The organism is Lentzea cavernae, from assembly GCF_014653695.1.
Classification (GTDB): Bacteria; Actinomycetota; Actinomycetes; order Mycobacteriales; family Pseudonocardiaceae; genus Lentzea; species Lentzea cavernae.
Genome location: NZ_BNAR01000001.1, coordinates 1,027,500 through 1,083,475 on the forward strand (window position 1 = coordinate 1,027,500; position 55,976 = coordinate 1,083,475).

At 70.1% G+C, this 55,976-nt stretch carries 56 protein-coding genes (2 of these 56 cut by a window edge); 26 read left to right on the top strand and 30 right to left on the bottom strand.

The window, feature by feature from the left end; genetic code table 11:
- Positions 1–298, bottom strand: the start of a protein-coding gene (locus IE307_RS04700; protein ID WP_229904382.1) for a bile acid:sodium symporter family protein. It extends 557 nt beyond the left edge of the window; 298 of the gene's 855 nt are visible here — the first part of the coding sequence; the start codon lies at positions 296–298; the stop codon falls past the left edge of the window.
- A gap of 120 nt (positions 299–418) precedes the next feature.
- On the opposite strand from IE307_RS04700, the gene IE307_RS04705 reads away from it, so the two are divergent.
- Positions 419–661 (top strand): hypothetical protein, encoded by a 243-nt coding sequence (locus IE307_RS04705; RefSeq protein ID WP_191296163.1) that lies wholly within the window; start codon positions 419–421, stop codon positions 659–661.
- Positions 662–679: 18 nt separating this feature from the next.
- On the opposite strand, the gene IE307_RS04710 is transcribed toward IE307_RS04705, so the two are convergent.
- Positions 680–1,696 carry an MFS transporter gene (locus IE307_RS04710; protein ID WP_229904383.1) on the bottom strand — a complete coding sequence of 339 codons (1,017 nt, stop codon included), beginning with the start codon at positions 1,694–1,696 and terminating at the stop codon, positions 680–682.
- Positions 1,697–1,879: 183 nt separating this feature from the next.
- A complete protein-coding gene (locus IE307_RS04715) occupies positions 1,880–3,220 on the bottom strand; it encodes a cellulose binding domain-containing protein (protein ID WP_191296164.1) in 1,341 nt (446 codons plus the stop codon).
- A 256-nt stretch (positions 3,221–3,476) separates the two neighbouring features.
- Between IE307_RS04715 and IE307_RS04720 the strand changes: the two genes are divergently transcribed.
- Positions 3,477–4,220, top strand: a complete 744-nt coding sequence (locus IE307_RS04720) for a class I SAM-dependent methyltransferase (protein WP_191296165.1) — start codon at positions 3,477–3,479, stop codon at positions 4,218–4,220.
- Here the strand turns inward: IE307_RS04720 and IE307_RS04725 are convergent.
- From IE307_RS04725 to IE307_RS04755, 7 genes are all read right to left on the bottom strand, one after another.
- The gene (locus IE307_RS04725) at positions 4,207–4,524 is read right to left on the bottom strand and encodes a hypothetical protein (protein WP_189157986.1); all 318 of its coding nucleotides are present in this window, start codon (positions 4,522–4,524) and stop codon (positions 4,207–4,209) included. The two genes, IE307_RS04720 and IE307_RS04725, sit on opposite strands and share 14 nt — an antisense overlap.
- Positions 4,521–5,774 carry a choice-of-anchor P family protein gene (locus tag IE307_RS04730; protein WP_191296166.1) on the bottom strand — a complete coding sequence of 418 codons (1,254 nt, stop codon included), beginning with the start codon at positions 5,772–5,774 and terminating at the stop codon, positions 4,521–4,523. Before IE307_RS04730 ends, IE307_RS04725 begins: the two co-directional genes overlap by 4 nt.
- A complete protein-coding gene (locus IE307_RS04735) occupies positions 5,771–6,424 on the bottom strand; it encodes an ABC transporter ATP-binding protein (protein ID WP_191296167.1) in 654 nt (217 codons plus the stop codon). The genes IE307_RS04730 and IE307_RS04735 overlap by 4 nt, the downstream gene beginning before the upstream one ends.
- The gene (locus IE307_RS04740; protein WP_191296168.1) at positions 6,421–7,113 is read right to left on the bottom strand and encodes an ABC transporter ATP-binding protein; all 693 of its coding nucleotides are present in this window, start codon (positions 7,111–7,113) and stop codon (positions 6,421–6,423) included. Before IE307_RS04740 ends, IE307_RS04735 begins: the two co-directional genes overlap by 4 nt.
- The gene (locus IE307_RS04745; protein ID WP_191296169.1) at positions 7,110–8,927 is read right to left on the bottom strand and encodes an ABC transporter permease; all 1,818 of its coding nucleotides are present in this window, start codon (positions 8,925–8,927) and stop codon (positions 7,110–7,112) included. The genes IE307_RS04740 and IE307_RS04745 overlap by 4 nt, the downstream gene beginning before the upstream one ends.
- A gap of 112 nt (positions 8,928–9,039) precedes the next feature.
- On the bottom strand, positions 9,040–10,434 hold the full coding sequence (locus tag IE307_RS04750) for an ABC transporter substrate-binding protein (protein WP_191296170.1): 1,395 nt from the start codon (positions 10,432–10,434) through the stop codon (positions 9,040–9,042).
- A 142-nt stretch (positions 10,435–10,576) separates the two neighbouring features.
- Positions 10,577–11,335, bottom strand: a complete 759-nt coding sequence (locus IE307_RS04755) for an SGNH/GDSL hydrolase family protein (RefSeq protein ID WP_191296171.1) — start codon at positions 11,333–11,335, stop codon at positions 10,577–10,579.
- Positions 11,336–11,472: 137 nt separating this feature from the next.
- Here IE307_RS04755 and IE307_RS04760 point away from each other — a divergent pair, with 137 nt between their 5' ends.
- Positions 11,473–12,375 (top strand): DUF4142 domain-containing protein, encoded by a 903-nt coding sequence (locus IE307_RS04760; protein ID WP_191296172.1) that lies wholly within the window; start codon positions 11,473–11,475, stop codon positions 12,373–12,375.
- Positions 12,376–12,472: 97 nt separating this feature from the next.
- Complete coding sequence (locus IE307_RS04765; protein WP_191296173.1) at positions 12,473–13,942, top strand: DUF1996 domain-containing protein; 1,470 nt, start codon at positions 12,473–12,475, stop codon at positions 13,940–13,942.
- 76 nt (positions 13,943–14,018) lie between these two features.
- Here the strand turns inward: IE307_RS04765 and IE307_RS04770 are convergent, their stop codons facing one another.
- A complete protein-coding gene (locus IE307_RS04770) occupies positions 14,019–14,486 on the bottom strand; it encodes a DUF6210 family protein (RefSeq protein ID WP_191296174.1) in 468 nt (155 codons plus the stop codon).
- Between the two features lie 93 nt (positions 14,487–14,579).
- Here IE307_RS04770 and IE307_RS04775 point away from each other — a divergent pair, with 93 nt between their 5' ends.
- A complete protein-coding gene (locus IE307_RS04775; RefSeq protein ID WP_191296175.1) occupies positions 14,580–15,749 on the top strand; it encodes an alginate lyase family protein in 1,170 nt (389 codons plus the stop codon).
- Between the two features lie 173 nt (positions 15,750–15,922).
- A complete protein-coding gene (gene ilvD / locus IE307_RS04780) occupies positions 15,923–17,611 on the top strand; it encodes a dihydroxy-acid dehydratase (protein WP_191296176.1) in 1,689 nt (562 codons plus the stop codon).
- Here the strand turns inward: ilvD and IE307_RS04785 are convergent.
- Positions 17,588–18,436 carry a LysR family transcriptional regulator gene (locus tag IE307_RS04785; RefSeq protein ID WP_191296177.1) on the bottom strand — a complete coding sequence of 283 codons (849 nt, stop codon included), beginning with the start codon at positions 18,434–18,436 and terminating at the stop codon, positions 17,588–17,590. The two genes, ilvD and IE307_RS04785, sit on opposite strands and share 24 nt — an antisense overlap.
- 76 nt (positions 18,437–18,512) lie before the next feature.
- Here IE307_RS04785 and IE307_RS04790 point away from each other — a divergent pair, with 76 nt between their 5' ends.
- Positions 18,513–19,217: an SDR family oxidoreductase gene (locus tag IE307_RS04790; RefSeq protein ID WP_191296178.1), complete on the top strand. Its 705-nt coding sequence runs from the start codon at positions 18,513–18,515 to the stop codon at positions 19,215–19,217.
- 125 nt (positions 19,218–19,342) lie between these two features.
- Positions 19,343–20,119 (top strand): DUF2382 domain-containing protein, encoded by a 777-nt coding sequence (locus IE307_RS04795; RefSeq protein WP_191296179.1) that lies wholly within the window; start codon positions 19,343–19,345, stop codon positions 20,117–20,119.
- A gap of 55 nt (positions 20,120–20,174) precedes the next feature.
- Here IE307_RS04795 and IE307_RS04800 read toward each other — a convergent pair whose 3' ends face one another.
- A complete protein-coding gene (locus IE307_RS04800) occupies positions 20,175–21,773 on the bottom strand; it encodes an AMP-dependent synthetase/ligase (RefSeq protein ID WP_191296180.1) in 1,599 nt (532 codons plus the stop codon).
- A 48-nt stretch (positions 21,774–21,821) separates the two neighbouring features.
- On the opposite strand from IE307_RS04800, the gene IE307_RS04805 reads away from it, so the two are divergent.
- On the top strand, positions 21,822–22,361 hold the full coding sequence (locus IE307_RS04805) for a TetR/AcrR family transcriptional regulator (RefSeq protein ID WP_191296181.1): 540 nt from the start codon (positions 21,822–21,824) through the stop codon (positions 22,359–22,361).
- A gap of 21 nt (positions 22,362–22,382) precedes the next feature.
- A complete protein-coding gene (locus tag IE307_RS04810; RefSeq protein ID WP_229904385.1) occupies positions 22,383–22,991 on the top strand; it encodes an alpha-ketoglutarate-dependent dioxygenase AlkB in 609 nt (202 codons plus the stop codon).
- On the opposite strand, the gene IE307_RS04815 is transcribed toward IE307_RS04810, so the two are convergent.
- Complete coding sequence (locus IE307_RS04815) at positions 22,957–23,904, bottom strand: SDR family oxidoreductase (RefSeq protein ID WP_191296183.1); 948 nt, start codon at positions 23,902–23,904, stop codon at positions 22,957–22,959. The two genes, IE307_RS04810 and IE307_RS04815, sit on opposite strands and share 35 nt — an antisense overlap.
- A 139-nt stretch (positions 23,905–24,043) precedes the next feature.
- On the opposite strand from IE307_RS04815, the gene IE307_RS04820 reads away from it, so the two are divergent.
- Positions 24,044–24,886: a helix-turn-helix transcriptional regulator gene (locus IE307_RS04820; RefSeq protein ID WP_191296184.1), complete on the top strand. Its 843-nt coding sequence runs from the start codon at positions 24,044–24,046 to the stop codon at positions 24,884–24,886.
- Here the strand turns inward: IE307_RS04820 and IE307_RS04825 are convergent.
- The 3 genes from IE307_RS04825 to IE307_RS04835 form a co-directional block, all read right to left on the bottom strand.
- Positions 24,858–25,427, bottom strand: coding sequence for a TMEM175 family protein (locus IE307_RS04825; RefSeq protein ID WP_229904445.1), 570 nt, complete (start codon positions 25,425–25,427; stop codon positions 24,858–24,860). The two genes, IE307_RS04820 and IE307_RS04825, sit on opposite strands and share 29 nt — an antisense overlap.
- Positions 25,428–25,467: 40 nt before the next feature.
- Positions 25,468–27,093, bottom strand: a complete 1,626-nt coding sequence (locus IE307_RS04830; protein ID WP_191296186.1) for a PHP domain-containing protein — start codon at positions 27,091–27,093, stop codon at positions 25,468–25,470.
- A 71-nt stretch (positions 27,094–27,164) separates the two neighbouring features.
- Positions 27,165–28,550, bottom strand: coding sequence for a PP2C family protein-serine/threonine phosphatase (locus IE307_RS04835; RefSeq protein WP_191296187.1), 1,386 nt, complete (start codon positions 28,548–28,550; stop codon positions 27,165–27,167).
- Between the two features lie 137 nt (positions 28,551–28,687).
- On the opposite strand from IE307_RS04835, the gene IE307_RS04840 reads away from it, so the two are divergent.
- Entirely contained in the window at positions 28,688–32,836 is a 4,149-nt protein-coding gene (locus IE307_RS04840; protein ID WP_229904386.1) for a HAMP domain-containing protein, read from the top strand.
- Between the two features lie 200 nt (positions 32,837–33,036).
- Here IE307_RS04840 and IE307_RS04845 read toward each other — a convergent pair whose 3' ends face one another.
- Positions 33,037–33,384 carry an STAS domain-containing protein gene (locus IE307_RS04845; protein WP_191296188.1) on the bottom strand — a complete coding sequence of 116 codons (348 nt, stop codon included), beginning with the start codon at positions 33,382–33,384 and terminating at the stop codon, positions 33,037–33,039.
- A gap of 126 nt (positions 33,385–33,510) precedes the next feature.
- Here IE307_RS04845 and IE307_RS04850 point away from each other — a divergent pair, with 126 nt between their 5' ends.
- The 3 genes from IE307_RS04850 to IE307_RS04860 all read left to right on the top strand — a co-directional run bounded on the left by IE307_RS04850 (position 33,511) and on the right by IE307_RS04860 (position 34,597).
- Positions 33,511–33,897: an ATP-binding protein gene (locus IE307_RS04850; RefSeq protein ID WP_191296189.1), complete on the top strand. Its 387-nt coding sequence runs from the start codon at positions 33,511–33,513 to the stop codon at positions 33,895–33,897.
- A gap of 21 nt (positions 33,898–33,918) precedes the next feature.
- Positions 33,919–34,152, top strand: coding sequence for a DUF6480 family protein (locus IE307_RS04855; RefSeq protein WP_191296190.1), 234 nt, complete (start codon positions 33,919–33,921; stop codon positions 34,150–34,152).
- A 97-nt stretch (positions 34,153–34,249) separates the two neighbouring features.
- The gene (locus IE307_RS04860; protein WP_191296191.1) at positions 34,250–34,597 is read left to right on the top strand and encodes an STAS domain-containing protein; all 348 of its coding nucleotides are present in this window, start codon (positions 34,250–34,252) and stop codon (positions 34,595–34,597) included.
- A 7-nt stretch (positions 34,598–34,604) separates the two neighbouring features.
- Here the strand turns inward: IE307_RS04860 and IE307_RS04865 are convergent, their stop codons facing one another.
- Positions 34,605–35,489, bottom strand: a complete 885-nt coding sequence (locus IE307_RS04865) for a Ppx/GppA phosphatase family protein (RefSeq protein ID WP_191296192.1) — start codon at positions 35,487–35,489, stop codon at positions 34,605–34,607.
- 109 nt (positions 35,490–35,598) lie between these two features.
- On the opposite strand from IE307_RS04865, the gene IE307_RS04870 reads away from it, so the two are divergent.
- From IE307_RS04870 to IE307_RS04880, 3 genes are all read left to right on the top strand, one after another.
- Positions 35,599–36,585, top strand: coding sequence for an alkaline phosphatase family protein (locus IE307_RS04870; RefSeq protein ID WP_191296193.1), 987 nt, complete (start codon positions 35,599–35,601; stop codon positions 36,583–36,585).
- Between the two features lie 61 nt (positions 36,586–36,646).
- Entirely contained in the window at positions 36,647–37,576 is a 930-nt protein-coding gene (locus IE307_RS04875) for a GNAT family N-acetyltransferase (protein WP_191296194.1), read from the top strand.
- Positions 37,577–37,787: 211 nt separating this feature from the next.
- Entirely contained in the window at positions 37,788–38,993 is a 1,206-nt protein-coding gene (locus tag IE307_RS04880) for a glycoside hydrolase family 88 protein (protein WP_191296195.1), read from the top strand.
- Positions 38,994–38,998: 5 nt separating this feature from the next.
- On the opposite strand, the gene IE307_RS04885 is transcribed toward IE307_RS04880, so the two are convergent.
- Positions 38,999–39,553: a hypothetical protein gene (locus tag IE307_RS04885; protein WP_191296196.1), complete on the bottom strand. Its 555-nt coding sequence runs from the start codon at positions 39,551–39,553 to the stop codon at positions 38,999–39,001.
- A 25-nt stretch (positions 39,554–39,578) separates the two neighbouring features.
- On the opposite strand from IE307_RS04885, the gene IE307_RS04890 reads away from it, so the two are divergent.
- The 4 genes from IE307_RS04890 (at position 39,579) to IE307_RS04905 (ending at position 43,645) form a co-directional block, all read left to right on the top strand.
- Positions 39,579–40,244 carry a response regulator transcription factor gene (locus tag IE307_RS04890; protein WP_191296197.1) on the top strand — a complete coding sequence of 222 codons (666 nt, stop codon included), beginning with the start codon at positions 39,579–39,581 and terminating at the stop codon, positions 40,242–40,244.
- On the top strand, positions 40,241–41,521 hold the full coding sequence (locus IE307_RS04895; protein WP_191296198.1) for a HAMP domain-containing sensor histidine kinase: 1,281 nt from the start codon (positions 40,241–40,243) through the stop codon (positions 41,519–41,521). The genes IE307_RS04890 and IE307_RS04895 overlap by 4 nt, the downstream gene beginning before the upstream one ends.
- 726 nt (positions 41,522–42,247) lie before the next feature.
- Positions 42,248–42,760 carry an ATP-binding protein gene (locus tag IE307_RS04900; RefSeq protein ID WP_191296199.1) on the top strand — a complete coding sequence of 171 codons (513 nt, stop codon included), beginning with the start codon at positions 42,248–42,250 and terminating at the stop codon, positions 42,758–42,760.
- 258 nt (positions 42,761–43,018) lie between these two features.
- On the top strand, positions 43,019–43,645 hold the full coding sequence (locus IE307_RS04905) for a DUF4360 domain-containing protein (protein ID WP_191296200.1): 627 nt from the start codon (positions 43,019–43,021) through the stop codon (positions 43,643–43,645).
- Between the two features lie 77 nt (positions 43,646–43,722).
- Here IE307_RS04905 and IE307_RS04910 read toward each other — a convergent pair whose 3' ends face one another.
- Positions 43,723–44,550 carry an extensin family protein gene (locus tag IE307_RS04910; protein WP_191296201.1) on the bottom strand — a complete coding sequence of 276 codons (828 nt, stop codon included), beginning with the start codon at positions 44,548–44,550 and terminating at the stop codon, positions 43,723–43,725.
- 180 nt (positions 44,551–44,730) lie between these two features.
- On the opposite strand from IE307_RS04910, the gene IE307_RS04915 reads away from it, so the two are divergent.
- Complete coding sequence (locus tag IE307_RS04915) at positions 44,731–44,922, top strand: hypothetical protein (protein WP_191296202.1); 192 nt, start codon at positions 44,731–44,733, stop codon at positions 44,920–44,922.
- Positions 44,844–45,476, top strand: a complete 633-nt coding sequence (locus IE307_RS04920) for a hypothetical protein (RefSeq protein ID WP_229904387.1) — start codon at positions 44,844–44,846, stop codon at positions 45,474–45,476. The genes IE307_RS04915 and IE307_RS04920 overlap by 79 nt, the downstream gene beginning before the upstream one ends.
- Before the next feature lies 1 nt (position 45,477).
- On the opposite strand, the gene IE307_RS46570 is transcribed toward IE307_RS04920, so the two are convergent.
- Both IE307_RS46570 and IE307_RS04930 read right to left on the bottom strand, forming a co-directional pair.
- Positions 45,478–46,380: an SRPBCC family protein gene (locus IE307_RS46570; protein ID WP_229904388.1), complete on the bottom strand. Its 903-nt coding sequence runs from the start codon at positions 46,378–46,380 to the stop codon at positions 45,478–45,480.
- A 29-nt stretch (positions 46,381–46,409) separates the two neighbouring features.
- Positions 46,410–47,672: an NAD(P)/FAD-dependent oxidoreductase gene (locus tag IE307_RS04930; RefSeq protein ID WP_191296204.1), complete on the bottom strand. Its 1,263-nt coding sequence runs from the start codon at positions 47,670–47,672 to the stop codon at positions 46,410–46,412.
- Positions 47,673–47,748: 76 nt separating this feature from the next.
- On the opposite strand from IE307_RS04930, the gene IE307_RS04935 reads away from it, so the two are divergent.
- Positions 47,749–49,221, top strand: a complete 1,473-nt coding sequence (locus IE307_RS04935; RefSeq protein ID WP_191296205.1) for an FAD-dependent oxidoreductase — start codon at positions 47,749–47,751, stop codon at positions 49,219–49,221.
- A gap of 101 nt (positions 49,222–49,322) precedes the next feature.
- Here the strand turns inward: IE307_RS04935 and IE307_RS04940 are convergent, their stop codons facing one another.
- Positions 49,323–50,228: an oxidoreductase gene (locus IE307_RS04940; protein ID WP_191296206.1), complete on the bottom strand. Its 906-nt coding sequence runs from the start codon at positions 50,226–50,228 to the stop codon at positions 49,323–49,325.
- Between the two features lie 132 nt (positions 50,229–50,360).
- Here IE307_RS04940 and IE307_RS04945 point away from each other — a divergent pair, with 132 nt between their 5' ends.
- Positions 50,361–51,236: a helix-turn-helix transcriptional regulator gene (locus IE307_RS04945; protein ID WP_191296207.1), complete on the top strand. Its 876-nt coding sequence runs from the start codon at positions 50,361–50,363 to the stop codon at positions 51,234–51,236.
- A gap of 16 nt (positions 51,237–51,252) precedes the next feature.
- On the opposite strand, the gene IE307_RS04950 is transcribed toward IE307_RS04945, so the two are convergent.
- The 6 genes from IE307_RS04950 to IE307_RS04975 all read right to left on the bottom strand — a co-directional run.
- Positions 51,253–51,723 carry a CAP domain-containing protein gene (locus IE307_RS04950; protein ID WP_191296208.1) on the bottom strand — a complete coding sequence of 157 codons (471 nt, stop codon included), beginning with the start codon at positions 51,721–51,723 and terminating at the stop codon, positions 51,253–51,255.
- A 67-nt stretch (positions 51,724–51,790) separates the two neighbouring features.
- Positions 51,791–52,174 (bottom strand): cysteine/serine endopeptidase inhibitor, encoded by a 384-nt coding sequence (locus IE307_RS04955; RefSeq protein WP_191296209.1) that lies wholly within the window; start codon positions 52,172–52,174, stop codon positions 51,791–51,793.
- Between the two features lie 9 nt (positions 52,175–52,183).
- Positions 52,184–52,936 carry a thaumatin family protein gene (locus IE307_RS04960; protein WP_191296210.1) on the bottom strand — a complete coding sequence of 251 codons (753 nt, stop codon included), beginning with the start codon at positions 52,934–52,936 and terminating at the stop codon, positions 52,184–52,186.
- Between the two features lie 60 nt (positions 52,937–52,996).
- Positions 52,997–54,202 carry a helix-turn-helix transcriptional regulator gene (locus tag IE307_RS04965; RefSeq protein ID WP_191296211.1) on the bottom strand — a complete coding sequence of 402 codons (1,206 nt, stop codon included), beginning with the start codon at positions 54,200–54,202 and terminating at the stop codon, positions 52,997–52,999.
- The gene (locus tag IE307_RS04970) at positions 54,199–55,494 is read right to left on the bottom strand and encodes a helix-turn-helix domain-containing protein (RefSeq protein WP_191296212.1); all 1,296 of its coding nucleotides are present in this window, start codon (positions 55,492–55,494) and stop codon (positions 54,199–54,201) included. Before IE307_RS04970 ends, IE307_RS04965 begins: the two co-directional genes overlap by 4 nt.
- 174 nt (positions 55,495–55,668) lie before the next feature.
- On the bottom strand, positions 55,669–55,976 hold the end of the coding sequence (locus IE307_RS04975) for a LysR family transcriptional regulator (RefSeq protein WP_191296213.1). Its footprint extends 607 nt past the window's final position; 308 of the gene's 915 nt are visible here — the last part of the coding sequence; the start codon falls outside the window, past its right edge — the gene reads right to left on this strand; the stop codon is at positions 55,669–55,671.

Here is a 55,976-nt window from a genome sequence, read left to right on the forward strand (position 1 = left end):
TGAGCGTGATGTTGAGCGCGACGTCGCCGCCCGCGAGGTGGCTGAAGAGGTTCGCCGACGTGCCGCCCGGCGACGCGACGAGCAGCATCATGCCGACCGCCAGCACGCCCTTGAGCCCGAACGCGAGCACCAGCCCGAGGCAGACCGCCGGGAGGACGACCACCTGGCAGACGAGCGCGATGATCGCGGCCTTGGGGTACTTGGCGACCCTGGCGAAGTCGTCGGTGGTGAGCGTGAGGCCGAGTCCGAACATGACCAGGCCCAGCGCCAGCGGCAGGAAGATCTGTACGACTAGCACGGCGGCCTCCGCGGATGTCCAGCTTGTGCAGTTTGATCTGTTCGGAAGATCCTGGCGTTACGCCCGCGCCGATGGAATCGGCCAGGTGGCGGCACCCGGCCCGCTTTCGCGGTGGTCGTGGTGGACACCGGCACCGTGCAGGTCGGCGTGTTCACGGCGGGTGACCTCGACCCGGCCGGGATCGTCGCGCCGGCGGTCGCGGCGGGGCTGGACGTCTTCGCGGTCGGCGAGCACCACGACCCGCCCTGCAACTCGCCACTCCGCTGGCCCACATCGCGGTTCGGACGCGCCTGCGGCTCTCCACCGCCACGCGGCGAGTTCGGGAACGTGCAGTTCCATGGTGTGCACTACGAAGAGCGTTGACGAACGGCGCCCACTTGCTCACTGACGTCGCACCACCACCGCGATGACCAGGATCAGCACGCCGATGGCGACCGCCGCCCCGAGCACCCACAGCCCGTAGATCGCGAACGCCACGAACTCCGACCCGATCGCGGCCACCGACGTCACCGTCGCACGGGCGTCGGACTCGATCCGGTGCTGCAGTTCGGTTTCCACGTGCACCAGCACGAACCGGTACAGGCCGTAGAACAGTCCCAGCAGGACGATCGCGAGCGGCACGGCCAGCAGCGCCGCCACGATCAGCAGCACACCCGAGGCGAACAGCACCCAGCCGCGGAACGGCAACCGTCCGGCCAGGTGCGCGCCGGCCGCCCCCATCAGCGGCACGCCGATGGTCGCCATCGGCACCCACACCGTCGGCACGTGCCAGTCCTGGGCCAGCAGCGTGAAGTACTCCTCGAACGCGTCGATCGCGTACACCAGGGCCACTGCCGCCACGGCGCGTTTGATCGGCACGGACGCGCGCAGACCGGTCATCAGGGTCGCGAGGTAGCCGGGTTCGTCGTCGTCCTCGCCGCCGCGCTCGGGTTCGGGGAACCGCAACGCGATCACCGACGACGCCAGGCACATCGCGACGGAGATCCACCCGGCCAGCTGGTAGCCGCCGAGGGAGAACAGCGCGGTGGCCACGACCGCGACCGGCACCTGGGCGATCAGCTCGATGGTGTCCACACGGGCGTTGAGCCGCCCGTACTGCTCCTCGTCGCCGTTGGCCGCGAGTCCGTCGTACAGCAGGGCTTCGAACGCGCCCGACTGCAGCGTGCCGCCCAGTCCCCACAGCACGAAGCCGGCGGCGAAGCCCCAGAACGACGGGAACACCACCCAGGCCGCGTACCCGAAGGCTTGCAGCACTCCGGAGGCCACGAGCGAACTGCGCCGCGAGAACCGGTCGGCGATGGCGCCCGAAGGCACCTCGAAGACCACCGCGGTGAGCGACCAGACGGCGAGCAGCACCGAGATCTGGGCGTCCGACAGCCCGCTGTCGGCGAAGAGCAACGCGTACAGCGCGTAGATCGGGATGAGGTGCGAACACCACGCCCACGCCGTCGCGGTCCGGGAAAGATCAGTTGAAGATCAATGTCGTCGTCGCATGGCACAAGACTAAGCCGCCAGCGCCACCGAATAAATGGCGCTGACGGCTCGTGGTCGTTCAGGAACCGGCTGTGATCAGACCGGTGATCAGAACCCGGCGGTGATCTTCGAGAAGGCCAGCTCGGTCTGCCCGATGCCGGAGCAGCTCGCCGACACCTGGCCGTCGCAGCCGCCGCGGTCGCGGTTGACCGACCAGAAGGCCAGTCGCCCGAGGCCGTTGGACTTCGACCAGTCGCGGATCGCGGTCCAGTCCTCGACCGTGGTCAGCTCGCGCTGGTCCGACAGGCCGTTCATGCCCGAGATGCCCACGTGCTTGAACGCCTCGGCGTCGCTCCAGCCGAAGGTCGACCTGAGCTTGTTCTTGAGCCCGGTGGCCGCGCCGATGGTGTCGGTGCGGATGTTCGAGCTGCCGAAGTCGAACGGCATGATCGTGAACACGTCGATGTTCGCGTTCAGGGCCTTGGCCTGGTCGATCAGGCGAGCGCCGTAGAAGTTCGGTCCGGTGGTGCCGGTGCCGAACGTGACGATCGTCTGGATGCCCGGGTTGTTCTGCTTGACGATCTTCAGCGCGGTCAGGATCCGGTCCTGGACCGTCGTGTTCTCGAACTCGTCGGAGTTCTCGATGTCGATGTCGATCGCCTTGAGCCCGTAGGCGTTGATGACCTGCTGGTACGCGCCGGCCAGCGCCTCGGGGGTCGAGCAGTTCGGGCCGAGCTTGTTGCCGCTCCAGCCACCGAACGAAGGCACGATGTCACCACCGGCCGCGCGGATGGCGTTGATCGTCTGCTGGTCGACGCCACCGGTCAGCGGGCGCGCGCTGTCCCACGAGGGGGTGCAGCCGCCGCCGGACAGCACGAACGCCAGCGTGAACCACTTGACGCCGGTCGCGTTCATGACCTGCGTCGCGCTCTGCGGGTTGCCCCAGCCCAGGTACAGGTAGGGCGCGCCGCGGCCGGTGCCGGGCACCGGCGGGTTCGACGTGGTCGTCGTCGTCGTGGTGGTGGTCGTCGTGGTCGTCGGCGGCTGTCCGTTGCCGTCGCACGAGCCGCCGTTGACCTTGCAGTTCGAGGGGTTCGCGCCGGAACCCCTCACGGTGAAACCGAAACTGACGCTGCCACCGACCGGAACGGTGCCGTTCCAGGTGTTGCGAACGGTGATGTTCTGGCCGTTGGCGGCGTAGCTGCCGTCCCACAGCGACGCGATCGACTGCCCGCCCGGAAGCGTGAACTCGACGGTCCACGACGAGAGCGCGGACGCGCCGCTGTTGGAGATCGTGTACTTGGCCTCGTAGCCGCTGCCCCAGTCCGAGGTCTTCGTGAACGCCGCCGTCACGCCCGACGCGCCACTCGCGGGCGCGGCGAGAACGCCTCCGACCACGGTGGCCATCGCCAGACCTGCGGCCAGGATCTGCCAGCGAAACTTCTTCATGGTGCTCCATTCACGTGCAGGGGGTACGTGATGGTGGGCACGTTAACTGGTCTAAACCACTCGTTCAAGGGGATGAAACGGACTTCATCGTCGCACGTCAGGGCGTTGTGCGAGAACGCTCTCACGCCCAGTCCACTTGACATGGTCGTCAGTTGACCACTGACGAAAGCCCTGACGTGGGTGAAACCGGTACCGCGACCGGGAGGTGCTCTTCTACCCTGCGGACCATATGGATGCTCACGAAATCGCTCGCCTCATGGCGACTTCCAGTCTTGATCCGGACATTCAGGCAACGCAGACCGCATACCGTTGCCAATTGGCCCGTTCCTGGCAGATCCCCGAGGGCGCACGCGTCCTGGAGATCGGTTGCGGGCAGGGCGACATGACGGCCGTGCTCGCCGACCAGGTCGGTCCACATGGAACGGTGATCGGCACGGACGTCGCCTCTCCCGGCTACGGCGCACCGGTCACCGTCGGCGACTCCGCCCGGCACCTGATGGACGGCCCTCTCGGTTCCCGGATCACCATGCGCTTCGAGACGGACGTGCTCACCGACGAAGTCGGAACCGGCTACGACCTCGTCGTGCTCGCTCACTGTTCCTGGTACTTCGCGACCGCCGGCCTGCTCGAACGAACGCTGGGCAGGGCGCGGGAGCTCGGTTCCCGGCTGTGCTTCGCCGAGTGGGACCCGCAGCCCGCACACCCGAACCAGATCCCGCACCTGCTCGCCGTCCTGGCGCAGGACAGGCTCGGTGGGGACACCGACCTCAACGTCCGGGCCCCGATCACCCGCGCGACGCTGCTCGGCGCACTCGAGCGGACGGGCTGGGAGGTCGAGGCCGTGAGCGACATGGACACCAGCGCGTTGCAGGACGCGGACTGGGAGGTCGCCATCGCACTGGAGGAGGCGCCGGACGGCCTGGCCAAGGAGCTGCTGCGCCAGACCAGTCAGAAGAGCGGCAACGTTCCCCTGCCGGCGTACGCCCTCACAGCACGCTAGTGCGTTCCACCCGTTCGCGGTCGCGCTCCTCCAGCAGCTGCAGGAGCGCGTAAGTGGTCTGGCGCTGCTCCTCCAGGAGCTTCGTCAGCCACGATCCGAAGTAGAGGAACCCGCCGACGCCGATCAGCCCGACCCCGAGGATCCCGCCGGAGACGACGTAGGGGATCTGCTCGAACGTGTACCCGGTGTGCGCGACGCCCCACCAGGCGAAGAGGATCGCCGCGATGCCCGCGGTCATCAGCATCGTGCCGGCGAGTCCGAGCCCGCTGCGCATCCGCGCGCGGCGGCGGTCCTGGATGGTCATGGGTTCACCCGCAGGTCGGGGACACCGGTCGGGTGCCCGGAGGGACAGGGGGCGCCGCCCAGCAGGAAGGTGCCGAACGACTTCATGCCGAACGCCCCCGCCGCCGCGACGCCCAGGCCGGTGAGGACCAGCAACGCCGGTACACCGGGGAAGTCGAGCAGCGACCGGGGTTTGGCGCGGACGGAGGCGACCGGTGTGACCGACTTCCCCGGCGGGTTCACCCCTGCCACAGGGGGTACAGCCCCCAGGGCGGGCGGCGGGGTGTCGGCGGCGGGTGGCACGGGTGCGACGGGCGCCGGTGCGTCGGGCGGGCTCAGAGGAGCCGAGGCGGAAGCGTTTGCGACGGCCTCGGTGTCGCCGACGACCACGACCATCTTGCGCAGCGGGTTGAGCAGCGGCACGAGTTCCTTGGGCAGCAACGGCGCCAGGACGCCGTCCAGGATGCCGCCGAGACCGAGTTTCGTGCGCAACGCCAGCACGTCGACGGTCAGGGTCAGGCCGCGGCTGGTCGCGGTCGCCGACGTGCCCTCGAGCTTGGTGGAGGCCGTCGGCCAGGCCAGCGCGATCCCCAGTGGCTCCAACGCCTTCAGGAGCCCGTCCGGAGGCGCGTCCGGGGCCTTGACCGGGAACTTCTGGCCCAGCACGGTGAACTCGGCGACCGAGAACGTGCTGGTGCCGCTCCCCTTGCCGCCGTCGCTCACGGCGACGGACTCGAACTTCAGGCCCGACATCACGACCACACCGGCCAGCAGCGAGATCGTCTGCGCGGACGTGACGGCAGTGGACCTGGCCTCGGAGGCGCTGACGGTGCTGACGCTGCTCGACGACAGGCCGTCCGCGGTCAACAGGAACGGGACCTCCTGCTTCGCGCCCGCGTGGGACTCGGCCTTCGCGGCGCCGGCCGCGGCGCGCATCCCCGGTTGCGACTGGTCGGCGGGACCGCCGGGGTGCGCGGCGTTCGCCTGCACCGGGTAGGCGAACCCGAGCAGCTGCGGGAGGCCCGTGCCGACGGCCGCGCCCGGCCACAGCGAGCTGGCCAGCGACCGTCCGATCGGGCCGGAGCCCAGTTCGGTCTGGGTGTAGGACAGGTGCGCCTCGCCCTGCGGTTCGGCGGGCACCGGCAGGAGGTCGGTGTGCAGCAGCACGGAGACCGGCGCGGCGCGGGCGGACAGCGTGAAGCCGCCGATGTCCGCGGCCCTGGCCGGTGCCGGGGACAGCAGGAGGAGCAGCAGGACGAGCGCGTACCTCATGACGTCCCTCCGAAGTAGACGGTGGCGAGGTCGCCGTCGGCCGAGATCTCGCCGTGCGTCATCACGACGACCTGGTCGGCGACGGCGGAGGCGGTCTCGGCGAACTGCTCGACGATCAGCATCGTGACGCCGGAACGCGCCAGCTCCCCGACGACCTCGTACAGCTCGGCGACGATCACCGGTGCGAGGCCCATCGACAGCTCGTCGATCACGAGCACCGCCGGGTCGGTGATCAGCGCGCGGGAGAACGCGAGCATCTGCTGCTCGCCGCCGGACATCGAACCGGCGAGCTGCTTCTGACGAGCCTTGAGCTTCGGGAACCGCGCGTAGACCACGTCGGCGTCGCCGCGCATCAGCCGCAGGTTCTCCGCGACGGTCAGGTTCGGGAAGATCGCGCGGCCCTCCGGGATCGTGCACAGGCCCGCGCGGGCGAGCTCGTCGGGCGCCGCGTCGTTGACGTGCACTCCGCCCAGGTGCACGTGCCCCGAGGTGGCCCTGATCTGTCCACTGAGGACTTTGACCAGGGTCGACTTGCCGGCGCCGTTCGGGCCGAGCAACGCGGTGACGGACCCGCGCGGCACGTTCAGCGAGACCCCGCGCAGCACCTCGATGCGGCCGTAGCCGGCGTGGACGTCCGTCAGGTCGATCATCCGAGGTACGCCTCCCGGACACCTTCGTGCGCGCGGACGACGTCCGGGGTCCCGGAGACCAGCAACCGCCCGAGGTTCAGCACGTGCACGTGGTCGCAGTAGCCCATGACGAGGTCCATGTTGTGCTCGACCAGCACGACCGAACGGCCTTCCGCGCTCAGCTGCCGCAGCAGCTCGCCGAACTCCTCGGTCTCCGCGCGGTCGAGCCCGGACGACGGCTCGTCGAGCAGCAGCAGGACCGGATCGGTGGCGAGCGCGCGAGCCAGTTCGAGCAGCCGTGCCGCCCCGGTGGGCACGGTGTCGGCCTGGTCGTCCGCGAACTTCGCGATCCCGACGCGTTCCAGGAGCTCCCCGGCCAGCCTCGCGGGCCTGCGGCGGCTCTCCAGCGCCACCACGACGTTCTCCCAGACCGTCAGCGACCCGAACACCTCCAGCCGCTGGAACGTCCGCGCCACGCCCATCCTGGACCGCTGGTGCGGCCCCTTGGACGTGATGTCCTCCTCGTCCAGCGACACCTGACCGGCCGACGGCCTGCGCAGCCCGCTGATGACGTCGAACAACGTCGTCTTGCCCGCGCCGTTGGGGCCGATGAGCCCCGTGACGCCGGGCTCGACGGTGAGGGTCACGTCGTCGACCGCGGTCACCTCGCCGAAGCGGACCGTCACGCCCTTCACCCGCAACGTGCTCATGCGCGCCGCCAGGACCAGGCCCGGAAGCCCCAGCTGACCAGTCCGTTCGGATCGCGGGACAGACCGGCCGCCGCCACGCCGAGCAGCACCACGGCCACCCCCGCGAACGCCGGGAAACCGCTCTGCAGCACGGGGAGCAGCATCAGCAGCACCCCGCCGAGCAGCGCGCCGGACACCGACGTCACGCCCGCGATCACCGCGAACAGCAGCAGCGGCAGGTTGTTGAACAGCTGGAAGTCGCTCGCCGCGACGGTCTCCCGCAGCTGCGCGAACAACCCGCCCGCCAGGCCCGCGATCGCCGCCGACAGCGAGAACACCCAGACCCGGATCCACCGCACGTTGAGGCCCAGAGTCGCGCACGCCGCCGAACTGTCCTTGACCGCGATCATCCGCCGCCCGAGCCGTCCGCGCCGGATCGCCAGCACCCCGATCCCGACCAGGACGAACGTGCCCGCGGCCAGCAGCAGCTGGGCGGCGGGCGACTCGACCAGCCTCGGCACCTGAAGACTTCCCCGCACCCCGAACGCGATCGGCGACTGCAGCACGAGCTTGTCCATGAGCTGCGCGAACCCCAGCGTCGCCAGCGCCAGGTACAGCCCGCTGACCCGCAGCGCCGTCAACGCGATCAGCGCGCCGACCACCGCCGCGACCCCGGCGCCCGCGATCAGCGCTAGTGGCGACGAGCTCCCGAGCCGCGCCACCGTCACCGCGCCCACACCGACGAACGTGAACTGCCCCAGCGACACCACCCCGCCGTACCCGGTGAGCAGCACCATCGACAGCATCACGATCCCGAACACCAGCCCCAGCGCGAGCTGCGCGGCCACCACCGGGTCGACCAGCAACGCCAGCACGACCACCACCGCGCCGAACAACGCGGCCGCGACGCCGGTCGTCACCGCGCTCGGTGTCGCCACCCCGCGCGATCCCCGGACACCGCCGATCCGCAACGGCGACTGCGGCATCACGAGCAGCACGACGAACAGCAACAACGCCGGAATGGCCGCGCGGAACGAGATCCAGAACGGCGACGACGGCAGGTACGCCACCGCGTACGACTGCACGAGCCCCAGCCCGAGCGCGCCCGCGAACGTCCACGGCAGACTCCGCAACCGCCCGACCAGCGCGGCGGTGTACGCGGTGATGACGAGCAACGTCATCGTCACGTAGTCGAGCTGCACCACCGGCGTCAGCAGGATCCCGCCCAGCGCCGCCAGCGCCGACCCGATCGCCCAGCTCAGCGCCGACAACTTCGTCGGCCGCGTGCCGTACAGCGAGGCCAGCTCCGGCGCGTCGACGCACGCCCGCATCGCGAGCCCGGTCCGCGTCCGGTTCAGCAGCACGTACAGCCCGCCCGCGACGAGCACCGCGCAGGCGAGCGTCACCAGGTCGTGCCCGCTGACGAACGACTGTCCGACGTGGACGCCGAGCTGGTCGAGGAACGGCCGCACCGGGCGGGCCTGCGGCGGCCAGATCACCTGCGCCACACCGATGAGCCCGACCAGCACGCCGACCCCGGCCACCAGCGTGATGCCGACGGGTGCGCCCGTGAGGCGCCGCATGATGAACCGCTCGACCACCAGCCCGAACAGCGGCGCGCCCACGCCGACCACGAGCAGCAGCGCGAGCCACTGCGGCAGGCCGCGGTTCTCGGCGAGCTCCCAGTACAGGAACGCCATGACCATGCCGATCGCGCCGTGGCCGACGTTGAACACCTTGGAGGTGCTGTAGGTCAGCACCAGGCCGCCGGCGACGACGGCGTACGCGCCGCCCGTGACGAGGCCGAAGATGGTGTAGGCGAGGAGGGCCGTCACGCGCCGCTCCCGTCCGCGGGACGTGCCGGCGGGGTGGCCGGACGCCGCGTCCCGGTGAGGAGGCAGGAGACGGGATGCGTGACAACCCGCCGCTCCCCCGCCACCGCGCTCGTCATCCGCCCACCCCCGTGTCGATCAACGACCCGCACGAGTACCCGGACGCCGGAGCCAGCCGGCTCCACGCCCCGCCCTTGAGCCGCACCAGCGTCATGCAGGCCGAAGTTCGCTTCCCGCCGACGTCCTGCGGTGCGACCAACCCCTCCGCCGTGAAGTCGTGCACCCCGCGCACCGCCTCGATCATCGCCTTGCGCGTGAGCTGCGGCCCCACCTTCGCCGCCGTCGTGACGAACAGCCGCGCCGCCGCCCAGGCGAACATCCCGAAGTACGACGGAGCCGCACCGGGCGCCACCCGCCCGAGCCACTGCTTGTACAGCGCCATCTGCGCGTTGGACTCCTCGAACAGCGCGCCGTTGGTGTAGACGACCGTGCCGTCGACCGCCGCGCCGCCCTGCTTCACGTAAGCCGGGTCGTAGGCCGACGGGTCCGTGATGAACGCCTCCGGCGTGTACCCCTGCTGCCGCATGGCCTGCTGCAACCGCACCGCGTACTGCGCCGACCCGATCCAGTAGACGATCTTGGTGCCGGTCTCCTTCAGCTTCGCCACGTACGGCGCGTAGTTGACGTCGGTGATGTCGATGGCCTGCGAGTAGACGAACTTGATCCCGCGCGCCTCCGCCGCCTTCTGCATGCTCTTGGCGTTCTGCGCGCTCGCGTCGGCGTTGAGGTACAGGTAGGCCGCGGCACCGACGGCGCCGGGGAAGCTCGACTTGACCAGGTCCGGGCCGGCCGACGACACGAGGTTCACGACGTTCGACGCGACACCGAAGCTGACGGCCGTGCGTTGCCGTTGGGCGGTGACGGTCGAGGCGCGCAGGTCCGGGATGCCGCAGCCGGCCGCGGCCGGACCGCCGCCCTGGTCGAACGCGGACATCGAGCCCACCAGGGCGAAGGCCTGTTCGCAGGCCTGGGAGGTGGCCTGCTGGTCGCCGCCGCTGTCGGTGCGGGAGTCGAACGAGACGAGCTTGAGCTTGCGCCCGCACACCGAGCCCTGGGTGGCGTTGAAGTACTCGACGAACGCCTTGGTCGCCTGCTGCGCCGACTGGAAGATGCCGGGGACCGGGCCGCTGATGTCGGAGATGTTGGCGATCGTGATCTCGCCCGCGGTGACGCCCTTGTCCGTGGCGCCGCCGGTGCCCTGGCACCCGCCCGCGATGCTGCCGGGCGGGACCGGCTTCTTGTCCGCCTCCTGCGGGTTCGCGGCGCCCGGCTGCTCGGCGGAGCCCTCGGGGACGGTGCCGTCCTCGCCGGTCACGGCGCCGTCCTGGGCCACGGCCGACCCGCCCTGGGGCACGACGAGTGCCGCGCGCTGCTCGTCGGTGAGCCTGCTCCCGCATCCGGCGATCAGCGCGCAGATCGTCAGTGCGATCAGTGCGGTCCTGCGACGCATGCGAACGAACGCTAGGGCTCTGCATCCATCCAGACCCAAGCGTCTTCTAGAACGCGTTCTACATGCAAACAATCGTCGGGAAAGCCGTCACCAAAGCGCTGTCACGTCGTTATTGGAGACCGCGCTGAGGAACGCGTTCTACTTACGACGGCGGGAGCAGCTCCGGACGACGGGGCCGGATCACGTCACCGGACGACTCCCCGCGCACGCGCCGCACCACCCACGGCACGACGTGCTCGCGCGCCCACTTCCAGTCCTCCGCGCGCCGGACGCGCCGGTCGACCAGCGGCGCGACACCGAGCAGGGTGCGCTCCAGCGCGTGCGGGACGCCGAGGCCCTCCAGCACCGAGACGGCGACCTCGGTGTGGCCCAGCGAGTTGAGGTGCAGCCGGTCCTGGGACCACATGCGACGGTCGCGCAGCTGGCGCATGTTCCACATGTCGACCAGCACGCACGCGTGTTCCTGGGCGATCGAGCGCACGTGCTCGTTGTAGATGGCCACGCGGCCCCGCATCCTGCGGAACACCGGGTCCTCACCACCGTCGACGCCGGTGAACAGGATCACGCGCGCGCCCGCGTTGGCCAACCGCGCGACGGCCGCGCGGTAGCGGCGCATCAGCGCGTCGATGTCCACCTTCGGGCGCATGAGGTCGTTGCCGCCCGCGTAGAGCGAGACGAGGTCCGGCTTCATCGCGAGAGCGCGGTCGAGCTGCTCGCCCAGCACCTGCGGCATCAGCCGGCCGCGCACGGCCAGGTTGGCGTAGGCGAACTCGGGATCCGCCGCCCCCAGCACGTCGGCCACGCGGTCCGCCCACCCGCGCACGCCGTTCGGACGACTGGCGTCGTCATCGCCCACACCTTCGGTGAACGAGTCCCCCAACGCCACAAAACGCTTGCTCATGCTCACGACCTTATGTCGGGCATTCGGAGCACATTCGCCTGGGGTTGCGGCCACTTCGATAACGTTTCGATAACGGCGACGTCTCGAACTGAGGCAGCATCCCCCTCCTGGCCGTATCCCCGGTCGTGCGACTCCCCATGGACTTGGCGAAGCCGACGCGACTGATGGTCGCGCTGGCCGGCTGTGCGCTGGCGGTGCTCTTGAACACCGGGAGTGCCGACGGCCAGCCCAGCACGACGCCGTCCACCCCCATCTCCACGCCGCCGCCTGACAGCGGTGGCAAGGGCGACGAGGTCGTCCAGACGCAGTGGGGTCCGCTCGGACCGGCTGACCGGGACTTCATGAACCGGGTCAAGCAGGCCGGGCTGTGGGAGAAGCCCGCGGGCGAGAAGGGCAAGGCCAAGCGAGCCGACCAGCCCAAGATCCAAGAGGCCTGCAAGCACCTCATCGAGGGGCACACGCTCCTGGACAACGTGGTGAACAGGGCGGGCGTCCTGCTCGGCCACACGTTGCCCACCGAGGCGTCCGACGAGCAGAAGGGCTGGCTCGCCGAGATGGACGCGGCGGCCGGCGACGAGTTCGACGCCGTCTTCGCCAACCGCCTCCGGGCGGCGCACGGCAAGGTCTACGCCTATGCCGCGCAGATCCGGGCGGGCACCAAGAACGAGCTCATCCGCATCCTCTCCACACAAGCGATGATCACCGTCTTCGACCACATGAAGGTGCTCGAGGAGACGGGTCGCGTCGACTTCGCAGGACTGGAGTCACCGCAGCCGCTCGCACCCGCACCACCCGCGGACACCACCGGAACCCCGGACGCGAACGGTGACCAGGCGGGCGAGCAGACGGCCAACCCGACCGACGGCGTGATCCCGACCGTGCCCGAGGGCACCAGGTTCACCCGCACCGCCGAGCAAGGCGTGTTCGGGGACAACAACGGTGTCTTCTTCGGAGCCATCGCGGTGCTCGCGCTCGCGCTGGTGGGGATGCGAGTGATATCCCGATCGAAGAAATCACGGCGGAAATCTCGTTCGTACTAAATCCCAAAACAGCACACCCAGGTCAATCCGAAGATAGCGGCCCCATACCGCCGTCAGCTTCACCATGCCGTTTTATCTGACTACCACGAGGTGGCAAATGGCTATTCACCGGAGGAAATCCACGATCTGGCTCACCGCCGCCGCTGCGGCGATGGCCGTGGTCGCGGGCGGCGCCGCGGTGGTGGCCATCAGTTCTTCTGATGGCTCCGCGCTCGCCGACGGTGCGGACAAGAGCTTGTTCGTCGACATCACCAAGGTGAAGCCGAACGTCAAGAAACCAAGGCAGCAGAACAACGCCACCACAGGCACGTTCACCGTGAACTGCGGGCGGAACGAGAACGGGCACTTCAACCCGGACAACTTCATCGCGCAGCCTGGTGTCCGCAACGGTGCCCAGCACCTGCACGACTACGTCGGCAACCTGTCCACCAACGCGGACTCGAACAACCAGTCGCTCCAGGCGGCCGGCACGACCTGCCGCAACGGCGACAAGTCCGCCTACTTCTGGCCCGTCGTGCGCATCATCGACGAGGAACCGGAGGAGGCCGCGCCGCCCGCGGAGCAGGCCCCGCCGAAGAAGGACGACAAGGCCCAGCAGGACAAGGACAAGGCCGCCAAGGAAGCGGCTCAGCTCGAGTGCCCCGACGCCGCGTCGCTGCTCCCCGAGAACGTGCCGGACGCGGCCCAGGCGGAGATCGACAAGGAGCTCGAGAACCTCGAGAACGTCACCGCCGAGGCCGAGAAGAAGGTCGCCTCGACCAAGGCCCAGGACCGTGACAACGTCATCGTCGGCCCGACGCGCGAGAAGCGCGCCGCCATCCTCAACCGGATGATGCTGGCGTTCAGCCGCCAGGGCCAGCAGGCCCCCGACCTGAACCCGGCCGCCGCCTGTGCCGTGAAGGACAAGGCGCAGGGCGAGCAGGGCCTCGACAACGGTGGCCAGAACAGCGACGACGCCCAGGCCGAGGGCACCGAGCAGAAGAAGCAGCAGGCCAACCCCGAAGAGGGCGCCGACAACGAGCTCGAGGGCAACGAGGGCAAGATCCAGCGCCCGGCCGTCGTCGACCTGCAGTTCCGCGGCTCGCCCGTCGGCAAGGTCACCGCGATGCCCAAGTTCCTCCGCGTGCTCTACGGCGACGCCAAGGCCGGCCAGAACGGCCCGAAGAACGCCAAGGCGTCCTGGACCTGCACGGGCTTCGAGGACAAGGTCCTGATGGACAAGTACCCGATCTGCCCGCAGGGCGCGAAGGTCAAGCGCGTGCACGACTTCCCGAGCTGCTGGGACGGCAAGAACATCGACTCCGCGAACCACCGCGACCACATCGTGTTCCCCGACGCCAACGGCAAGTGCAAGCAGGGCTTCAAGGCCGTGCCGCAGCTGCGCATCTCCCTGACCTACAACATCCCGCTCGAGGTCCAGAAGGACGGGCGCTACCTGGTCGACTCCTTCCCGGAGGAGGAGCACAACCCGCTCACCGACCACGACGACTTCGCCAACGTGATGTCGCAGAAGATCATGAACCGCCTGGTCAACTGCGTGAACTCCGGCAAGAAGTGCCGCGAGTGACGCTCTGACCGCTTGATCCGAAGGGCCCCGGTGCACCTCCCGCGCACCGGGGCCCTTCGCTGTCCACAGTGGAACATCAGTCCGAGTTGCACCACACGAGGACGCCGGGCCCGTCCGCCGTGATCACCGGCACCCACGCTTCGTCGGCGTCGCGCATCCGGCTCTCGTCCAGCCGCAGTTCGGTCAGCTCCTCGTCGGACCCGTCACACGCCCAGTAGCCGATCATCGCGACGCCGTCCCGCAGCCTGGACCGCTCGTCGTCCGACCACTCGTGATTCCACGTCCCCCAGCCGCGGAAGTGGTTCTCGAACAGCGCGCGCAGCGCGTCCAGACCGTCGGGACCGAACAGCGGCACCAGAAAACCCTCGGCCTGTCCACGACGGCAGGCGTGTCCGCCGTACTGCGTCTGGTAGAAGACCCCGGTCCCCGCCTCGACCACGACGTGCAACCAGTCGTCACCGACGCTGCCGTCGGGATCCAGGTAGACGTACCGGCGCATGCTCATGCGCCGCAGCTTCGCGTTCTGCACCACCGATTTCAACACGTTTCAGCGTTCACCCACGTGAACCGGTTCACCACCGTGAACCGTGTTCCGGAATCATTGACCAGAAAGGTATAGACCACTAACACTGGCCGCATGGTCACCCGCTCCTGCACGGTGCTGATCGCACTGCTGGCATCCCTCCTGGTCCCGGTCACCGGCTCAGCCCAAGCGGCGCCCGCGACGTTCGTCCACCCGGGAGTCGTGGTCTCCCGGCCACAGCTGGACTTCATGCGCACCAAGGTTCTGGCCGGCGCGCAGCCGTGGAAGCTCGCGTACGACCGAATGATGGCGTCGAAGTACGCCGACCTGAACCGCACGCCGAAACCGCGCGCCGTCGTGGAGTGCGGCCCGGTCAGCAACCCCAACAACGGCTGCACCGACGAACGCGAGGACGCGCTCGCGGCCTACACCCTGTCGCTCGCCTGGTACGTCACGCGCGACGCCAGGTACGCGACCAAGGCCATCCAGATCATGGACGCCTGGTCGAACACCATCCGCGACCACACCAACTCCAACGCCCCGCTGCAGACGGCGTGGTCGGCCAGCAGCTGGCCGAAGGCCGCCGAGATCATCAAGCACGTCTACGGGACATGGCCGAACAGCGCGCGGTTCGGCACGATGTTGCGGAACGTCTACCTGCCCGAGATCCAGAACGGCCGCGCGAACACGAACGGCAACTGGGAACTCAGCATGATGGAGGCGTCGATCGGCATCGCGGTGTTCCTGGAGGACCGCGCCGCCTACGACAAGGCCATCGGCATCTTCCGGACCCGGATCCAGGCGTTCATCTACCTGACCACCGACGGGGCGCTGCCGAAGACGCCGCCGGGCAGCGGCATCGACACCAGGGCCGAGATCATCTCCTACTGGCACAACCAGTCCACGTTCGTCGACGGCGTCACCCAGGAGACCTGCCGGGACTTCGCGCACACGGCGTACGGGCTGAGTGCGGCCTCGCACCTCGCCGAGACCGCGCACATCCAGGGCCAGGACATCTGGGGTGAGATCAAGGACCGCATGCGGCACGCGTGGGGGCTGCACTCCAAGTACCAGAACGGCGAGCCGGTGCCGTCGTGGTTGTGCGGCGGCTCGTTCAGCCGTGAGCTCGGGCCGACCCCGGAGGTCAGCTACAACGCGCTGAACACCCGGTTGGGCATCGCGATGGCGAACACCAAGATCTACACCGAGTCGAAGCGTCCACACGGGACCGACAACCTGTTCATCGCCTGGGAGACGCTGACTCACGCGGCCAACCCGAGCTAGGAGCGGCCTAGTGCTGCGGGGTGAAATCTGACGAGCCGGGTCGCGCTCAGTGGGACGGCTCGCGGCACCGCCCCCCACACGTCCGGTATGAGGACGTGGGGGCGGCACCCGAGCCGTCCGCCTGACCACGACCCACCACGGCATATTTCACCCCACGGCACTAGCGTGCTCTCATGACCGAAACACCGGACGTGAAGCCACGCAGCCGCGACGTGACCGACGGCCTGGAGCGCACCGCCGCGCGCGGCATGCTCCGGGCCGTCGGCATGGGTGACGAGGACTGGGAGAAGCCGCAGATCGGCGTGGCCTCGTCGTGGAACGAGATCACGCCGTGCAACCTGCCGCTGGACCGCCTCGCGAAGGCGTCCAAGGACGGGGTGCACGCGGCGGGCGGGTATCCGCTGGAGTTCGGCACGATCTCGGTGTCGGACGGCATCTCGATGGGCCACGAGGGCATGCACTTCTCGCTGGTCTCGCGCGAGGTGATCGCGGACAGCGTCGAGACCGTGATGATGGCCGAGCGGCTCGACGGGTCGGTGCTGCTCGCGGGGTGCGACAAGTCGTTGCCCGGCATGCTGATGGCGGCGGCGCGGCTCGACCTGGCGAGCGTGTTCCTCTACGCGGGGTCGATCCTGCCCGGCCGGGTCACGCTGTCCGACGGCACCGAGAAGGAAGTCACGATCATCGACGCGTTCGAGGCCGTCGGGGCCTGCGCGCGCGGTCTGATGAGCCGGGCGGACGTCGACCTGATCGAACGCGCGATCTGCCCGGGTGAGGGCGCGTGCGGTGGCATGTACACGGCGAACACCATGGCCAGCGCCGCCGAAGCCCTCGGCATGTCGCTGCCGGGCAGTGCCGCTCCCCCGGCCACCGACCGGCGCCGCGACGGGTTCGCGCGCCGCTCCGGGCAGGCCGTGGTCGAGATGCTGCGCAAGGGCATCACCGCGCGGCAGATCATGACGCGCGAGGCGTTCGAGAACGCGATCGCCGTCGTGATGGCGTTCGGCGGTTCGACCAACGCGGTGCTGCACCTGCTGGCCATCGCGCACGAGGCGGGCGTCGAGCTCAGCCTCGACGACTTCAGCCGCATCGGCGCGCGCGTGCCGCACTTGGCGGACGTGAAGCCGTTCGGGCGGCACGTGATGACGGACGTCGACCGCATCGGCGGCGTGCCCGTGGTGATGAAGGCGTTGCTGGACGCCGGTCTGCTGCACGGCGACTGCCTCACCGTCACCGGCCGCACGGTGGCGGAGAACCTCGCCGACATCGCGCCGCCCGACCCGGACGGCCTGGTCCTGCGCGCCCTGGACAAGCCCATCCACCACACCGGCGGCATCACGATCCTCAAGGGCTCGCTCGCCCCGGAGGGCGCCGTGGTCAAGTCCGCGGGCTTCGACTCGGACGTCTTCACCGGCACCGCGCGCATGTTCGACCGCGAGCGCGCCGCGATGGACGCGCTGGAGGACGGCACCATCACCGCGGGCGACGTCGTGGTGATCCGCTACGAGGGTCCCAAGGGCGGGCCGGGCATGCGGGAGATGCTCGCGATCACCGCGGCGATCAAGGGCGCGGGCCTCGGCAAGGACGTCCTGCTGCTCACCGACGGCCGGTTCTCCGGTGGCACGACCGGACTCTGCGTCGGGCACGTGGCGCCGGAGGCGGTCGACGGCGGGCCCATCGCGTTCGTGCGGGACGGCGACCGGATCACGCTGAACGTCGCCGAGGGCACGCTCGACGTCGAGGCCGACCTGGAGAGCCGCCGCGAGGGCTGGGCGCCGCTGCCCCCGCGCTACGAACGCGGTGTGCTCGCCAAGTACGCGAAGCTGGTCGGTTCGGCCTCACGCGGAGCCGTCTGCGACTAGGAAACGACGCCTGGCCGCCCGGACCAGCGGCCCGACAGGGGCTCCGGGCGGCCAGGCGAGCGTCGTCGTGACGTCCGGCGCGTCGGTGACGGGCACCGCGACGTGTTCCGGCCACTGCCAGGCGCGGCTGGACGCGGGGATGACGAGCAGGGTCAGGCCGAGGGCCACCAGCTGGGCCAGCTGCGACTGCGTGCGCACCTCGGGGCCCGGCCCGTCCGGGTAGGTGCCGTCGAGGCGGGGCCAGCGGGCGATCGGCAGGCCCGGCACGTCGCTCACCTCCGCCAGCGTGACGCTCTCGCGGGCCGCGAGCGGGTGCGTCGCCGGCACGATCGCCACCTGCCCCTCGACGTGCAGGTCCTCGGTCTCGAACCCGGCGAGGTCGTCGTAGGGCCGGTGCACGATCGCCACGTCGGCCTGCCCGTCGCGCAGCCGGTGCGCCTGCTCCCCCACCTCGCACAGCAGCACCTCGACGGGCTCGTCGGCCGCGTCCAGCAGTGCCCGCAACAGCTCGTGGGACGCCCCGGCCTTCGTCACGAGCACCAGCGGACGCGACGGGTCCGCGGCACGGCGCGTCCGGCGGGCGGCGGCCGCGACCGCGTCGAGGGCCGTCCTGGCCTCCCGCAGCAGCACCGCGCCCGCGGCGGTGAGCGACGCACCACGCCGGTCCCGGTCGAGGAGCGTGACGCCGAGCCGCCGCTCCAGCAGGGAGATCGCCCGCGACAACGGCGGCTGCGCGATGCCGAGGCGTTCGGCGGCGCGCCCGAAGTGGAGCTCCTCCGCCACCGCGACGAAGTACCGGAGCTCGCGCGTCTCGAGGTCGTCCACGCGCCGAAGCCTAATACCCGCCGGGTATCACAGCGCACTGGATCGATCTTGGACAGGCGGGCGGAGCGCGTCGAGCATGGGTGGTGTGAACGACAAGAGGACAGCGCTGGTCACCGGCGCGAACAAGGGAATCGGTTTCGCCATCGCCGAGGGGCTCGGAGCGCTCGGCTTCACGGTCGCGGTGGGCGCACGCGACGACGTCCGCCGCAAGGACGCCGTCGAACGGCTGCGGGCCAAGGGGATCGACGCGTTCGGCGTCGCGCTCGACGTCACGTCCGACGACAGCGTCGCCGAGGCGGCGGCCGCACTCGACCGGCTCGACGTGCTCGTCAACAACGCCGGGATCAGCGGTCCGGGACCGCAGGACCCGGCGACGCTCGACCTCGACGTCCTCCGCACCGTGCTCGACACCAACGTGTTCGGCGTCGTGCGGGTGACGAACGCGGTGCTCCCGCTGCTGCGCCGCGCGACCTCACCCCGCATCGTCAACGTGTCGAGCAACATGGGCTCGCTGGCGTTGCAGACCGGTCCGGTCATGGCCGCGTACGCGCCGTCGAAGTCGATGCTCAACAGCCTCACGGTCCAGTACGCGCGGGCTCTCGCGGACACGAACGTCATCGTCAACGCCTGCTGCCCCGGTTACGTCGCGACCGACTTCACCGGCCACCTCCCGGACCGCACGCCCGAACAGGGCGCCGCGATCGCGATCCGGCTCGCCACCCTCCCGGACGACGGGCCGCGCGGCGGCTTCTTCGACGACGAGGGCGTCGTCCCCTGGTGACGTCGCCCGGACGGCTGAATCGCCACGCGCGCACGGTCACCCGGTCGGTGGCCACCTGAGATTGAGTCCTCTGTGGCGGGTACTTCGCGTCTGCAAGCGACAGCCAACGCGGAGGGACGACGACCATGATCGATCAGACGCACGTTGAGGCTCTGTACGACTGCGACGTGATCGACAACAAGGGCGAGAAGATCGGTTCGGTCAAACGGGTGTGGCTCGAGGACGGCACCGGCAAGCCGATGTGGGCCGAGGTCCACACCGGACTGTTCGGGATGAAGGAGAGCTTCGTCCCGATCCAGCAGGGCAGCGTGGCGGGCGGCGCGATCACCGTCCCGGTCACCAAGGAGCAGGTGAAGGAGTCGCCGAGCATGCACACCTCGGACGACCACATGTCGGACGAGGAGCAGGAGGCGCTCTACCGGCACTACGGGATGATCCCGCACGCCAAGACCGGTGAGCACGACCGGCTCGACGGCAAGCAGGCCGCCGGTCAGCGCCAGCAGGCCGCCGGCCAGCGACGTGGTCGTGCCGCGGACGACGCGGCCGAGGTGACGCTCTCGGAGGAGAGGCTCGACGTCGGCACCCGCCAGGTCGAGGCGGGCCGGGTGCGGCTGGTCAAGCACACGGTCACCGAGCAGCGCAACATCACCGTGCCGGTCACGCACGAGGAGGTCAGGGTCGTCCGCGAGCCCGCGACCGGTGAGCCGCGCAGGGCGTTCGCCGACGAGCAGGCGGAGGTCACGCTGCACCGCGAGGAGCCGGTCGTGCAGAAGCGCACGGAGGCGACGGAACGGGTCCGGCTGGAGAAGGACGCCGTCACCGAGCAGAAGGACATCAAGGGCGAGGTCCGCAAGGAACGCGTCGAGGTCGAGCGCGACGACGAACCGCGCAGCCGCCGCTAGACGAACCACCAGCGAACCGCCCACCACTTCCGCCGGTGGGCGGTTCGCTATTGTCCTAGTACAGGCTGTCGAGAACGTCCTTGTAACGCTTCTCGATCTCACGCCGGCGCGGCTTGAGCGACGCGGTGAGCAACCCGTCCTCGACGCTGAAGTCGTTGTCCAGCAAGGCGAATCGCTTGATCGTCTCGTGCCGAGCGAGCTGCGCGTTGACGGACTTGATCGCGTTGTCCACTTCGGACTCGGCGTCGGCGAGGCCCGACGCGGTGTCCGGGTCGAGCGTCACCAGTGCCACGCAGTACTTGCGCCTGTCCCCGTGCACGATCACGTTGCTGATGTACGGCGACGCCGCGTTGATCATGCTCTCGATCCGGGTCGGCGCCACGTACTTGCCGCCCGAGGTCTTGATGAGCTCCTTCTTGCGGTCGGTGATCTTCAACCGGCCCGCGTCGTCGAGCTCGCCGATGTCGCCGGTGTGCAGCCAGCCGTCGACGAGCGACTCGGCGGTCGCCTCCGGCCGGTCGTGGTAGCCGCGCATGACGCCGGGGCCGCGCAGCAGCACCTCGCCGTCCTCGGCGATCTTGACCTCCATGCCGGGGATCGGCGGCCCGACCGTGCCGATCCGGATCATGCCCGGCCGGTTGAAGAACGTCGCCGCGGACGACTCGGTGAGCCCGTAGCCCTCCAGGATCGTGATGCCGGCGCGCTCGAAGAACTCGGCGATCTCGGAGGCCAGCGGCGCGGAGCCCGACACGAAGTAGCGGATCCGGCCGCCCACCCGTTCGCGCAACTTGCTGTACACGAGGCGATCCGCGAGCCAGCGCGTCGCCGGGCCGTGATCCCGGTCGGCCCAGCGGAAGATCTTCTCGGTGATCCCGCCCTTCTCCCGCGCTCCCGCGACGATGCGGCCGTGGATCTTCTCGAAGATGCGCGGCGCGGCGGCCACGATCGACGGCCGCAGCTCCCCCAGGTTGTCCACGATCCGCTCGACGCTCCCGTCGACGGCGGTCGGCACGCCCGCGGCGATCATCGCCATCGTCAGCACCTTGCCGAACGCGTGCGACAGCGGCAGCCACAGGAAGTGCAGGTCCGTCGGCCGCAGGATGCCCAGGGACGCGATGGCCTCCGCCGTCGTCAGCCAGTTCTCGTGCGTGAGCTCGACGCCCTTCGGCGTGCCCGTGGTGCCCGAGGTGTAGATCAACGTCGCCAGGTCGTCCGCGCCGAGCCCGTCGATCAGCGCGTCGTAGTCGCCCTCACCCCGGGGAACCGCGCCGAACCGCAGCACCTCGACGCCGTCGGGCGCCATCGCGGCGTGCTCGTCGGTCTCCACCACCAGGATCCGGCTGCCCGAGTCACCGATGATGTGCTCGACCTCCGCGGCCGTGCTGTTCGGGTAGATCGTGGTGGTGGCGCCGCCGGCGGCGAGCACGGCGAGGTCGGTGACGATCCACTCGATGCTCGTGCGGCCCATCAACGCCACGCGGTCGCCCTTGCGCAGGCCCTTCTCCGCCAGCCCGAACGCCTCCGCGGCGACCCGGTCCTGCAACTGAGCCCAGGTCAGCGAGACCCAGCCACCGCCGTCGCGGTACCGCATCGCCTCGGCGTCGGGCGTGCGGGCGACCCGGTCGCGCAGCAGGCCGGGAATCGACAGCGCCATTGCTCGTCCTCCTCTAGAGCGTCGCTCCAGAGCGGTACTCTAACCCCCATGGCCGACAGACGACAGTCTCTCCTCGACGCGGCGCTCGAACTCGTCGAGGAAGGCGGCCTCGACGCCGTCACCATCGCGGCGCTCACCGAGCGGTCCGGCATGTCGAACGGCAGCATCTACCACCACTTCGGCAGCCGCGCGGGCGTGTTCGCGAAGCTCTACGCCGACAGCTACGCCCGGTGCATCGCCGCGATGCTGCCCGCCCTGAACGCGCCCACGACCCGTGAGGGCGTTCGCACGCTGACGTTGAACTACCTCGACTGGGTCATCGCGAACCCCAGCCGCGCCCGCTTCCTCTACGCCGCACCGGACCACGCCGACCCGGAGGCCAAGATGGTGGAGTTCGGGCCCGTGCTGGCCTGGTTCGCCGCCCGCATGGCGTCCGGCGAACTGCGCGCGGTACCGGCGTGGATGCTGGAACCCGTCGCGATGGGACCGGCTCACGAGTCGGTGCGCCGGTACCTGCTCGGGGTGTTCGACCTGCACCAGGCCCGCGAGTTCATCGCCGACGCCGTGTGGTCCGTGCTCTCGCACTAGTGTTCGATTATGCTGCGGTCCATGCGCCAGGGATCACTGTTCGACCTGGAGGCGGAGCCGGAACTGGCCCCGCTCGCCCCGCGCCGCACCGACCTCGCGCACGGCGCCTGGATCGACGTCCAGCCGGGCTGGCTCGCGGGCGCCGACGCGCTGTTCGACCAGCTCGTCGACGAGGTCCCGTGGCGCGCCGAACGCCGGCAGATGTACGACGCGGTGGTCGACGTGCCGCGCCTGCTCTGCTTCTACGGTGGCGCCCTGCCGTTCGACGTCCTCACCACGGCACGCGAGGCGCTGTCGAAGCACTACCTGGCCGAGCTGAACGAACCGTTCACGACGGCCGGGCTGTGCTACTACCGCGACGGCCGGGACAGCGTGGCCTGGCACGGCGACACGATCGGCCGCGGCCAGACCGAGGACACGATGGTCGCGATCCTGTCCGTCGGCACCCCGCGCGCCCTGCTGCTGCGGCCGCGCGGTGGCGGTGAGACGCACAAGTACGCGCTGGGGCACGGCGACCTGCTCGTCATGGGCGGCTCCTGCCAGCGCACGTGGGAGCACGCCATCCCGAAGACCTCGAAGGTGGTCGGGCCGAGGATCAGCGTCCAGTTCCGCCCGCACGGAGTCCGCTAGCGACGAGTTCCTCGGACACCTCCCACACGCGCCGTGCCTCCTCGGTGCTGCGCAGGCGGCTGTAGAGGGCCTGCTCGGCGGGCGGGCCGCTGAGGTGGCTGACGCGGCTCGGGCCGTAGAACTCGGCCGCGTCGGGCGTGGTCGCGGCGAGCAGGGCCGGGAGCTGGGCCGACTCCACGGTGCCGAGGACGCCGGCCGAGGACAGGACCCGGATCATGCGCACGCCGAAGGTGTCGCCGTCACGGCCGATCTCGGGACGGGCCGCGAGCAGGCTCGTCGGAGCGACACCGGGGTGGGAGAGGTTGCTCGTGATGCCCCAGCCGCCCGCCTCGCTGCGCCGGGCCAGTTCGAGGCCGAACAGGCCGAAGGCGATCTTCGACTGGCTGTAGGCCTTGCCGCCGCTGTAGGACCGCTCCCAGTTCAGGTCGTCCCAGTTGATGGCGCCCTGGTTGGCGGCGATGCTGATCTGCGAGGTCACGCGGGCACGGCCGGCCTTCAGCACCGGCAACAAGCCCATCACCAGGGCGAAGTGGCCCAGGTGGTTGGTGCCGAACTGCAGCTCGAACCCGTCCGCGGTCGTCTGGCGCTCGGGCGGGGTCATCACCCCCGCGTTGTTGATCAGGATGTGCACGGGCTCGCCCTCCGCCAGCAGCGTTTCGGTCAGCGCGGCGACGGACCGCAGCGACGAGAGGTCGAGCGAGCGCAACGACACGTTCGCGTCCGGGGTCCGCCGGCGGATCTCGGCGACCGCGGCCTCACCCTTGCGCTGGTTGCGGACGGGCATGAGGACCTCGGCCCCCGCCGCCGCGAGCCGGCCTGCGATGCCGAGCCCGACCCCGTCGCTGGCGCCGGTGACCACGGCACGCCTCCCGGTCAGGTCCGGGACCTCGACGTCGAACTTCTTCCCGCTCATCGCGCACTCCCCTGGTCGTCGTGGTGTTGTCTCCACAGTGGCCGGACGTGCGGGCGCACATCCAGGACCTCTCAGTCCGTGGCTACCGCGACGAGGCGGCACTACAAAGGAAACCGACACGAAGGAGGGACCCGCTGTGGTGATCGACCGAGCCGGCCTCGCGGCGTTCCTGAGGAGCCGCCGGGAGGCGTTGCAACCGGAGGACATCGGGCTGCGGCGCGGCCCCCGGCGCCGGACGAACGGCCTGCGCCGCGAGGAGGTCGCCGCGCGGTGCAACATGTCGGCCGACTACTACGCGCGCCTGGAGCAGGAACGCGGCACGCACCCGTCCGAGCAGATGATCGCCTCGATCGCGGCCGGCCTGCACCTGTCGCTCGACGAGCGCGACCACCTGTTCCGGCTCGCGGGCCACACCCCGCCGCACCGCGGGTCGATCAGCGAGCACGTCAGCCCCGGTCTCGCGCGGATCTTCGACCGCCTGCACGACACCCCGGCCGAGATCGTCACCGAACTCGGCGAGACCCTGCGCCAGACCCCGCTCGGCCTCGCGCTCACCGGCGACGCGAGCCGGTACACCGGCCCTGCCCGCAGCCTCGGCTACCGGTGGTTCACCGATCCGGATTCCCGCGCGCTGTACGACCCCGCCGACCACGGGTTCCTGGGCAGGATGTGGGCATCGGGGCTGCGCGAGGCCGTCACCCGGCGCGGCCCCGGTTCCCGCGCGGCGCACTACACCGACCTGCTGCTGGCCCGCAGCGAGGAGTTCCGCACGGTGTGGGAGGCCCAGGAGATCGGCCTGCGCCCCAAGGAGTTCAAGCGGTACGTCCACCCGAGCGTCGGCGCGCTGGAGCTGCAGTGCCAGACGTTGCTCGACCCCGACCAGCACCACTTCCTGCTGGTCTACACCGCCACGCCGGGCACCGAGAGCTACGAGAAGCTGCAGCTGCTGTCCGTCATCGGATCCGCTGCGCCAACGGGCTGAGCAGCAGCAACAGCAGGCTCCAGTAGCTGGTGAAGGGCACCAGCACGAACGCGACCAGCAACAGCGCCGGGGGCAGGACCGCGTGCAGCACCACGGCCCTCGTCAGTCCCGGCGACTCGCGGGCGAGCCCGGGACGGCTGTGGATCAGCAGCCTCAGCGCGGCCAGCAGGATGCTGCTCACCAGGATCGTGCCCACGTAGAAGAGCCGGACGAACGTGTCCCCGTCGTAGGTCCCCGCCAGCTCCGTGGGGAAAGGCAGCACCACGATCGTCAGCAACCACGCCATGTTCAGCACGACCAGCGGCACGCTGTACTGCCGCACGTTCTCGAACAGCTGGTGGTGGGTGAACCACAGGTGCGCGATCACCGCGAAGCTCAGCAGGAAGCTGAAGATCTGCGGCCAGTGGTGGGAGACCAGCTCGATCGGGGGCTCGTCGCCCGGTTCCGAGGTGATCTCCACCAGCGGCAGCACCAGCAGGGTGATCGCGATCGCGACCACCGCGTCGGTGAAGAGGACCAGGCGGTCGGGTTCGCGCTTCATGGACACCCGGCCAACCTAGTCCTCAAAGGACGACGCGGACTCAGACCACGTCCACGAACACCGGGTTGGCGTAGAACCAGAGGTCGGCCCACGGGTCGGAGTTCGCGATCTCGTCGATCATCGGGTCACCGGACGAGGTGAGCCGCTTGCCGTCGCTGCCCCGCAGCCGCAGGTAGAACGACCGCTCGACGTTCTTGAACGTGTGCGTGAAGCGGATCTTGCCCGTGCGCGGCACCTCGAACGTCTTCGTGACGGTCGTCTCCGGCGCCGCGAACACGTCGCGGTCGGCCGCGGGCCCGGTCACCGGGCCGGAGATCAGGTCGACCTTGGCCAGCACGGGCTTCGCACCGGAGAAGTTCGGCCCGGAGGCGCGGTCGACCTCGATCGTGACCTCGACGTCGCCGCCGCGGCGCACGAAGGTCCGGCCGCCCAGCGTCACGCCGCGCAGGTCGTCGCGGGACCGCACGCGCAGCTCCAGGCCGTCGACCAGGCGCCCGTGCACGGTCAGCACCTTGCCGGACTGCAGGCCGCGCATGACGTCCACATAGGACCTCGACCGGGCGCCGACGACGTTCGCGCCGTACTGGCCGGGGAAGAAGTCGCCGTAGGCGGTCTGCTTGACGCCCGAGTCGATCGGCGCGCCCTTCGACCCGGTCGTGGCGTAGTCCTGCTTGCCGGGCGTGAGCGTGTCGTTGAAGACCTGGTGCACGTCCGAGTTGGCGGTGATCCACCACGGCCGGCCCTCGGCGAGCAGCGAGTCCCACAGGCCGCCGACCTTCGCGGTCATCCAGTCGAACCCGCCGTGCGTGCGGTAGGACTCCGGCGGGTAGGCCGGGAACGACTCCGGCAGCGGGGCGGCCGTGTCGTAGTAGCCGCGCGCACGGCCGGAGCCGCCCGCGGACTTCGGCGTGCCGGCGGCCTGGTGGCCGGGCGCGCCCTCCATGCCGACCGCGACGCCGGGGGCCGCGTCGCGCCAGCCGCGGATCTCGTGCGGGCTGTCGACGCCGCGCCGGGACGGGTGGTTCGCGAACATCAGCGCGATCTCGGTCCGTCCGGAGAGGACCTGCGCCTCCAGGTACCGCAGTGCGGCCAGGGCGAGCGGTTCGGTGTTGTTCGCGATGCGGCCGTCGTAGGCGAGCTCGAACGCCTTGAGGATGTCGACGGTGTGCTTGCCGGGCGGCAGGAACACGGTGGCGTGCTCGGCGCCCGGGATGTTCCACTCGAGGCCCTGGTAGACCAGCACGTCGCGCTGCGACCGGCGGACCTTCTCGATGTCCGGCGTGATCTGGTCGATCGAGAACTTCTGGTGCGCGACCCCGCCGTGGTCGGTGATCACGACCCAGTCGAGGCCGAACTCGTGCGCCTTCGCGACCTGCTGCGCGATCGTGTACTGGCCGTCGTCGGAGTACTGGGTGTGGATGTGGTGGTCGCCCGCGAACCAGCGGTCGCCGCCGCCCCACGGGTTGACGGGGACGTGCGCCGCGGCCGTGCCCGTGCCGACGGCGACTGCTCCGGCGGCGCCGGCCGCGATGCCGAGACCGGCCAGGAACCTGCGGCGCTCGACCGACGACGGGCGGTCGTCCCCGGGGTCGAGCCAGCTGCCCTCGACCGGTTCGACCTCGTGGTGCGCGTGATCACCGTGCGGGTGATCGTGGGAGTGCGACATGCGCCGATCTCAGCCGGTCAACCTGTCGTGGCAAACGAACGCCAGATGAACCCTTGTACCGGGAATTTCGTTCACACGGCCTGGACGGCCAGCAACGCCAGGTCGTCGTGGTCGTCGCGGTCGAGCCACTTGAGCACGGCCCGCTCGCAGTGCCGTGCGATCTCCTCGGCCGACAACCCCTTGCACTCCTTCAGCACCGCCCGCAGCCGCTGCTCGCCGAACAGTTCCGAGCGGTCGGTGTGCGCGCGTGCCTCCGTGAACCCGTCGGAGTACAGCACCAGCGTGTCCCCCGGTGCCAGGGTCACCTGCTCACCGGAGAACCGGACGTCCGCCAGGATGCCGACGATCGCTCCGGTCGCGCTCACCTCGTGCACGCTGCCGTCCGCCCGCAGGACCAGCGGCACGGGATGGCCGCCGGACGCGAGCGACAGCCGCGCTCCCCCGTCGGCCAGCGGCACCAGGTCACCGACGACGAGCGTGGTGAACAGCTTCGAGCCGGTGGCGCGCAACGACGTGTTCAGCAGGTGCAGCAGCCGCACCGGGTTCGTCTCGACCAGCGACAGCGCCTGCAGCGACTGCCGGACGCGTCCACTGTGGACCGCGGCCTCCAGGCCGTGGCCGCAGACGTCGCCCAGCACGAACGTCGCCGAACCGTCCGTGCGCGGGTGCACGTCGTAGAAGTCGCCGCCGACCAACGCTCGCTGGTGGGCGGGGATGAACACCGAGGCCATCGTCACGCCGCGCACCTCGGGCAGCGGCAACGGCAGCAGCGCCGACCGCAGGATCTCGATCGTCCGCTGCTGCTCGGTCAGCTTCGACGACGACTCCAGCGCCGCGGCGGCGTGCTTGCCGAACAGCCGCACGCGTTCCACGTCGTTCGGCGCGAACTCGCCCTTCCGCACCACGACCAGCGCGCCGCCGACCCCGAGCGGCACGGCCAGCGCGCAGCCGAAGTCCTCCGGCACACCCCAGCTGCCTTCACCCAAAGAGGTGATCCTGGTCAGGGTCGACGTGCCGGTCAGGACCTCGGCGATCTCCGACGCGCGGCGGGGCGTGCGCGTGACCGTCGGCTCACCGCCGTCGCAGCGCCACCACTCGAGCCGATCACGTGTGGCGGGCACCACAGCGACGCAGTGCTCGCCCAGCAACTCGGCTGAGAGCTGCACGATCGACTTCAGCGTCAGCTCGCGCGACGTGCCGCCGGCGAGCCGCAGGTGCGCGTGGTCGAGCGTGGAGTCCGTGAAGTACCAGGCACTCCAGCCGTCGCCGAGATCGTGCTGGCGGCCCGCGACGTGCACGTCGAACTGCCCGCCGAGGCCCAGGCGGGGGAACCGCTCGGCGGCCGCGGCGTTGCGCACGCGCACCACTCCGGACGGGTCCACGACGAAGACGGCTTCGCGCAGCCCGTCCACCAGGCGCTGCCAGCCGTCGAGGTCGATGCCCACGACGCTGCTCATCCGCTGGTGTCCAGTGCAGCCGGCCGGATCATCACGGCCTCCTGCGGGTTGTTTGCGTGCATCGCGGCATCAAGTTACCTCGCTCCCAACCTAACGTGGCAGTCTTGGCTCCGACCACCGAGGCACGGAGGCTTGGAGTGACCACGGCCAACGAAGAGACGGACGCGACCCTCGATCGGGTTCTCTCGGCGATGAGAGACCTGCGTGACGGCAACTTCCGCCGCAGGCTCGTCGTGCCCGGGAACGGGCCCGTGTCGGCGCTCGCGGACGTGTTCAACGAGATCGCGGAGCGCAACCAGTGGCTCGCCGGTGAGCTGGGCCGCGTCCGGCAGGCCGTCGGCCAGGAGGGCCGGCTGACCGAACGGGTGGCGCCCGCGGGCACCGCCGGTGGCTGGTCGCTCATCGCCGACTCGGTGAACGGCCTGGTCGAGGACCTGATGCGGCCGACGACGGAGCTGAGCCGCGTGCTCGCCGCCGTCGCCGAGGGCGACCTGACCAAGCGCATGTCGGACCAGACGCTGCGCGGTGAGTTCGCGACGCTCGGCTCGACGGTGAACGGCCTGGTCGACCAGCTCTCGTCGTTCGCGGACGAGGTCACGCGCGTGGCCCGCGAGGTCGGCACCGACGGCCGCCTCGGCGGTCAGGCGAAGGTGCCCGGCGTGGCCGGCACCTGGCGCGACCTCACCGACAACGTCAACTCGATGGCGAACAACCTGACCAACCAGGTCCGCAACATCGCCCAGGTCGCGACGGCGGTGGCGAACGGCGACCTCACGCAGAAGATCACGGTCGACGTCTCCGGCGAGATGCTGGAACTCAAGAACACGCTGAACACGATGGTCGACCAGCTCTCGTCGTTCGCGGACGAGGTCACGCGTGTCGCCCGCGAGGTCGGCACGGACGGCAAGCTCGGTGGTCAGGCGAAGGTGCCCGGTGTCGCCGGCACCTGGCGCGACCTCACCGACAACGTGAACTTCATGGCGGACAACCTGACCACCCAGGTCCGCAACATCGCCCAGGTCACGACCGCCGTGGCGCTGGGCGACCTGACCCAGAAGATCACCGTCGACGCGCGCGGCGAGATCCTCGAGCTCAAGACCACGATCAACACGATGGTCGACCAGCTCTCGTCGTTCGGCGACGAGGTCACGCGTGTCGCCCGCGAGGTCGGCTCGGACGGCCGCCTCGGCGGTCAGGCGCAGGTCCCGGGCGTCGCCGGAACGTGGCGCGACCTCACCGAGTCGGTGAACGTCATGGCGAACAACCTGACGACCCAGGTCCGCAACATCGCCTCGGTGACCACGGCCATCGCGCGCGGCGACCTAACGCAGAAGATCACCATCGACGCCCGCGGCGAGATCCTCGAGCTCAAGACCACCATCAACACGATGGTCGACCAGCTCAGCTCGTTCGCCGACGAGGCCACGCGCGTCGCCCGCGAGGTCGGCACCGAGGGCCGCCTCGGCGGTCAGGCGACGGTGCCGGGGGTCGCGGGCACGTGGCGCGACCTGACCGACAACGTCAACTTCATGGCGAACAACCTGACCAACCAGGTCCGCAACATCGCGCACGTCGCCACCGCCGTCGCCAACGGCGACCTGTCGCAGAAGATCACCGTGGACGCGCGCGGCGAGATCCTCGAGCTGAAGTCCACTTTGAACACGATGGTGGACCAGCTGTCGTCGTTCGCCGAGGAGGTCACCCGCGTCGCCCGCGAGGTCGGCACCGACGGCCGGCTGGGCGGCCAGGCCCGCGTGCAGGGCGTCGCCGGCACGTGGAAGGACCTGACGGACAACGTCAACCTGATGGCGGACAACCTGACCGACCAGGTCCGCAACATCGCCGCCGTCGCCACCGCCGTCGCGAACGGCGACCTGTCGAAGAAGATCACCGTCGAGGCGAAGGGCGAGGTCGCGACCCTCGCCGACACCCTCAACGGCATGGTCGACACGCTCCGCGCGTTCGGCGACGAGGTCACCCGCGTGGCCCGCGAGGTCGGCACCGAGGGCATCCTGGGCGGCCAGGCGCGCGTGTCCGGCGTGGCCGGCACGTGGAAGGACCTCACCGACTCGGTGAACTTCATGGCGGACAACCTGACCAACCAGGTCCGCAACATCGCCCAGGTCACCACCGCCGTCGCGCAGGGCGACCTGACGAAGAAGATCGACGTCTCGGCCCGCGGCGAGATCCTCGAGCTGAAGACCACGATCAACACGATGGTCGACCAGCTCAGCTCGTTCGCCGACGAGGTCACGCGTGTGGCCCGCGAGGTCGGCACCGAGGGCAAGCTCGGTGGTCAGGCCGAGGTCGACGGCGTGGCCGGCACGTGGTCGAAGCTGACCGACAACGTCAACCAGCTCGCCTCGAACCTCACGACCCAGGTCCGCGCGATCGCCGCCGTCGCCACCGCCGTGACCGCGGGCGACCTCACCAGGCAGATCACCGTCGACGCGTCCGGGGAGCTCGCCGAGCTCAAGGACAACGTCAACCAGATGATCGCGAACCTGAAGGAGACCACGCGGGCCAACCGCGAGCAGTACTGGCTCAAGACGAACCTGGCGCGCCTGTCCGGTCTCATGCAGGGCCACCGCGACCTGCGCGCGCTCGCGTCGTTGATCATGAGCGAGCTGACGCCGCTGGTCAGCGCCCACCACGGCGCGTTCTTCCAGATCGAGGAGGACGACTCCAAGCAGTCGCTGGAACTCACCGCCTCCTACGGCTTCCGCCTGGACGCGGCGCGCATGACGCGCGTGGCCATGGGCGAGTCGCTCGTCGGCCAGTCGGCGCTGGAGAAGAAGACGATCCTCGTCACCCAGGTCCCCGGCGGTTACCTGACGGTCTCCTCCGCGCTCGGCGAGTCGGCCCCGGTCAACCTCGTGATCCTGCCGATCCTGTTCCAGGGCGAGACCCTGGGCGTGATCGAACTGGCGTCCCTCAACGAGTTCTCGGACGTCCACCTCGACCTCCTGGACCAGCTCAAGGAGGCCATCGGCGTCAACGTCAACACGCTGCTGGCCAACTCCCGCACCGACGCCCTGCTGGTCGAGTCCCAGCGCCTCACGACGGAACTGAGGGCCGGTTCCGAGGAACTGGAGGACCGCGCCCGCCAGCTGCAGACGGCGTCGAAGTACAAGTCCGAGTTCATGGCGAACATGTCCCACGAGCTCCGGACGCCGCTGAACTCGTTGCTGATCCTGGCCAAGCTGCTCGCCGACAACCTCGACGGCAACCTCAACCCCAAGCAGGTCGAGTTCGCCCGCACGATCCACTCGTCGGGCTCCGACCTGCTGCAGCTCATCAACGACATCCTCGACCTCACCAAGGTCGAGGCGGGCCACATGACGCTGCACGAGGACCCGGTCCGCCTGGACGAGCTGGTCCGCTACGTCGAGACGCTCTGCCTGCCCCTCACGGCCGAGAAGAACCTCGAGTTCTCCGTCCGCGTGGACCCGAACGTGCCGGAGACCCTCCACACCGACGAGCACAGGCTTCAGCAGATCCTCAGGAACCTGCTCTCGAACGCCGTCAAGTTCACCCACGACGGCGGCATCCGCCTGCACGTGCGCATGGACGATCCGTCCACAGTGGCCTTCGACGTGCACGACACCGGCATCGGCATCCCGGCCGAGAAGCTCGCCGTGATCTTCGAGGCCTTCCAGCAGGCGGACGGCACCACCTCCCGCAAGTACGGCGGCACGGGCCTGGGCCTGTCGATCAGCCGCGAGCTGTCGCAGTTGCTGAACGGCGCCCTGCGGGTGCGCTCGGAGCCGGGCATCGGCTCGACGTTCACCCTCTGCCTCCCGCTCGGCAAGGTCGCCTCCGAGGCGGTCGTGCTGCCCGAACCCACCCCGATCGTCGCACCGGCGGCACCGGTCGTGGCCCCCTCGGGCTCCATGCGCTTCCACGGCGAAAAGGTCCTGGTCGTCGACGACGACCTGCGCAACGTCTTCGCGCTCACGAGCGTGCTGGAATTGCACGGCCTGGAGGCGATCTTCGCCGACAACGGCATCACGGGCGTGCGAGCGCTCGAGCAGTACGACGACGTGGCCATCGTCCTGATGGACATCATGATGCCCGAACTGGACGGCAACGCCACGATCTCGGCGATCCGGGCGATGGAGCGCTACTCCGACCTCCCGGTCATCGCCGTGACCGCCAAGGCGATGAAGGGCGACCGGGAGAAGTCCCTGGCCTCGGGCGCGACCGACTACGTGACCAAGCCGGTGGACACCGAGCACCTGATCCGGTTGATCGCCTACTACCTGGGCGTGTCGGCGGAGGCCTGAGCGGCAAGAGGTGGGCTGCCCGTTCCGCGTGGAACGGGCGAGCCGCCCTCCACCCACGCAATGGCGAAGCCGAGGCGTGCGTACCTCTACCGCCCTGACCAGCGGTGAAACGCAGCCACGACGGCGATGACCGGCACCGGCCTGTCCCAGGCCAACGCAAGCCGACCCGAGCACGCCCGGTCAGCCGGTCAGCCAGCCGGTCAGAGAGCCGAGTCCACGGCCTCCTGCACAGCCGCGTCCACCGACTCGAACAGGCTCAGCACCTCAGCCACGTCCGCCAGCTCGAACAACCGCCGAACCGGCCCCTGAGCAGCCGCGATCCGCAGCTGTCCACCGGCCTCGACCAGCCGCCGGTGCCAGTCCAGCACCAATGCCAGCCCGGTCGAGTCCATGAAGTCCAGCTGGGCCAGGTCCAGCACCGCGTGGGCCCCTGTGACGTCCGCGTCCATCCGGGCGGACAGCAAGGGCACGGTGTCGATGTCCAGTTCGCCGGCGACGGCGAGCACTCGCCATCCCCGCTGGACCTCGCTGCCGACGTTGAGCTCCATCGTCGCCGTTTCCTTCCGCCACGCCCGACTCGTGCGACCCAAATCGTGCAGCACGACGTCCGACCATGCGACCACCGGGGGGCTGAAAGATCCGGACGACCCGCCGGATGTGCGACGATGCGCCTTGTGTTGAACGACCCACTGGCAGAGGTGCGGGTGACCCTGACCGCCGAGGGCGGTTCGTGCGCTCGCGCACGTCAGGTGGTGCGCGAGGCCGCTGCCTCGTGGGAGTTGTCGGAGGACCTGGCCGACGACGCGCAGCTCGTCGTGACGGAGCTGGTGTCCAACAGCATCGACCACGGTGAGGGACCGATCACACTCACGGTGAGCCGCAGGGCCGGCGGGATGCTGGTCGAGGTGCACGACGAGTCGTCGCGGATGCCCCAGATCAGGCCCGTGGACCCCAACAGCGCGCGTGGGCGCGGCATGCAGCTCGTGCAGGCGCTGAGCGTGCGGTGGGGCACGACGCCGCAGCAGAGTGGGAAAGTCGTCTGGGCTCAGCTAGAAGCGTGAAAACGGGGTACCTGTCCCCGTATGACCGCTCTTCCGCCCGACCCCGATCCCGCCCGCACCCCCGGCCTCGAGCCCGGTGGCGGGGTGAACCCGGGAGACACCCCGCCGGACTCGGGATCGACCACCGAAGGTCTCAGCCACCACGAGCGGAAGCCGCCGACGGCGACCGCCGGGCGCATTGTGATCGCGATCATCGTGCTGTTCGCGGTGCTGGTGGCCGCCATGCTCCTGACCCGGGCTTTCCTGCTCGCCTGAGCGGTCGTCCGGAGGACCCGTCCGCGACCTGACGAGCCGTGTTCAGGTTGTGGTCGTCGCACGGTGACGCGTACGGTCGGTGCGGACGGGAGTCTTGATGAATCAGCTTCGACAGAGAACTACCTATGTCCAGTCCATCCCGATCGTCGCCCTGACCGGCGAGATCGACATGATGTCCTCGGCACCGGTCACCAGCAGGCTCGCCGAGTTGCTCGACCGCAAGCCGCCCGCACTGGTCGTCGACCTGCGGGAAGTGCGCTTCTTCGGGTCCGAGGGGATCCGCGCGCTGGTGGAGACGCAGCACCAGGCCGATGTGCTCGGCATCAAGTTCGGTGTCGTCAGCGACACCAGGATCGTGCTGCGACCGTTGCAGATGACCGCTGTCGACCAGTTGCTGAGGCTGTTCGCCGACGTCGACGACGCGGTGACCGCGCTGAGCGCCTGAGCGTCCGCTAGGCCGCGGACGAGTTCCGCGCGCGAGACCGTTCGACGAGGGACAGCAACAGGCCTTCCTTGGTGGACCACGGCGAGATGTCCACGACGTCGTGCCCCGACACCCTCATCAACCCCTCCGCGACCACCGCGCCCGCCAGCGACTGCTGGGCCCGGTGGCGCGAGATCCCCGGCAGCGCCGCCCGTTCGCGCACGGACAGCTTCGCGAGGCGCGGAATCCACTTCTCCAGGTCCCTGAGCCGCAACTGGCGTGACGCGTAGGTGCCGTTGCGGGCGCCGGCGAGGCGGGCCAGCTGTTCGAACACCTTCGAGCACCCGACCGCGCGATCGCTCTCACCCCAGGGGAACGCGGTCTCCAGCCTGTCCGCCACCTCGGAGCGCATGTCCGCGACGGTGAGGCCGGCCCTCGTCAGAGTCCTTGCGCCCAAAGGCAACGACACCGCGCGCTCGGGCTCGGCGCCGGAACCGGCGGCCAGTTCGACGGTGCCGCCGCCGACGTCCAGCACGACCATGGAGCCCGCGCTCCAGCCGAACCAGTGCCGGGCGGCGGCGTAGGACAGGCGTGCTTCTTCCTTGCCGGACAACACCTTCAACTCGACGCCGGTGCGTCTGGCCACCTTGCGGATGACCTCGGCGGAGTTCGTGCTGTCACGAACGGAGGAGGTGGCGAAGGGCAGGAACGGGACGTCGCCCGCCTTCTTGCGGGCGGCCAGGACGGCGGTGCAGAGCGACTCGACGCCGGCGGCGCTGATGGCGCCGCGCTCGTCGATCTCGCGGTCGAGTCTCAGCCGGACCTTGTGGGACACCAGCGGACGCAGCAGGTCTCGTTCCACGACCACCAGGTGTGCGCTGAAGCACCCGACGTCCAGAACTCCGACCGACATCCGCCACCTTCCTTCTACCAAGTCTTCTTTACCTCATCGGTGGCCATTGTGCGGAACCTCGGCCCCGAACAGGCGAACTTGACCCGATGAGATGCGTTACAGTCACCGAATGTCACTGGCGGAGATACCTTCCCGGCTCGAACGCGCCCTCGGCAAGGCACATTCCGGCGTAATCGTGCTGGCGGTGGACGGCCTCTCGTCGGACGTGGCCAAACAGTCCTGGCTGTCGGCCTCCTCCGTCGACACGCTGTCGTCGACCGTGCCCTCGACGTCCGCGACGGCGCTGCTGACCGCGGTGACGGGAGTCTCCGCCGACGTCCACCGCGTACCGGGAACGGTGTACCGCAACGGATCCGGCCTCGTGCACGCCATCAACGGCGCCCCCGCGATCCCGGACCTGCCGACCGTGCTGGAACGCCGCGGCGCGACCGTGCTGGCACGGGAGCTCGACCTCCTCGAAGGCACCTGGGCACAGGCGCTCCTGCGGGGATGCACCCGTGTACCCGCGCCCGCCAGGCACAAACTCACCGCCCAGGCGGAGGATCCGCCGCTGCTCGTGGCCAACGTCGTCGCCGATCTCGACAAGGCACTGGAGGGCTCGAGGTTCCTCTGGACGTACGTCAACATCGACGACCACGTGCACCGCCACGGTTACGACGAGTCGGTGCACGAGGCCATGCTCCGTCTGGACGCGCACGCTTCTCGTTGGGCCGCAAAGGGGTGGACCGTCGTGGCGCACTCCGACCACGGCCAGGTCGCCGTCGATCCCGACCCGGACCTCGTCGAGGCGTGGGACGCGATCGTGCGCGAGGAGTGCGTGATCCCGTCCGGTGGCGCGGGCCGCACGCGGTGGCTGTACCCGAAGGCGGACCGCGTGGAGGCCGTTTTCGACCGCGTGGCAACGACTCTGGGCGACACGGCGACCGTGCACCACGCCACCGAACTCGGTCTGCCGCAACCCGAGACGGGCCCCGTCGTCGCGGTGGCCGCGTCACCGCGGTTCCCGATCCCGGACCCGTCGGCGCGCTTCGAGCACGGAGGCCTGAGCCGCGACGAGATCGACGTCCCCTTCGCGGTCTGGCAAGCCGTACAGTGAGCGTGTGCACGTCGAATTCTCCAGCAGCATAAGGGAAATCGATTCTGCCGATTGGGATTCGGTGGTCCGCGCGGCGGGCGCGCCGGTCTTCTACCGACACGCGTACGTCAGCGCGTACGAGCAGTTGCCGCTGACGCGGGTCGACGCGTTCGCGTACTTCGTGGTGCGCCACGAGGGGCAGTCGCTCGCCGTCATGCCCGCCTACCTCCAGACGGCCGCGAACCCGTTGCGCCGCCTGCACGAGGTGTACCCGGAGGCGGTCGGCCAGCCGGCGCTGCTCAGCCACACCTGGCACTGCTACGACGCGCACGTGCCCGCCGTCGCGGAGGTGCTGCCGCGGCTGCTGGAGGCGGTGGTCCGCACGGCGTCGATGTTCGGCGCGCGCTGGTTCGGGTTCATGAACGTCCAGCGCGGCAACGCCCTCTCGCACGCGCTGCGGGCGGCCGGGCTGCCCGCGCGCCACCTCACCGACAGGTGGACCGGCGGCCTCACCACCTACGAGCACTACCTCGCGGGACTGGGCCTGCGCGCCAGGGCGAACCTGCGGCGCAACGAGCGAAGATCGGGGGAGGCGGGCGTCACGGTCGAGGTGCTCCCCGTCGACCACGCCTCGCTCGACGAGATCACCCTGCTGTGCGTCAAGACCGCCAGCCGCTTCGAGAACAACGGGTACCACCCCGGCACCACCTTCGCGAGGTTCGTGACGGCACTGGGCGACCTGGCGCAGGTGATCGAGGTCCGCCAGCACGGCAGGCTCGTCGCCGCCGGGGTCTGCCTCACCGACGCCACCCGCTTCCACACCTGGACGTGCGGCGTCGACTACGCCGTCGACGGCAACTACAGCCCCTACGGCGTGCTGTTCGCCGAGTCGGTCAGGCTCGCGATCCGCCTGGGCAAGTCCACGCTCGAGGGCGGCAGGGACAACGCGGCCTTCAAACGGCGGCACGGCCTGAGCCCACGCCATCTGGACGCTGTTCTCCACCGCGTCTGACCGCCGAATTGTTCATCCTTGTGAACAATTCGAATTACAACGTCGGAATGCAGGTAGTTCACGTATCTGATCAGACCCGAACTCCGCCTTTACGCTGTTCAGCGGCCCAGCACAAGCCGAAGGAATCAATTTTTGACGCACCTTTACACGGCTTGATCCGATCTGGCACTGTGTCGCCGGGCGCAAGACGAGAAAGGGACTGGACGGTCTCGTGAATCTGTCTCGACGCACCCTTCTGGCTTCTGCGGCGGCCACTCCCCTGCTCACCGGAGCAGGTGTCGCCCTCGGCGCGGGAGAAGCCGCCGCTTCGCCCGCCAAGCTCCGCGCGGCCCTCGACTACGGCAACTCCAAGCTGAAGGCCGTCGCTCCGGGCATCACGTCGTTCCCGGAGATCACCCGTGCCGAGAAGTGGACCTACGTCGCCGACGGCGGCTGGATCGGCGGGTTCTGGCCGGGCACGCTGTGGCTCGCGCACCTCGACAGCGGCGACGCGCAGTTCCGCGCGCTCGCCGAAGCCGCCAACGACAGGCTGGCGCCGCGCCGCCTCGACCCCCGCGACCACGACCTGGGGTTCCTCTTCTACCCCTCCTGGATCACCGCGTACCGGCTCACCGGTGACGTCAAGTGGCGTGACGGCGCGATCGACGCCGCGAACACGCTGATCCAGCGCTGGAACGCGACCGGGAAGTTCATCCGCGCGTGGGGCAGGCTCGGCACGCCGGGCAACGCGGGCCGCGTCATCATCGACACGATGATGAACCTGGACCTGCTCGCGTTCGCCACCGAGCAGACCGGCGACCGCAAGTACCTCGACATCGCGATCGCCCACGCCAGGACGACCCAGGCGCACTTCCTGCGCCAGGACGGCTCGACCCCGCACGTGTTCGACTTCAACCCCGACACCGGCGCGGCCGTCGGCCCGAACACCGTGCAGGGCTACAGCCCCACCTCGTCCTGGTCACGCGGCCAGGCGTGGGGCATCTACGGCTTCACGACGATGTACCGCCGCACGGGCCTGCGCGAGTTCCGCGACACCGCGCGCAAGATGTCCGACTACGCCCTGTCGGTGCTCACGCCGGACAGCGTGCCGGTGTGGGACTACCGCTCACCGCTGGGCGCCAACGACATCAAGGACTCGTCGGCGGGCGCCATCATGGCGTGCGGCCTGCTCGACCTCGCGAAGGTCACCGGCACCGACCGCTACCGCGACCGGGCGCTGAAGATCCTCGACGGCCTCGTGAGCACCTGCCTGACGACCAGGTCCACGCGGGCCGAGGCGATCCTGGCGCGCGGCACCCGCAACCGCCCGTCCGAGGACGGCGTGGAGATCTCGCTGCCGTACGGCGACTACTACCTGTACGAGGCGATCCTGCGGGTGCTCAAGCCCGCGCAGATCGCCAAGGCCATCGGCCTGTAGCCGCTCTACTGCTCGATCACGTTCGCCGTCGGCCCGTTGTTCCAGGTGGCCTCCAGCCTGGACAACCGGCCGGCGGCGTTGCGGAAGTTCACCACCAGCGGCCCGCCGGGCTGCTCCACGGACACCGAGTACCCGTCCGCGGGGGTCGCCGACAACGCCTGCACCCCCTGCTGGCGGTACCGCACGACCACGTCACCGCCGCGCAGGTTGAACGCGTGCACGTACGAGCCGTCCGACTGCCATTCCCCCTGCGGCGATTGAGCCGAGGTGGGACGCGCATCCGTACTACTGGGAGGAGCCGGTACAGATGTGGTGATGACAGGAGGCCTGGTGGACGAAGGCGTGACAGGCGGCGGGGTGTCGATGGAGGCACCGGTCTCGGGCACCGGGACGCTGATCGAGGTGACGGTCGGCATCGGGAGCACGGCCGAACCGGTGGTGATCTCCACGGCAGCGACCGGCGCGGGTTCCATCGCCCATCGGATGCCGAACCAGGACAGACCGACGGCGACCGCGGTCACCAGCGCCCAGGCGGCCAGGTATCCGGCGGACCTTCTCACTGCGACGATCCTCCCGTAGCGGCTCATGGCATCAGTGCTGCTGGTCGAAGACGACCCGGTGGTGCGGGCGGCGATCACACGCGCCCTCACCGGCCAGGGCCACATCGTGCACGGTGTCGCGCTCGCGATCGAGGCCTTGCGCGAAGTCACCGCGAACACCTACGACGTCGTGGTGCTCGATCTCGGGCTCCCCGACCTCGACGGCGGTGACGCGCTGCGCATGATCCGAGGCGTCACGAACACCCCGGTGGTCATCGCGACCGCCCGCGACGACGAGGCCGGGATCGTCCGGCTGCTCAACGCGGGCGCCGACGACTACCTCGTCAAACCCTTCTCGAGCGAGCACCTCGAAGCGCGCCTGCAGGCGGTGCTGCGACGTGCCCGCGACACCAAGCAGCTCGTCATCGGCGGCCTGGAGATCGACGTCGACCTCCGCAGGGCCGCCGTGGACGGTCAGGAGCTCTCCCTGACGCACAAGGAGTTCGAGCTGCTCTCCTACCTCGCGGCACGGCAGGGGGAGGTGGTGCCGCGGGCGGAGATCCTCGCGAACCTCTGGCCGTCGCACCGCGACGACCAGACGCTCGACGTCCACCTGTCCTGGCTGCGCCGCAAGCTCGGTGAACGAGCGGCGCAGCCCCGTTATCTGCACACCGTGCGAGGAGTCGGCGTGCGTCTGGTCGACCCCAGATGAGGCGGTCACTGGTGCTGGTCGCTCTCGCGGCGACCAGCATGGTGGCCCTGGCGTTCCTCATCCCGCTCGCGATCGTCGTGAAGGAGTCCGCGTACAACCGCGCGCTGGGCGAGGCGGAGAAGCAGGCGAACGCGATGACGCCCGCGTTGCTGATCACCCGCAAACCGCAGGAGATCCGCCAGGCGATCAGGAGCACCCCGTACGGCAGTCAGCAGCGGCTGGCCGTGCACCTGAGCGCCCCGGCCGGCACCTACGGCTACTCGCACATCACCGCCGCGGACCTGCAGGACGCCCAGAAGGTGGCGACCGCGTCCACCATCAAGAGGCCCGACGGCGTCGCCTACCTGCAACCGCTCGCCACCAGCGAGAGCGGGATCGTGATCGTGGAGGCGTTCGTGCCGCACGACCAGCTCACCCACGGCGTGATCGGCACGTGGTGGGTGCTGGCGGGCGTCGCCGTCGGCCTGGTCGCCGGTTCGGTGATCGTCGCCGACCGCCTGGGCGCACGGGCCGTCAAGGCCACCCAGGCGCTGGCGGAAGGCGCCCGCAGGATGGGCCAGGGCGACCTCTCCGCGCGCGTCCCGGTGAAGGGCCCGCCCGAGGTCAAGGAGGCCGGGAAGGCCTTCAACGCCATGGCCGAGCGCGTCCGGCACCTGCTCGCCGCCGAACGCGAGGTGGTCGCCGACCTCTCGCACCGCCTCAGAACGCCTCTCACGGCCCTTCTCCTGGACGCGGACACCCTCGGGCGTGGTCCTGGCGCGGACCGCGTCCGGGAGGCCGTCCAGGGCCTCGAGAGGGAAGTCGACGAGATCATCAAGGTGGCCCGCTCCGGACTGCAGCCCGACGACAGCGGCGCCGACGCGGCGGAGGTGGTGCGCGACCGGCTGGTGTTCTGGTCCGCGCTCGCCGACGACCAGGAACGGCCGTGGACGGTCCGCGGCGCCGACAAGCCCGCGCACGTGCCGATCTCCCGCTCCGACCTCGCCGCCGCGCTGGACGCGTTGCTGGGCAACGTCTTCCGCTACACGCGGGAGGGCACGCGGTTCGCCGTGACGCTCGTGCACCAGGCCGATCTGGTGGCGCTGGTCGTCGAGGACGCCGGTCCCGGCATCGCGGACACCGAACGGGCCGTGCGCCGCGGTGCCAGCGGTGGTGGTTCCACCGGGCTGGGGCTCGACATCGCCCGACGCGCCGCGGAGAGCACGGGAGGGTCTCTCCACGTCGACCGCGGTCCGTTGGGCGGTGCACGCGTGCAATTGAGGCTCCGGAGGCTCTAGGGGGCCGGAATGTGAAACACCGCCGGCGGCGTGCGGACCGTGGGACGGGTCCGACGCCGCCGGCGGGCACCGGCCGGCCGCGCTGCACCGCTGCCGCACCACCGAGTCCCGAGCAGGAGGGAGGAACCCGATGAGCAGTGCGCACTTGCCTTCCCACACCGGTGGAACGAGGTGGATCAGCCGGGGCTCTCGGCGCCGGGTGTGGGGACCAGCGTATTCAGTGAGTCTGCGGTGGATCGGTTTTTGTGATCTGACATGAAGTTAGCCGACCGCCGATCGTCCCCAATCCCCCGTTCAGACGATTAATCCATTTTAAATATCTTTAAGCTCGCCCACACGGACCGTCCACGTCTTAATCGAATTTAAGATTGAACCGATCGCCTGGTGTCATCCCGGCCAATCGAAATGCGACAGTTCCGCACGGACTCGGCGCGGATCCGGGCCGCACCGAACATGAACAAGAGTCGTGCTCGTTCACGAATTCGTCACACGGATCATCGCCGGTTCGTCCGAAAGCGATGCTGACCCGATCTCATCACGGAAGTAGGGCTGACGCTATACTCACAGTGATCGCCGAGCCCTCTCGTCGTGACCCGGACGTGACTTTTGACGGGTGAGTCAACCAGGGCATTGCTTCCCGCGTATACCCATGTAGATTCCCGCTCACCGTGACGGCCATTCGGGTGACCGCCACGGCTCGCGCGCCGCACGCGAAACGGAGGCAGCATGCAGGCGAACGCCCAGACCGCCCAGGTCGACGACCTGACACTCATCGCGCTTCCCACCGCGGTGAACTGCGCGGATCTGTTCGTGCGCTTCACCCTCGGTGAGTGGCGCCTGCGCAACATGACCGCGGAGTGCTCCGCCGTGGCTTGCGCCCTGGTCGAAGCAGCCGTCGAATCGGCGGACCCCAAGACGTCGCGGCTGATCACGCTGCGACTGCGACTGACCGGCGAGTACCTCGTCGTCGAGCTGGAGGCGGCCAGGTTCATCATGCCGCCGACCTCGCCCGATCTGCGCACCGGCGAACTGCAGCTCGCCGGCGGCATCAAGCTGATCTGGTGCGAGCTCGCCCTGCCGACGGGCGTGAACGCCAACGCGGTGCCCCTGCCCAGGCGCGAGAAGCGCCGCTCCCCCGCCGCTGAAGCACTGGGCGACGAGCCGGACGTCGATCCCGAGCTCATCCAGCGCATCCTGTTCGGCCTCGGCGGCTCGATGGGCAACGGCCACCAGCGATAACGTGCACACAAGGGCGCGTCCACCCGTGGACGCGCCCTTGGTGTGCGCCCGTTCCCGGTGGACGCTTCACGAATCGGTTTCCAGAGCCCAGGAATAACCGCTCGACCACGGTGATTGATTGCGATTAACCGACCGGTGTCATTTTTCCGGCACGCCCGGAAATGTTGCTCTGGTTGGTGGACGGTTCGTCAACAACCCTTCCGATACGGTCTCGTACCACGCCGCCCGAACTGTCCCGCACATTCGGAAAGGTGTCGGATGATCACCACGCTGGCCGCAGCCGCACTGGCTCTGTCCACCCTCGTCGCTCCCCCTGCCGCGGATCCGCCCCCGCCGGGCCAGATCACCATCGACGTCGTCACGGTCAACGGCTCCGGCTGCCGGATCGGCACCGCCGCCGTCGCCGTCTCCCCCGACAACAAGGCGTTCACGGTCACCTACAGCGACTACCTCGCCCAGGTGGGCCCCGAGTCGCGGCCGACCGACTTCCGCAAGAACTGCCAGCTCAACCTCAAGGTCAACGTCCCCAGCGGGTTCACCTACGGCGTCGCCAAGGCCGACTACAGAGGTTTCGCGCACCTCGAACGGGGTGCGAAGGGCACGCAGAAGGCGAGCTACTACTTCCAGGGCATGTCGGACAACGACCAGCGCTCCAAGACCTGGAACGGTCTGCTGAGCGACAGCTGGCAGGTCACGCACCAGACGGACGTGGCGTCCATCGTCTACCACCCGTGCGGGGCGAAGAGGAACTTCAACATCAACACCGAGCTGCGGGTGGACAAGGGCACGTCCGACCCGAAGAAGACCAGCTTCATGGCCATGGACTCGACGGACGGCTCGATCGAGACCGTCTACCACTTCGCGTGGAAGACGTGTCCGAAGTAGACCGGTAGGTCAGCGCCCTCGCACGGCAAGGCCGAGCCCAGGAGGCATGGGCTCGGCCTTGCTGTCCTCTGGCGAACTCAGATGTTCTGGTTCGCGAAACCCTTCGTCGCGATCTTCGACAACATCCCCTGCCACACCGCGGTGCTGGTGTGCGGGTCCCCGGTCACGCCGAGCGCGGACTTGAGGCCGTTGAACGCGGTCTGCGTCTTCGGGCCCCAGATGCCGTCGATCGTCAGGCCGGACGCGCGGAAGTTGTTGCAGGTGCCCTGGACGAACTTCGTGTCGGCCTCGGAGTCCTTGAGCACGCGCACCGGCATGCCGCCGAAGTCGGCGTGGATGTGGTCGCGGTGGTCGGCGTTGTACCAGCCGTCGAGCACGTAGCGGAAGCGGCGGCGGGTCACGGCCTCCGTGGCGAGGTAGCGCTTGCGCAGCGCGGCGGTGCCCGACGCGTGGTGCTGGTCGAGGGGCGAGGTGACGTTGCCGCCGGACCAGCGGACGTGGTCGAGGTCCATCGCGGTGCCGGCACCGTGCTGGCCGGCCTTGTCGACGTAGAAGCCCGCCGAGACGATGTAGCTGATCGAGCCGTAGCTCGACGAGAGGGAGCGCAGGTCGCGGATCCAGGCGACGAGCGCGTTGTAGAACGCGTCGGTGGCCTGCCAGTTGCGCGCGGTCGTGTTGCCGCGGCTGGAACGCCAGTAGTAGACGGGGGTGCCGTCGATCTTCTGGAACGTCATCATCGCGAGCGCGCCGACCTCGGCGGCCTCGATCTCGGCGGGCGTGTGCTGGTCGGTGGGCGTGGGCGCGGCGCCCGCGAGCCCCGGCGCGATGGTGGACAGGCCGGCGAGACCGGCGACCGCCGCCGCGCCCGTGACGAAGCCGCGCCTGGTGACGTTGTTCTCGAACACCCCAGTACTCCCTCTGCGTCCAAGCCGGCGGCGGCAGGGTGAAGGACCTGTCTCACCCACCGGCCCGACGGAGTCTAGGGATCACGTCCGAACGGCGGAATCGGGCCTGACCTGCGTTTTTCCTCAACCTTTACCGCACGCTCCCCCGCCGTGCCAGACTCCCGCCCGGGGAGGTCGATCTTGGCTGGTGCACGGCGTGGAGGGCTGTCCGCGGTCTCGGTGGTGCTGCTCGCACCGGCTCTGGCGCTGCTCGGGAACGTCGCGACGAACACCGTCGAGGTCTCGTGGCGCTGGTGGCCGCTGACGGTGTGGATCGTCGTGGGACTGCTGGTCGCCGGCACGGTCTGGGCGGAGACCTCGTCGACTCGCTGATCACCCGGCCGGGTGGCCTGGTCGCGGTCCTCGAGACGGTCAGCCAGTGCTCCCAGCTGATCCCGCCCGGCGCGCTGGGCAACGCCGAGCCGGTCGAGGTGCCGGTCAGCGGGCACAACCTGGTGCTGACCCTGATCAACCGCTCCGACCTGGAGGTCCACCTCGACAACGTCCGCCCGCTGATCGTCGAGGCCCTGCTGCCCGACGGCGAGCGGGCCTCCGGGGCTGCCCCGCTGACGGTGGGGGCGCGCAGGGCGGAGACCGTGGTCCTGTGCCCGGTGACGTCGCGGCAGGCGTGCGTCGCCTGGCGCCTGGTGATCCGCTGGCACGAGGACGGGGAGGTCCTGCACTCGGCCTGGGACCTCGTCGCCACGGGCTACGTGGGCTGGACGACCACCGCACCGGACGGTGAGGCGGTGCCGCGGCCGCTGAACCAGCTCGGTCACTGGGACCCGATGAGCACGTGGCAGGACGGCGGCACGTCCTACGACGAGCACCTCGCCATGATCGTCACACCGGACCAGGCCTGGCTCGACGCCATCCGCTACGACTGAGTCAGCTCACGGGCCCGAGCACGCGCACCAGGTTCTTCTCGGTGTCGTTGCCGAGCTTCTCCAGCGCGAGCTTCGCGACCGGTGCGCCGTACTTCGCGAGCCCGTTGAACTCGACGTGGGCGTGGTAGGCGATCCGGGCGGTGCCGGGCTCGGGTCCGGCGCTGATCGAGATGTCGTCAGTCGAGGTGGCGGTGTCGTTGCGGCCCACGAACTGCAGGCCCTTCGCGTCGTCGCGGGTCAGCTCGTAGACGAGCTCGGTCTTGCGGCCGAGGAACGTCGACACGTTGCGCCAGCGCGAGCCGACCTCGACCGGGCCGTCGTCGAGGCGCGTGCAGGACACGGTGCCCGGGTCCCACTGCTCGGCGCGGGAGAAGTCGCGCAGGTACTCGGCCACGCCCTCGGGGCTGGAGGCGACGGTGAACGTGCGCTCGACGTCCACACCGGACACGGTCGGCGAGTTGAACGTTTGCGGCGCAAGGCGGAGCCGGTACTGGTCGACGAGTTCCGCCTGCCCTTCCGCACGGGTCGCCAGCCGCTCCAGCCGCGTCTCGTCGAAGCTGCCCAGCCTGCGCAACGTCCGCCACAGCGCGGACTTGCTCTCGATGGCGACGCGGATGCCCTCGAGTTCGAGGACGTCGCTCAGCGGTGAACGTCCGAGGAGCCTGCCGTTGAGCTTGAGCCTGCCGGCCTTCTCCGCGAGCCAGCCGAGCGCCTCCTTGTGCGGACGCGACTCGACGCCGACCTCGCGCATGAAGTCGAGCAGCTCCTTGCGGTCAGCCTCGACGTCGTCGGCGAGAACCCGCAGCTCGGGGTGGGTGCGGCTGATGCGGCGGGCGAGCTCGGCGCTCGCCGTCGCCCCGGCGAGGTGGTCGTTGAGGTAGATGCCCAGCAGCTCCGTGTTCACGCGGAGCGGTTACCCGAGGCCAAACCTCGCTACTTCCGCTCGGTGGCGCGCACCGGTTCCAGGATGATCGGCTGCGCGCGCCGGCCCGTCACCAGGTTCCACGCCCACTGCGTCAGCACCGCGATCCGGTTGCGCCACCCGACCAGGAACGCGATGTGCACGCCCGCCCACGCCACCTTGCCGATCAGGCCCTTGAGCCGCAGCTTCTTGATGTCCGCGACGGCGTCACCGGGCGAGATCGTGGCCATGGTGCCGAGGTCGAGGTACTTGAACGGCTTGGCCCGCTGTCCCTGCAGACGCGCCTTGATCACGCGGGCGACGTGGTGGCCCTCCTGGAGCGCGGGCTCGGCGATGCCCGGCAGGTCGTTCAGGTTGACCATGTCGCCGATGGCGAAGACGTCGCCGGTGACCGAGCAGTCCACCGGGTTCACCCGGATCCGGCCCTTGCGGTCGGTCTCGGCCCCGGTCTGCTCGGCGAGCTGACGCGCCAGCGGGGAAGCTTGCACACCGGCGGCCCAGATGATCGTCTTCGCCTCCACCCGGTCGCCGTCCTTCGTGGTGAGGCCCTCGGAGTCGATGGACTCGACCATCGCGCCGGTCATCACGGTCACGCCGAGCTGTTCCAGCTTCTTCCGCGCGTGGTCGCGCAGCGGCGGGGAGAACGGCGGCAGCACGTGCGGCACGGCGTCCATCAGCGTGATGCGGACGTCACGCGGGTCGATCTCGCGGAACTGCCCCTTCAACGCGCGGCGCGCCAGGTCGGCGAGCTGCCCGGCCAGCTCGACGCCGGTCGGTCCCGCGCCCACGACGGCGAACGACAGCCACTGCTTCGGGTCCTGCGCCGCCACCGCCGTCTCGAACGCCCGCAGCAGCCTCGAGCGCAGGCCGACGGCCTGTTCGAGGGTCTTCATCGGCGGCGCCGACTCCGCCCACTCGTCGTGACCGAAGTAACTGTCGCGCGACCCGGCCGCCACGACCAGGGTGTCGTACTCGACCTCGGCCGACCTCCCGTCCGGCAGGTCGGCGTGCACGCGCTTGGCGACCGTGTCGAACCCGGTCACCTCGCCCAGCAGGACGCGCGCGTTGCGCTGCTTGCGCAGGATCGCGCGGAACGCCGGTGCGATGTCGCCCGCGGGCAGCAGCGCCGTCGCCACCTGGTAGAGCAACGGCTGGAACAGGTGGTGGTTCGTGCGGTCGATCAACGTGACCTCGACGTCCGTGCGCTTCAGGCCGCGCACGACTCCCAGCCCGCCGAACCCACCTCCGACAACGACTACCCGGTGCTTGCTCATGCGGATCGCATACCCGCTGGAGGCGCCACAAATCCGGCCCTTCGCATATCCACCTCGAAGGCGGGTATCCGCCGCCATGACGACCACCGCTGACCAGTCGCTCTGGCTCGCCGCGCTCCCAGCGCAGTCCCGTCCCCCGCTGGTCGGTGAGCACGCGTTCGACGTGGCCGTGGTCGGCGGCGGCATCACGGGCCTCACCACCGCGTTGCTGCTCAAGCGGCGCGGCCTGCGCGTCGTCGTGCTGGAGGCCGGCCGCGTCGCCTCGGGCGTGTCCGGCAACAACACCGCCAAGGTCACCGCGCTGCAGTCCACCGTGTACTCCCAGATCCGCGGCAGGCACGGCCTGGCCGCCGCCACCGACTACGCCACCGCGTCCGTGGCCGCCGTGGCCCAGGTCGCCGCCCTGGCGAAGGGCATCGACTGCGACCTGCGCCGCTCCCCGGCCGTCACCTACGCGTTCACCGAGTCCGAGGTGCGCGACGTCGACAACGAGCTGATCGTCGCCCGCCAGGTCGGCCTCCCCGTGCGCGCCACCAAGAACGTCGACCTGCCGTTCGAGGTGCACGCGGCGATTCGCCTCGACGACCAGATCGCGCTGCACCCGGTGAAGTACCTGCAGGGCCTGGCCGACCAGGTCGACGGCGACGGCAGCCGCGTCTGCGAACACAGCCGCGTCCTCGACGTCAGCGGCCACCGCGTGTCCACATCGGACGGTCACGTCGACGCCGCGAAGATCGTGATGGCGACGCACTACCCGACACTCGACCGCGGCCTCTACTTCCCCCGCCTCGAACTCACCCGCGCCTACTGCGTCGCGGCACGCGTCAGCACCCCGACGCAAGCGCTCGCGATCAGCACCGGCAGCCCGTCGTGGTCGATCTCGGCGCACGAGGACAAGCTGATCCTCGCCGGCCAGAGCCACCCGACCGGCAAGACCGTCGTGGAACCGTTCCGCCGCCTGGAGGACTTCGCGCGCGAGCACTGGCAGGTCGAGGAGATCACCCACCGGTGGTCGGCGCAGGACCCGACGGCCTACGACCACCTGCCGATGATCGGGAGCTACACACCGGGCAACACCGCGGTGTACACCGCCACCGGGTACATGAAGTGGGGCCTGACCAGCGGCACGTTCGCCGCCTCCCTGCTCGCCGACCTCGTGACGGACAAGCCGAACGAGATGGCCGAGCGCTTCAGCCCGCACCGGGTGTCGCTCAAGTCGCTGCACGCGCTCGTGCGCAAGAACGCCGAGGTCGCCGCGGAGATGGTCGGCGACAGGATCGCGCCCGCCGACGCCACGTCCAGCGAGAACCTGTTGCCCGGTCACGCCCACGTCATCCGCGACGGCCTGGGCAAGACCGGCGTCTACCGCGACGAGGCAGGCCAGCTGCACGGCGTGTCGATGCGCTGCACGCACCTCGGCTGCCTCGTCCGGTTCAACGCCGCCGAACGCAGCTGGGACTGCCCGTGCCACGGCTCGCGGTTCGACGTCGACGGCGAGGTGCTGGAGGGACCGGCGACGCGGCCCCTGCCCCGCAAGGAACCCCGTTAGCCCTTGGCCACCGGGGCGAGCAGTTCTCCCCGCTGACGGGGTCGCGCGATCATCAGCGACCCGTCCACCGGGCAACGTGTCAACAGATCACGGGCGACGAGTCAGAGGTAGCTCACCCCGGTGAGCCGTTGCGCCGCGTCCCACAGCCGCCTGCCGACCTCCGGGTCCGCCGCCTCCCGGCTGAGCCTCGCCTCGGTGACCCTGCCCCGCGTCTCCCCCAGCCCCGCCGGGCCGAAGAACTGGCCTCCGCGCACGTGCGGATCCGTCGCGGCACGCAGTTGGGGCAGCGCGCCCTGTTCGAGCGGCTGGGCCATCAGCAGGCCGACCCGTGCCAGCACCTTGCCGCGGGCGCCGAGGTGTTCCCAGGCGCGCGGCGTGAGGTTGGTGCGGGTGACGCCGGGGTGGGCCAGGGTGCTGACGACCTCCGACCCGGCGGCGCGCAGTCGCCGGTCGAGTTCCAGGCCCAGCACGGTGTTGGCGAGTTTCGAACGGCCGTAGGCGGCGGACGCGCCGTAGCCGCGCTCGGACATGAGGTCGTCGAAGTCGAGGTGGGCCCGCTTGTGGGTGATCGAGCTGAGGGTCACCACCCTGGCCCGCCCGGCCGCGGTGAGGGCGTCGAGCACCAGCCCGGTGAGGGCGAAGTGTCCGAGCACGTTGGTGCCGAACTGCAGCTCGAAGCCGTCGGCGGAGGTCCGGCGCGGTCCGAGCAGGACGACGCCCGCGTTGTTGACGAGCAGGTCGATCGCCGGGTGGTCCGCGGTGAGCGCGGCCGCGAAGGCGCGCACGGAGGCCAGGGACGCCAGGTCCAGCTCGCGCACCTCGACGTCGCCGCCGATCCGGCGGGCCGCCTCCTCACCCGCGGCGGTGTTGCGCACGGCCAGCACGACGCGGGCGCCACGCCGGGCCAGTTCGGTGGCGGTCACGAGGCCGAGTCCGGAGTTGGCGCCCGTCACCACGGCCGTGCGGCCGGTCTGGTCGGGGATGCGGTCGGCGGTCCATGCCGTCATCGGTGGCTCCTGGAAGAGGTCGGAACGTGTCACCGGCGACGCTAGGAGCGGTCGGCGGGGACTCGGTCGGCCTCGGGCGCCTAGGTCTGGCAGACCTACCTTCCGCGTTCGCGCCGCGGGCACACTGGCGACATGGACAACGCCCGCCCGCACGCCCGTGAGCTCGGTGACTTCCTCCGCGCCCGCCGAGGCAGGCTGACCCCGCGCGACGTGGGGTTCGAACCGGGCGGGCGGCGCAAGATCACCGGGCTGCGGCGCGAGGAGCTGGCGCTGCTGGCCGGGCTGAGCACCGACTACTACCAGCGGATGGAGCAGGGCAGGGAGGTCCGCCCGTCCGACGACGTGCTGGACGCACTCGCCGGCGCCCTCGGCCTCGACGACGGCGAGCGCCGGCACCTGTTCGCGCTCGCCCGCGCCGCCCGGCGACCGGTGCCCGGCCCGGTGGACCGCGGTCCGGAACGGGTGCCGGAGAGCACGCGGCGGCTGTTGCGGGTGATGGACACCCCGGCGGTCGTGCTCGGCAGGCACCTCGACGTGCTCGACTGGAACCCGATGGCGGAGGCGTTGCTCGGTTCCCCGGCCGACCACCCGCCCGACCGGCTCAACATGCTGCTGCTGATGTTCGACGACGAGCTGACCGGGCAGCGGACCTGCCCGCACTGGGAACGGCAGGCGATGGAGTACATCGGCATGATGCGCGTCGCCGTCGCCACCGACCCCACCCATCCCCGCGCCACGGCGGTCGTGGGCGAGCTGAGCATCCGCAGCGCCGAGTTCCGCCGGCTGTGGGCCCGCCACGACGTGCGGGAGTCGGTCAGCGGCACCAAGACCTTCCACGTCCCGGAGGTGGGCGACATCGTCCTCGACTGGGACACCTACCCCCTGCCCGGCAACCCGGGCCCGGTCATGCTGGTCTTCACGGCCGACGCGGACGGCGCCGACGCCGACCGGTTGCGGCTGCTGCGTTCCCTGCGCGCGAGGAACTACAGCTCTCCACGCGAAGACTGAGCAGGACGCGTGCGGGTCAGCGCGTGCCGAAGTCCTGCGTCCAGTAGTGCCCGTACGTGGTGCCCTGCCGGTACTGGTGGCCGACGCCGATGTCGCGCAGGGCGCAGTTGAGGATGTTGGCCCGGTGTCCCGAGCTGTTCATCCACGAGCGCACGACGGCGGCGGCGTTCTGCTGCCCGGCGGCGACGTTCTCCGCCGCCCTGGTCCAGCGGGTGTAGCCGGCCCGTTCGATCCTGGTGACGAAGTTGCTGCCGTCGGATCCGGTGTGGCCCATGAAGTTCTTCGCGGCCATGTCCGCCGAGTGGCGTTGTGCCGCGGTGCTCAGCGCCGCGTTCTGCTTCAGGGCCGGGCATCCCGCCTTGGTGCGTTCGGCGTTCGTCAGGGTGATCACGTCCTCCTGCACGGTGGCCGCCGTGGCGTGAGGGGTGGGGGTGGCCGCCAGCGCCAGGGTCGCGGCGGCGATCAGGGTGGTGCGCAACGCGAACATCGTTGTTCTCCTGTGCGGGGAAGGGAAGGAGCCGGGGCGTGCCCCCGGCTCCCGGTGCCGCGACGGCTCAGACGATCTGCCAGGTCACGGAGATGATGCCGACGGAGGTGTCGGCCAGCTGGGAGAAGGCCGGCTGGCTCAGGTCGATCTTGTTGCTGGGACAGCTGGGGCACTTGTCCTTGATGGGGACGGTGATGGTGCGGCCGTTGTGGGTGACCCTGATGGACTTGCGGCACAGCGGGTCGTTGTTCGGGTTGGGCGTCGTCCACAGGGAGGCGGGCGCCGCGACCAGCAGCTGGGTGCCCGCGTTGATCTGCGTGCCGCAGGCGCCGTAGCCGGCGTCGTTGTAGTAGCTGGCGGTGCCGCTGACGGCGGAGGCGGTGCCGGAGAAGACGAACGAGAGGAGCGCGGCCGACGCGAGAGCGCCGAGCGCCTTGGCAGGGAACTTCATGACTTCCTCTCAGGAGTTGAACGTGACCTTGAAACCGGTGCAGTCGCCGCACTGGTACACGGTCTGGTTGCCCGGCTCGGTGTCCTGTTTGGACCAGGCGTAGGCCTTGGGGCAGCGTGACTTGATGGTGTTGCTGTAGTCGGTCGGCGCGTCCCGGTTGGGGTTGACGCAGTTGATGCGCTGACCGCCGGCGCCGTACTTGACGTACGCGGGGTTGCACAGGGGCAACAGGTTCTCGGGGCACCCGGCGGTGCCGCACGAGGTGGATCCCGGTGGTACGACCGCGTTCACCGGGGTGATGACCACCGGCACGGAGAAGGCGTTGACGTAGCTGACGTTGTACCAGGGCGCCAGCCGGTCGCGGGAGTCGAAGTTGAACTCCGCGAGGCTCGCCGGCTGTTCACCGGTGACGCAGCGGGCGGCCTGGACACCGCAGTCGCCGACCGCGCAGCGGAAGTCGGCGCCCGAGGTGCCCGTGCAGCCCGTGCGGGCGAAGAACTTGCCCCGCCAGTGACCGGGCGCCGCGGTCTCGGGGATCGTGATGGTCGCGGACTGGCCGCTGCGCAGGGTGGGCATGTTCGTCAGCACCTTCGAACCGTCCGCGTTGACGGTGCTGCCGACCCAGATCGTCTGACCGGTGTTGTTGACGAAGGTGACCGTGTGGTCGATCGCCGCGTTCGCCGCGGGTGCGGCGAGCCCGGCTACGGCGAACGCCAGCGCGAACACCGCTGCCACCGAACGGCGTAGTGATCGTGTGAGCATCAGGGGGCTCCCTCCTGCGAAACCGGTTCTGGTGCACCGGATGTCGTCAGGACTCCACGATCACCCCGCGTGACCACCCGTGACACCACGGTGAGTCCGCAAAGTTCCGATCCACCGGGTGGCCCGCAGCTCCCGGCGGCCGGACAGCCCGAGCTTGCGGTAGACCCGCGTCAGGTGGAGCTCGACGGTCCGCGTCGCCATCGCGAGCTCCGCCCCGATCTCCCTGTTGTTCAGGCCGGTGCGCACGAGCCGCGCGACCTCGGCCTCGGTGGGGGTCAGCACCGGCTCGACGTCCGGTGACGCGGCGAGAACGCTCCTGGACTGGTCGGCGCGCCGCACGACAACGATGTCACCGACGTCGAGGGCCGTGGCGCACGCTCGTTCGTAGATCTCCCCCGCCGCCGCCCGCTTGCCGTGGGCGACGAGCCGATCTCCGTAGTCGCAGAGGACTTCCGCCAGTTCCTTCCTGGCCTGCGCCATCTCCAGCAGGCGGATCGCACGCTCGTAGACCACGACGTCCTCGCCGTCGGCAGCACTCGCCCGTGCGACGGCCGCCAGACTCGATCCGAGGGTGCCCGGTTCGCCCCAGCGCGCCGCGGCGGTGTGCTCCTGCACCGCCAGGCGCAGGGCTTCGCCGATGTTCCCGCACGCCAGGGCGGCGCGGGAGGCCCGGGACCGCCACGGCAGGACGGCGGGGTTGACGACACCGGCCTCGGCGAAGGCCCGGCCGCACGCGAGGAGGGCCGCCAAGGCGTCGTGCGGGCGGTCCACCGCCATCGCCACCACAGCCTTGGCCGCGAGCAGCAGCGAACGTCCCCGGTGGTGTGCCTCGATCATCGCGTCGACACCGGCCAACGCGGCTTCGGCCGCGCGAGGATCCCCTTGGGCGACGAGCAGTTCCACCTGCCAGAGCACCGCGAACGGGCGGATGTCCTCGTGCTCCACCGCATCGAGCAACGAGGTGCACCTCGCTAGGTCACCGGTGCGGCGCGCGACGCAGGCCCTGGCGAGCAGGGCTCGCTCCACCACCGCCCGGTCACCGGGACGTTCCTCGATCAGCGCGAGACTGTGCGCGTCGGCGGCGACGAGCTCACCCGCGCAGACCAGCGTCCCCAACGCGCGTGACACGCACACGGGGTTCTCCCGGCACGCGGCGGTGACCATCGCCCTCTCGGCCGCCTGGACGGCCTCGGCCCAGTTCTCCCCAGCGGCGAGCAGTTCGGCCGCGACGGCCGCCGCGCAGTCGTGGTCCGGGGCGGCTTTCATGCCGTGGGGACGAACGCACGGCGAAGGCCCGGTCTGCCCGCCACCCCCATCTTGCGGTAGACGGCGGTGAGGTGGAACTCGACGGTGCGCAACGTCAGGTCCAGCTCGGCGGCGATCTCGCGGTTCGACCTCCCGGCTCTCGCGAGCAGGGCGACCCTGCGTTCCCGTCCGCTCAGCGCGGACTCGCCGTCGTTGCGCAACAACCGTGCCGCCAGCGCGTCGACCGCCTGCGTCCACTGTGGACAGGCGACGTCGGCCGCCGCCTCGCGCAGGATCCGGGCGTGCTTCCTCGCGCGGTCCACCTCCCCTCTGGCGAGCAGGAGCTGCGCCAGGTCGTGGCGCGCCCGCAGCGCCTCGCCCGCGGTCGGCGCCCGCCCCAGGCAGGTGATCGCCTCCTCGAGCAGGACGTCGTCGCCGCCGCGGGCCAGGGCGCAGGCGTGCAGCGCTAGACCGATCGCCCGCGGCCCGCCCCACCGCCTCGCCGCCACCAGGTCCTTGTCGGCGCAGACCCGCGCGAGCACGAGGTCTCCGGAGTTTGAGGCGGCGAGGGCGGCCGAGGACCGCCACGGCAGCACCGCCGGGTTGACGACGCCCCACGTGGTGAGCCGCCGGCCGCACTCGAGGAACTCGTCCAGCGCCGCGGCGCTGCGCCCCTCGGCCAGCAGGAGCCTGCCCCGCGCGAAGTGCAGCTCGGCGCCGTCCGGCTCGGCCGCCGGGCGTTCGGCCTCCAGCACGGCACGCGCCCTGCCGAGCTCACCGGCTTCGGCCAGTGCCAGCGCCAGCCACGCGGCCGCGACGGCCCGCAGCCGCGGCCGGACGCCCCTGCCCGCCGCGCCGCCCAGCAGCCGGACCGCAGCGCGCGGATCGCCGCGCAGCAGCATGATCCGGCCACCGAGGAGGTCGTGGACGTCCTCGTGCCGGCCGGGCGCGGTCACCCAGTGCCGGTGCGCCACGTCGAGCTCGTCGGCGTAGGTCAGGACGAGCACCGCCTGCCAGAACGCTCCGGCGTCCGGCCGTTCCGCCGAGGTCAGCACGCGTTGCGCGATGCCGACGGCCTCTTCCCTGTCCGCGCCGCGGTTCGCCGCCTGCACCGCGCGGAACGAGAGCGCTCTCATCGTTGCGGCCCGCCGGCCCGTTCCCGGGCTGCCGGGGAGGTACGCGACCGCACCCGGTTCCAGTTCGCCCCGGGCCACCGCGGTGTCGGCGAGGCGGTCGGACTCGGTCCACCGTCCGCCGCGGATCAGGTCGAACCGCCTGCGGCGAACGTCGTCGAGAGGGCCGCTGTTCGTCATGCGGACGGGTCCTTCCCTGCTCGGCCGACTGATGCGCGAGGCCTCTCCCGGATTCGTCTCATATGGACGGTGCTCTGGTCTGGACCTTACCGGCAATCACGTGCGGGCTGAACCCGTCGTTTCCTGGGATTTTCGCCAGTTGGCAAAGTGGAATTCCAGGAGTATTAAAAGGAATCAGGCGCGCGGGGCACCGAACAACGAGGAGCAGTGCTCGGCGAACGCCTGCGCCCGGCGCGTCAGCGGACCGCCGGCGGCCCAGCCCAGCACGACGGGCGTGGTCGGCACGGCGTCGCGCAGCGCCACCGCCACCACCTCCAGCCCCTCGTACGAAGAGCTCACCGCCGGTTGCTGGACGGTCATCGAGTACCCGAGACCGCGCGCCACCAGCGACCGCGCCAGCTCGAAGCTGCGGGCCCGGTGCGCCACCACCATCTCCACCCCCGCCGCGTCGAACACGGACCGGAAGTAGCGCTCGCTCGGGG

What these genes read in the sequence shown, in the direction of transcription:
- IE307_RS04725 (WP_189157986.1), bottom strand. Translation starts at nt 4,524, where the DNA reads ATGACCATCCAGGACCGCCGCCGCGCGCGGATGCGCAGCGGGCTCGGA.
- IE307_RS04965 (WP_191296211.1), bottom strand. Translation starts at nt 54,202, where the DNA reads ATGAAAGCCGCCCCGGACCACGACTGCGCGGCGGCCGTCGCGGCCGAA.
- IE307_RS04775 (WP_191296175.1), top strand. Translation starts at nt 14,580, where the DNA reads ATGGTCACCCGCTCCTGCACGGTGCTGATCGCACTGCTGGCATCCCTC.
- IE307_RS04870 (WP_191296193.1), top strand. Translation starts at nt 35,599, where the DNA reads ATGTCACTGGCGGAGATACCTTCCCGGCTCGAACGCGCCCTCGGCAAG.
- IE307_RS04895 (WP_191296198.1), top strand. Translation starts at nt 40,241, where the DNA reads ATGAGGCGGTCACTGGTGCTGGTCGCTCTCGCGGCGACCAGCATGGTG.
- IE307_RS04900 (WP_191296199.1), top strand. Translation starts at nt 42,248, where the DNA reads ATGCAGGCGAACGCCCAGACCGCCCAGGTCGACGACCTGACACTCATC.
- IE307_RS04790 (WP_191296178.1), top strand. Translation starts at nt 18,513, where the DNA reads ATGGGTGGTGTGAACGACAAGAGGACAGCGCTGGTCACCGGCGCGAAC.
- IE307_RS04800 (WP_191296180.1), bottom strand. Translation starts at nt 21,773, where the DNA reads ATGGCGCTGTCGATTCCCGGCCTGCTGCGCGACCGGGTCGCCCGCACG.
- IE307_RS04750 (WP_191296170.1), bottom strand. Translation starts at nt 10,434, where the DNA reads ATGCGTCGCAGGACCGCACTGATCGCACTGACGATCTGCGCGCTGATC.
- IE307_RS04805 (WP_191296181.1), top strand. Translation starts at nt 21,822, where the DNA reads ATGGCCGACAGACGACAGTCTCTCCTCGACGCGGCGCTCGAACTCGTC.
- IE307_RS04930 (WP_191296204.1), bottom strand. Translation starts at nt 47,672, where the DNA reads ATGAGCAAGCACCGGGTAGTCGTTGTCGGAGGTGGGTTCGGCGGGCTG.
- IE307_RS04795 (WP_191296179.1), top strand. Translation starts at nt 19,343, where the DNA reads ATGATCGATCAGACGCACGTTGAGGCTCTGTACGACTGCGACGTGATC.
- IE307_RS04825 (WP_229904445.1), bottom strand. Translation starts at nt 25,427, where the DNA reads ATGAAGCGCGAACCCGACCGCCTGGTCCTCTTCACCGACGCGGTGGTC.
- IE307_RS04715 (WP_191296164.1), bottom strand. Translation starts at nt 3,220, where the DNA reads ATGAAGAAGTTTCGCTGGCAGATCCTGGCCGCAGGTCTGGCGATGGCC.
- IE307_RS04960 (WP_191296210.1), bottom strand. Translation starts at nt 52,936, where the DNA reads ATGCTCACACGATCACTACGCCGTTCGGTGGCAGCGGTGTTCGCGCTG.
- IE307_RS04970 (WP_191296212.1), bottom strand. Translation starts at nt 55,494, where the DNA reads ATGACGAACAGCGGCCCTCTCGACGACGTTCGCCGCAGGCGGTTCGAC.
- IE307_RS04845 (WP_191296188.1), bottom strand. Translation starts at nt 33,384, where the DNA reads ATGGAGCTCAACGTCGGCAGCGAGGTCCAGCGGGGATGGCGAGTGCTC.
- IE307_RS04865 (WP_191296192.1), bottom strand. Translation starts at nt 35,489, where the DNA reads ATGTCGGTCGGAGTTCTGGACGTCGGGTGCTTCAGCGCACACCTGGTG.
- IE307_RS04860 (WP_191296191.1), top strand. Translation starts at nt 34,250, where the DNA reads ATGAATCAGCTTCGACAGAGAACTACCTATGTCCAGTCCATCCCGATC.
- IE307_RS04830 (WP_191296186.1), bottom strand. Translation starts at nt 27,093, where the DNA reads ATGTCGCACTCCCACGATCACCCGCACGGTGATCACGCGCACCACGAG.
- ilvD (WP_191296176.1), top strand. Translation starts at nt 15,923, where the DNA reads ATGACCGAAACACCGGACGTGAAGCCACGCAGCCGCGACGTGACCGAC.
- IE307_RS04735 (WP_191296167.1), bottom strand. Translation starts at nt 6,424, where the DNA reads ATGATCGACCTGACGGACGTCCACGCCGGCTACGGCCGCATCGAGGTG.
- IE307_RS04940 (WP_191296206.1), bottom strand. Translation starts at nt 50,228, where the DNA reads ATGACGGCATGGACCGCCGACCGCATCCCCGACCAGACCGGCCGCACG.
- IE307_RS04955 (WP_191296209.1), bottom strand. Translation starts at nt 52,174, where the DNA reads ATGAAGTTCCCTGCCAAGGCGCTCGGCGCTCTCGCGTCGGCCGCGCTC.
- IE307_RS04760 (WP_191296172.1), top strand. Translation starts at nt 11,473, where the DNA reads ATGGACTTGGCGAAGCCGACGCGACTGATGGTCGCGCTGGCCGGCTGT.
- IE307_RS04890 (WP_191296197.1), top strand. Translation starts at nt 39,579, where the DNA reads ATGGCATCAGTGCTGCTGGTCGAAGACGACCCGGTGGTGCGGGCGGCG.
- IE307_RS04945 (WP_191296207.1), top strand. Translation starts at nt 50,361, where the DNA reads ATGGACAACGCCCGCCCGCACGCCCGTGAGCTCGGTGACTTCCTCCGC.
- IE307_RS04935 (WP_191296205.1), top strand. Translation starts at nt 47,749, where the DNA reads ATGACGACCACCGCTGACCAGTCGCTCTGGCTCGCCGCGCTCCCAGCG.
- IE307_RS04950 (WP_191296208.1), bottom strand. Translation starts at nt 51,723, where the DNA reads ATGTTCGCGTTGCGCACCACCCTGATCGCCGCCGCGACCCTGGCGCTG.
- IE307_RS04740 (WP_191296168.1), bottom strand. Translation starts at nt 7,113, where the DNA reads ATGAGCACGTTGCGGGTGAAGGGCGTGACGGTCCGCTTCGGCGAGGTG.
- IE307_RS04905 (WP_191296200.1), top strand. Translation starts at nt 43,019, where the DNA reads ATGATCACCACGCTGGCCGCAGCCGCACTGGCTCTGTCCACCCTCGTC.
- IE307_RS04855 (WP_191296190.1), top strand. Translation starts at nt 33,919, where the DNA reads ATGACCGCTCTTCCGCCCGACCCCGATCCCGCCCGCACCCCCGGCCTC.
- IE307_RS04730 (WP_191296166.1), bottom strand. Translation starts at nt 5,774, where the DNA reads ATGAGGTACGCGCTCGTCCTGCTGCTCCTCCTGCTGTCCCCGGCACCG.
- IE307_RS04815 (WP_191296183.1), bottom strand. Translation starts at nt 23,904, where the DNA reads ATGAGCGGGAAGAAGTTCGACGTCGAGGTCCCGGACCTGACCGGGAGG.
- IE307_RS04755 (WP_191296171.1), bottom strand. Translation starts at nt 11,335, where the DNA reads ATGAGCAAGCGTTTTGTGGCGTTGGGGGACTCGTTCACCGAAGGTGTG.
- IE307_RS04765 (WP_191296173.1), top strand. Translation starts at nt 12,473, where the DNA reads ATGGCTATTCACCGGAGGAAATCCACGATCTGGCTCACCGCCGCCGCT.
- IE307_RS04810 (WP_229904385.1), top strand. Translation starts at nt 22,383, where the DNA reads ATGCGCCAGGGATCACTGTTCGACCTGGAGGCGGAGCCGGAACTGGCC.
- IE307_RS04720 (WP_191296165.1), top strand. Translation starts at nt 3,477, where the DNA reads ATGGCGACTTCCAGTCTTGATCCGGACATTCAGGCAACGCAGACCGCA.
- IE307_RS04835 (WP_191296187.1), bottom strand. Translation starts at nt 28,550, where the DNA reads ATGAGCAGCGTCGTGGGCATCGACCTCGACGGCTGGCAGCGCCTGGTG.